Annotated in this window: 34 protein-coding genes and 3 pseudogenes; 19 read left to right on the top strand and 18 right to left on the bottom strand. The window is 70.8% G+C overall.

Annotation, left to right across the window (positions count from 1 at the left end; genetic code table 11):
- Positions 1 to 181 precede the first annotated feature (181 nt).
- Genes ACWC24_RS09325 through ACWC24_RS09315 form a run of 3 tightly spaced genes read right to left on the bottom strand, consistent with a single transcriptional unit; the run spans position 182 to position 2,570 of the window.
- Positions 182 to 1,273: an NAD(P)-dependent alcohol dehydrogenase gene (locus ACWC24_RS09325; protein WP_450662217.1), complete on the bottom strand. Its 1,092-nt coding sequence runs from the start codon at positions 1,271 to 1,273 to the stop codon at positions 182 to 184.
- The gene (locus ACWC24_RS09320) at positions 1,270 to 1,806 is read right to left on the bottom strand and encodes a DUF4334 domain-containing protein (protein WP_450662216.1); all 537 of its coding nucleotides are present in this window, start codon (positions 1,804 to 1,806) and stop codon (positions 1,270 to 1,272) included. The genes ACWC24_RS09325 and ACWC24_RS09320 overlap by 4 nt, the downstream gene beginning before the upstream one ends.
- A gap of 41 nt (positions 1,807 to 1,847) precedes the next feature.
- Positions 1,848 to 2,570 carry a TetR/AcrR family transcriptional regulator gene (locus tag ACWC24_RS09315; protein ID WP_450662215.1) on the bottom strand — a complete coding sequence of 241 codons (723 nt, stop codon included), beginning with the start codon at positions 2,568 to 2,570 and terminating at the stop codon, positions 1,848 to 1,850.
- 261 nt (positions 2,571 to 2,831) lie between these two features.
- Between ACWC24_RS09315 and ACWC24_RS09310 the strand changes: the two genes are divergently transcribed.
- The 6 genes from ACWC24_RS09310 (at position 2,832) to ACWC24_RS09285 (ending at position 11,733) form a co-directional block, all read left to right on the top strand.
- Complete coding sequence (locus tag ACWC24_RS09310; protein ID WP_450662214.1) at positions 2,832 to 3,986, top strand: CaiB/BaiF CoA transferase family protein; 1,155 nt, start codon at positions 2,832 to 2,834, stop codon at positions 3,984 to 3,986.
- The gene (locus ACWC24_RS09305; protein ID WP_450662213.1) at positions 3,986 to 5,011 is read left to right on the top strand and encodes an LLM class F420-dependent oxidoreductase; all 1,026 of its coding nucleotides are present in this window, start codon (positions 3,986 to 3,988) and stop codon (positions 5,009 to 5,011) included. The genes ACWC24_RS09310 and ACWC24_RS09305 overlap by 1 nt, the downstream gene beginning before the upstream one ends.
- A gap of 25 nt (positions 5,012 to 5,036) precedes the next feature.
- Positions 5,037 to 6,179: an acyl-CoA dehydrogenase family protein gene (locus ACWC24_RS09300; protein WP_450662390.1), complete on the top strand. Its 1,143-nt coding sequence runs from the start codon at positions 5,037 to 5,039 to the stop codon at positions 6,177 to 6,179.
- 75 nt (positions 6,180 to 6,254) lie between these two features.
- Positions 6,255 to 7,469, top strand: coding sequence for an acetyl-CoA C-acetyltransferase (locus ACWC24_RS09295; protein ID WP_450662212.1), 1,215 nt, complete (start codon positions 6,255 to 6,257; stop codon positions 7,467 to 7,469).
- A 64-nt stretch (positions 7,470 to 7,533) separates the two neighbouring features.
- On the top strand, positions 7,534 to 9,735 hold the full coding sequence (locus tag ACWC24_RS09290) for a 3-hydroxyacyl-CoA dehydrogenase NAD-binding domain-containing protein (RefSeq protein WP_450662211.1): 2,202 nt from the start codon (positions 7,534 to 7,536) through the stop codon (positions 9,733 to 9,735).
- Between the two features lie 165 nt (positions 9,736 to 9,900).
- On the top strand, positions 9,901 to 11,733 hold the full coding sequence (locus ACWC24_RS09285; protein WP_450662210.1) for an AMP-dependent synthetase/ligase: 1,833 nt from the start codon (positions 9,901 to 9,903) through the stop codon (positions 11,731 to 11,733).
- A 112-nt stretch (positions 11,734 to 11,845) separates the two neighbouring features.
- On the opposite strand, the gene ACWC24_RS09280 is transcribed toward ACWC24_RS09285, so the two are convergent.
- Positions 11,846 to 12,985, bottom strand: a complete 1,140-nt coding sequence (locus tag ACWC24_RS09280; RefSeq protein ID WP_450662209.1) for an acyl-CoA dehydrogenase family protein — start codon at positions 12,983 to 12,985, stop codon at positions 11,846 to 11,848.
- 127 nt (positions 12,986 to 13,112) lie between these two features.
- On the opposite strand from ACWC24_RS09280, the gene ACWC24_RS09275 reads away from it, so the two are divergent.
- A complete protein-coding gene (locus tag ACWC24_RS09275; RefSeq protein ID WP_450662208.1) occupies positions 13,113 to 13,739 on the top strand; it encodes a TetR/AcrR family transcriptional regulator in 627 nt (208 codons plus the stop codon).
- A 68-nt stretch (positions 13,740 to 13,807) separates the two neighbouring features.
- On the opposite strand, the gene ACWC24_RS09270 is transcribed toward ACWC24_RS09275, so the two are convergent.
- Together ACWC24_RS09270 and ACWC24_RS09265 are read right to left on the bottom strand one after the other, a co-directional pair.
- A complete protein-coding gene (locus tag ACWC24_RS09270) occupies positions 13,808 to 15,313 on the bottom strand; it encodes an aldehyde dehydrogenase family protein (protein WP_450662207.1) in 1,506 nt (501 codons plus the stop codon).
- Positions 15,310 to 16,269: an oxygenase MpaB family protein gene (locus ACWC24_RS09265; RefSeq protein ID WP_450662206.1), complete on the bottom strand. Its 960-nt coding sequence runs from the start codon at positions 16,267 to 16,269 to the stop codon at positions 15,310 to 15,312. The genes ACWC24_RS09270 and ACWC24_RS09265 overlap by 4 nt, the downstream gene beginning before the upstream one ends.
- Positions 16,270 to 16,684: 415 nt before the next feature.
- Between ACWC24_RS09265 and ACWC24_RS09260 the strand changes: the two genes are divergently transcribed.
- The 7 genes from ACWC24_RS09260 (at position 16,685) to ACWC24_RS09230 (ending at position 26,218) form a co-directional block, all read left to right on the top strand.
- On the top strand, positions 16,685 to 18,028 hold the full coding sequence (locus ACWC24_RS09260; protein ID WP_450662205.1) for a nucleotide sugar dehydrogenase: 1,344 nt from the start codon (positions 16,685 to 16,687) through the stop codon (positions 18,026 to 18,028).
- The gene (locus ACWC24_RS09255) at positions 18,025 to 19,683 is read left to right on the top strand and encodes a glycosyltransferase family 2 protein (RefSeq protein ID WP_450662204.1); all 1,659 of its coding nucleotides are present in this window, start codon (positions 18,025 to 18,027) and stop codon (positions 19,681 to 19,683) included. Before ACWC24_RS09260 ends, ACWC24_RS09255 begins: the two co-directional genes overlap by 4 nt.
- A 109-nt stretch (positions 19,684 to 19,792) precedes the next feature.
- The gene (locus tag ACWC24_RS09250) at positions 19,793 to 21,472 is read left to right on the top strand and encodes a polysaccharide deacetylase family protein (RefSeq protein ID WP_450662203.1); all 1,680 of its coding nucleotides are present in this window, start codon (positions 19,793 to 19,795) and stop codon (positions 21,470 to 21,472) included.
- A 94-nt stretch (positions 21,473 to 21,566) separates the two neighbouring features.
- Complete coding sequence (locus tag ACWC24_RS09245) at positions 21,567 to 22,469, top strand: ABC transporter substrate-binding protein (RefSeq protein ID WP_450662202.1); 903 nt, start codon at positions 21,567 to 21,569, stop codon at positions 22,467 to 22,469.
- Between the two features lie 704 nt (positions 22,470 to 23,173).
- Positions 23,174 to 23,662, top strand: a complete 489-nt coding sequence (locus ACWC24_RS09240) for a GNAT family N-acetyltransferase (protein ID WP_450662201.1) — start codon at positions 23,174 to 23,176, stop codon at positions 23,660 to 23,662.
- Between the two features lie 533 nt (positions 23,663 to 24,195).
- Positions 24,196 to 24,399, top strand: a complete 204-nt coding sequence (locus tag ACWC24_RS09235) for a cold-shock protein (protein ID WP_006136369.1) — start codon at positions 24,196 to 24,198, stop codon at positions 24,397 to 24,399.
- Positions 24,400 to 24,733: 334 nt separating this feature from the next.
- Positions 24,734 to 26,218 (top strand): DEAD/DEAH box helicase, encoded by a 1,485-nt coding sequence (locus tag ACWC24_RS09230; protein WP_450662200.1) that lies wholly within the window; start codon positions 24,734 to 24,736, stop codon positions 26,216 to 26,218.
- Between the two features lie 173 nt (positions 26,219 to 26,391).
- Here the strand turns inward: ACWC24_RS09230 and ACWC24_RS09225 are convergent, their stop codons facing one another.
- Positions 26,392 to 27,345: an IS481 family transposase gene (locus tag ACWC24_RS09225; protein ID WP_450662199.1), complete on the bottom strand. Its 954-nt coding sequence runs from the start codon at positions 27,343 to 27,345 to the stop codon at positions 26,392 to 26,394.
- A 150-nt stretch (positions 27,346 to 27,495) separates the two neighbouring features.
- Here ACWC24_RS09225 and ACWC24_RS09220 point away from each other — a divergent pair.
- Both ACWC24_RS09220 and ACWC24_RS09215 read left to right on the top strand, forming a co-directional pair.
- Positions 27,496 to 27,889, top strand: a pseudogene (locus tag ACWC24_RS09220) (CBS domain-containing protein); the annotation flags it as partial.
- Between the two features lie 58 nt (positions 27,890 to 27,947).
- Positions 27,948 to 28,256, top strand: coding sequence for an SCO5918 family protein (locus tag ACWC24_RS09215; protein ID WP_235456259.1), 309 nt, complete (start codon positions 27,948 to 27,950; stop codon positions 28,254 to 28,256).
- Between the two features lie 101 nt (positions 28,257 to 28,357).
- Here ACWC24_RS09215 and ACWC24_RS09210 read toward each other — a convergent pair.
- Positions 28,358 to 28,704 (bottom strand): annotated as a pseudogene (locus ACWC24_RS09210) (hypothetical protein).
- Positions 28,705 to 29,653: 949 nt separating this feature from the next.
- On the opposite strand from ACWC24_RS09210, the gene ACWC24_RS09205 reads away from it, so the two are divergent.
- Positions 29,654 to 29,992, top strand: a complete 339-nt coding sequence (locus ACWC24_RS09205) for a MerR family transcriptional regulator (RefSeq protein ID WP_450662198.1) — start codon at positions 29,654 to 29,656, stop codon at positions 29,990 to 29,992.
- 244 nt (positions 29,993 to 30,236) lie between these two features.
- The gene (locus ACWC24_RS09200) at positions 30,237 to 30,440 is read left to right on the top strand and encodes a cold-shock protein (protein WP_362642644.1); all 204 of its coding nucleotides are present in this window, start codon (positions 30,237 to 30,239) and stop codon (positions 30,438 to 30,440) included.
- 198 nt (positions 30,441 to 30,638) lie between these two features.
- Here ACWC24_RS09200 and ACWC24_RS09195 read toward each other — a convergent pair whose 3' ends face one another.
- From ACWC24_RS09195 to xylB, 10 genes and pseudogenes are all read right to left on the bottom strand, one after another.
- The gene (locus ACWC24_RS09195; protein ID WP_450662197.1) at positions 30,639 to 30,881 is read right to left on the bottom strand and encodes a hypothetical protein; all 243 of its coding nucleotides are present in this window, start codon (positions 30,879 to 30,881) and stop codon (positions 30,639 to 30,641) included.
- Positions 30,882 to 31,103: 222 nt separating this feature from the next.
- The gene (locus ACWC24_RS09190) at positions 31,104 to 32,789 is read right to left on the bottom strand and encodes a ribonuclease J (protein ID WP_450662196.1); all 1,686 of its coding nucleotides are present in this window, start codon (positions 32,787 to 32,789) and stop codon (positions 31,104 to 31,106) included.
- Positions 32,790 to 33,690: 901 nt separating this feature from the next.
- Positions 33,691 to 34,305: an IS3 family transposase gene (locus ACWC24_RS09185; RefSeq protein WP_450662195.1), complete on the bottom strand. Its 615-nt coding sequence runs from the start codon at positions 34,303 to 34,305 to the stop codon at positions 33,691 to 33,693.
- Complete coding sequence (locus ACWC24_RS09180) at positions 34,277 to 34,585, bottom strand: IS3 family transposase (RefSeq protein ID WP_450662194.1); 309 nt, start codon at positions 34,583 to 34,585, stop codon at positions 34,277 to 34,279. Before ACWC24_RS09180 ends, ACWC24_RS09185 begins: the two co-directional genes overlap by 29 nt.
- 79 nt (positions 34,586 to 34,664) lie before the next feature.
- A pseudogene (locus ACWC24_RS09175) lies at positions 34,665 to 34,856 on the bottom strand (transposase); the annotation flags it as partial.
- 467 nt (positions 34,857 to 35,323) lie between these two features.
- The gene (gene exaC / locus ACWC24_RS09170) at positions 35,324 to 36,847 is read right to left on the bottom strand and encodes an acetaldehyde dehydrogenase ExaC (protein WP_450662193.1); all 1,524 of its coding nucleotides are present in this window, start codon (positions 36,845 to 36,847) and stop codon (positions 35,324 to 35,326) included.
- A 110-nt stretch (positions 36,848 to 36,957) separates the two neighbouring features.
- Positions 36,958 to 38,226, bottom strand: coding sequence for a GAF domain-containing protein (locus tag ACWC24_RS09165; RefSeq protein ID WP_450662389.1), 1,269 nt, complete (start codon positions 38,224 to 38,226; stop codon positions 36,958 to 36,960).
- A 142-nt stretch (positions 38,227 to 38,368) separates the two neighbouring features.
- Positions 38,369 to 38,983 (bottom strand): N-acetylmuramoyl-L-alanine amidase, encoded by a 615-nt coding sequence (locus ACWC24_RS09160; protein WP_450662192.1) that lies wholly within the window; start codon positions 38,981 to 38,983, stop codon positions 38,369 to 38,371.
- A 348-nt stretch (positions 38,984 to 39,331) separates the two neighbouring features.
- Entirely contained in the window at positions 39,332 to 40,540 is a 1,209-nt protein-coding gene (locus tag ACWC24_RS09155) for an ROK family protein (RefSeq protein ID WP_450662191.1), read from the bottom strand.
- 29 nt (positions 40,541 to 40,569) lie between these two features.
- Positions 40,570 to 42,015 carry a xylulokinase gene (gene xylB / locus ACWC24_RS09150; RefSeq protein WP_450662190.1) on the bottom strand — a complete coding sequence of 482 codons (1,446 nt, stop codon included), beginning with the start codon at positions 42,013 to 42,015 and terminating at the stop codon, positions 40,570 to 40,572.
- Positions 42,016 to 42,197: 182 nt separating this feature from the next.
- Between xylB and ACWC24_RS09145 the strand changes: the two genes are divergently transcribed.
- On the top strand, positions 42,198 to 42,586 hold a 389-nt coding region (locus ACWC24_RS09145; protein WP_450662189.1), incomplete at its 3' end, for a TIM barrel protein.

Below are 42,586 nucleotides of genomic sequence, written 5' to 3'. Positions count from 1 at the left end.
CTCCCGCCTCCCGCCTCCCGGCTCCCGCCTCCCGGCTCCCGCCTCCCGGCTCCCGGCTCCCGCCTCCCGCCTCCCGCCTCCCGGCTCCCGCCTCCCGGCTCCCGGCTCCCGGCTCCCGGCTCCCGGCTCCCGCCTCCCGGCTCCTGGCTCTCAGCGGGCGGCGGGCGGCGGCCGGCCCGGGTCAGGCGAAGGTGAGGACCGGCTTGACCACGCTGCCGTCGCGCATGGCGGTCACGGCCGCGTCGATGTCCTCGAACGGGAACGTGGTGACCAGGCGGTCGACCGGGAAGAGACCCCGCGCGTACAGTCCGACCAGCTCGGGGATGAAGCGGCCCGGGTCGGAGTCGCCCTCGATCACCCCGTGGACACGGACGCCCTTGGCGAGCAGGCCCATCACGTCGAACGTCACCTCGCCGCCGAGGCCGAGCAGGGCGAGTTCGCCGCGCGGCCGCAGCGCGCCGACGGCCCGGCGGGCCATCTCCGGACGGCCGGTGGTCTCGACGACGTGGTGCGCACCGCCGCCGGTGAGGTCGCGCAGCGCCGCCACCAGACCGTCCCCCGGGGCCAGGGCCGCCTCGGCGCCGAGTTCGACGGCCAGTTCACGGCGGGAGGCGACCGGGTCGACGGCCACCACCGGGTTGCAGCCCGCCGCCACCGCGGCCATCAGCGCGCTCAGGCCCACCCCGCCCGCGCCCAGCACGACAAGGGAGGTACCCGGTTCGGGGCGCAGCCGGTTGAGCACCGTGCCCGCGCCCGTCTGGCCGCCACAGCCGAGCGGCGCGGCGACGGCGGCCGGCAGGCCGGAGGGCACCTTGACCACCCCGCGTTCGTGGACGACGGCATGTGTGGCGAAGCTGGACTGGCCGAAGAAGCCGGCGTGCAGCGGTGCGCCGTCGAGGGAGAGCGGAGTGGTCCCGTCGTCGCGTCCACCGGAGAGGTTCCGGGCCCGCGCGGCGAGGCAGTAGGCCGGGTGGCCCGCCGCGCACTGCCCGCAGGCGCCGCAACTGGCGAAGGTGAGGCAGACCCGGTCACCCGGCGCGAGGCCGGTCACCGCCGCGCCCACCGCCTCGACCCGGCCGGCGCCTTCGTGGCCGAAGACCATCGGGGTGAGCCGCCGGGGCCAGGTGTCCCGCATCGCCAGGTCGGTGTGGCAGACGCCGACCGCGGTCATCCGCACCAGCACCTCGTACGGCCGGGGGTCCTCGATCTCCGCGTCCCGCACGGTGAACGGGGTGCCAGGCGCCTCGACGACGGCGGCGCGGACGCGCCTCACGATCCCCCTCCGGCACGCGGATCCCCGTCCAGGGACTTGTCCGAGGTCCCGTCCGGGGTCTCGGTGGCGCGTTCGAGGAAGAAGTAGAAGAAGGGCCCCTCGGCGGGGACCCCCTTGACGTTCATGATCCCCATCAGCGTGGTGCCGTCCACCCGCTTGAAGTGGTCGAAGACCGGCTGGCCGTCGTAGACCATGGTGGCCGTCGCCTCGCCCCGGAACTCGACCGTCCACAGGCTGGCCTCGCCCTTGCCGAGCTCGCGGTTCGAGTACAGCGTGCCCGTGGTGGCGTCACGGCACATCAGCGGCTTGGCGTCGTGCACGGCGGCGAACGTCTTGCCGTACCAACCGGCCTTCTCCAAGGCTCCGTTGAGCGGGTGACCGGTGCGGAACTCGCCTCCCTTCCACTCGCCGAGGATCTCCTCGGGGCGGACGGTGGCCAACGGCGCCCAGATCGCGTCGAGTTCGGCGGGGTCGACCGGGCCCTCCTGCGCCCGGAGCTCCTGGAAACGGGCACGGGCCTCGAACACGTCCATGCGGGTGTCCTTACGTTGTCAGTGGGTTGGTTCCCGCCGCGTCACCCCGAGGCGCGCGGCGCGGAACCCCGGGAGGCGGAGGTCCGGGTGAGGGAGGAGCGCCGGGGGAACCGCGGCGGCAGGTCGCCGGTGACCGCGCCGGGGTGGCCCACGGTGCCGAGGCTCAGCAGCACATGGCGCTCGGCCACCTCCTCGGCGGTGAGCGGGCCGTCCGCGCGGAACCAGTTGGCGACCCCCTGGCACATGACGAGCACCGAACGCACCGCGTCGGCCGGGATCGGCGTGGTGAACACGCCCTGGGTACGGCCCGCCTCGACCGTGTCCAGCAGCATGTGCTCCAGATAGTCGCGCAGGGCCACGTAGCGGGCCCGGTTCTGGGGTTCCAGGCTGCGTATCTCGGTGTCCAGGAAGGCCAGTTGTCGACGGTGGGCCATGGAGAGCACGATCGACTCGACCATCCCGCAGAATCGCGCCAGCGGATCGTCCCCGGCCTCCCCGGCGGCGGCCCGGCAGCGGTCCAGGACGTCCTTGATGGACGTCTCCAGCAGTGTGGTCAGCAGTGCCTGCTTGTTCTCGTAGTGGTAGTACAGCGCGGGCACGGTGACGCCGACCCGGCCGGCGATGTCCCGGACCGAAGTGCCGTGGTAGCCGTGCTCGTTGAAGGCCTCCATGGCGTGCACCAGGATCGGGTGCAGGCCGAGCGGGCCGTAGGAGCGCCAGTGCTCCGCCGGGGGTGTGGGGTCCTGGCTCGGCGCGGTGTTCAACGGCTCTCCTCGGGGCGGGTGGCGATCGGCGACATCGTACGGCCGTGAGTCCGGGACATCTCCTTCCGGCTGCTTAGCGATCGATCAGGAAGACCGCCGGCCGGCGTCCGGCCTGATGTCACTTCCCCGATGTGGACCCGTAAAAACTAGTACCGCACGCGGAGTTGACCGATCGTCATCGCACTTCTACGTTCTTTAGCGAACGCTCAGTAAGCCCCCGGTAGACGGCGGTGAGTCCGTCCTGCACCGAGAAGGGAATCCATGAGCCGGCACCCCATCGGCCCTCCGGGCCACGGCACGGCGGGCCCGCTGGACGGCGTACGCGTGGTCGAACTGGCGGGGATCGGTCCCGGCCCGTTCGCCACGATGCTGCTCGCCGACCTGGGCGCCGACGTGGTGCGCGTGGACCGCCCCGAACCCTCGCCGCTCGGCGGCGACCCCGCCCACGACGTGACCAACCGCAACAAGCGCTCCGTCCTGGTCGACCTCAAGTCGCCCGAAGGGCCGCACACGGTACGGGCGTTGGCGGCGCGCGCCGAGATCCTGGTGGAGGGCTACCGGCCCGGTGTCGCCGAGCGGCTCGGGGTCGGCCCCGAGGAGTGCCTGGCCGACAACCCCGCGCTGGTGTACGGCCGGATGACCGGCTGGGGCCAGCGAGGCCCCCTCGCCTCCCGGGCCGGACACGACATCGGCTACCTCGCCACCGCCGGGGCCCTGTCCATGATCGGCGCACCGGACGGACCACCCGCCCTCCCCGTCAACCTGCTCGGCGACTACGCGGGCGGCTCCCTCTATCTGACCACCGGCGTCCTGGCCGCGCTGCTCACCGCCCGGGCCACCGGCCGCGGCCAGGTGGTGGACGCCGCGATCGTGGACGGCACCGCGCACCTGACCACCATGTTCTGGGGCATGCTCGCCGAGGGCACCTGGCAGGACGCCCGCGGTCGCAACCTGCTGGACGGCGGCTGCCCCCACTACAGCGTGTACGAGACGTCCGACGGCGGCTGGATGGCCGTCGGAGCCCTGGAACCGCAGTTCTACGCGGTGTTCGTCGCCCTGCTCGGCCTGGACGGCGAGAACCTGCCGGACCGCGCCGACCCGCGCAACTGGCCCGCGCTGCGTGCCCTGTTCACCACCCGGTTCAAGTCCGCCACCCGGGCGCGGTGGACGGCCGTCTTCGAAGGCACCGACGCCTGTGTCGCCCCCGTGCTCTCGCTGCGCGAGGCGGCCGGTCAACGGCACCTGGCCGCACGCGGCACCTACACCGAGGCGTACGGCGTCACCCAGCCCGCCCCCGCCCCCCGTTTCTCGGACACCCCCGGCACGCTCCGGCTGCCCCCGGCCGTCCCCGGCGCGCACACCCCCGACGTGGCCCGTGACTGGGACGTACCCGAACTCCTGAAGGACCACCGCTGATGGAACTGTCCATGCCCCTGGCGTACGCCGGTGATCCGCGGGCCGCCGCGGACCGTGCCGCCGCCCTGGAGACCGCGGGCCTCGACGCCGTCTGGGTCGCCGAGGCCTACGGCTTCGACTCCCCGACGATCCTGGGATACCTCGCCGCGAAGACCGAGCGGATGCGGATCGGCTCGGCCGTCCTCAACGTCTACTCGCGCAGCCCCGCGCTGATCGCCCAGACCGCGGCCGGACTCGACGCCCTCAGCGGCGGCCGGGCCATCCTCGGCGTCGGCGCCTCCGGTCCCCAGGTCGTCGAGGGCTGGCACGGCCGCCGCTACGACCGCCCGCTGGGCCGCACCCGCGAGGTGGTCGAACTGGCCCGGCGGATCTGGCGGCGCGAGGTGATCGAACACCACGGCATCACCGACCTGCCGCTGCCGCCGGAGAAGGGCGGCACCCTCGGCAGACCGCTGAAGCTGCTGAACCACCCGGTCCGCGACACCGTCCCGGTCTACCTCGCGGCGCTGGGCCCGGCCAACGTCCGGCTGGCCGCCGAGATCGCCGACGGCTGGCTGCCGTTCCTGTACGTCCCCGAGCACGCCGCCGAGGTCTGGGGCCGGTCCCTGGCCGAGGGCCGCGCCGGGCGCGACCCCGCGCTCGGCCCGCTCTCGGTCGTCGCGGGCGGCCCGCTGGCCATCACCGACGACGCCGAGGCCGTCCACGACCGGATGCGCCCCACCGTCGCCCTCTACGTCGGCGGCATGGGCGCGCCCGGTCGCAACTTCTACCACGACCTCGTCTGCTCGTACGGCCACGAGTCCGCCGCGGCCGCCATCCAGGAGCACTACCTCGCCGGACGCAAGAAGGACGCGGAGGCCGCCGTACCGGACGAACTGCTCCGGCAGCTCTGCCTGGCCGGTCCCGAAGGACACGTCCGCGACCGCGTCGAGGTCTTCCGCGAGGCGGGCGTGACCATGCTCGACGTCACCCCCGTCGGTCCCGATCCCGCCCGGCTGATCGAGCGCGTGCGGAGCTGGCTGTGACACATGTGAGGAGTTGCCGGTGACACTGGAACGCGACCTCTACGGTCCCGACCACGAGGCGTTCCGCGCGACGGTGCGGGCCTTCCTCGCCAAGGAGGTGGTCCCGCACCACGAACGCTGGGAGCGCAACGGCGTCGTCGACCGCGAGGCATGGCGCTCGGCGGGCCGCCAGGGCCTGCTGGGCATGGCCGTCGGCGAGGAGTACGGCGGCGGCGGGAACGACGACTTCCGCTACAGCGCCGTCCTCATCGAGGAGTTCGCCCGCGCGGGCGCCTCCGGGCTGGCCCTGAGCCTGCACAACGACATCGTCGGCCCGTACCTGACCCGGCTCGCCGACGCGGAGCAGAAACGCCGCTGGCTGCCCGGGTTCACCTCCGGCGACCTCGTCACCGCCATCGCCATGACGGAACCCGGCGCCGGCTCCGACCTCCAGGGCATCCGCACCACCGCCGTCGACCGGGGCGACCACTATCTGCTCAACGGCACGAAGACCTTCATCTCCAACGGCATCCTCGCCGACCTCGTCGTGGTCGTCGCCCGCACCACCCCCGAGGGCGGCAGCGGCGGACAGAGCCTGCTGGTCGTCGAGCGCGGCATGGCGGGCTTCGAACGCGGCCGCAACCTCGACAAGATCGGCCAGAAGGCCCAGGACACCGCCGAGTTGTTCTTCGACGACGTGCGCGTGCCCAAGGAGAACCTGCTGGGCGAGGCGAACCAGGCCTTCGCCCACCTCATGGGCAACCTCGCTCAGGAGCGGCTGGCCATCGCGGTCGGCGCCGCCGCCGCGGCCGAGGAGATCCTGGACGTCACCCTGCGGTACGTGAAGGAGCGCGAGGCGTTCGGCAGACCGCTGGCCCGACTCCAGCACATCCGCTTCGAGACCGCCGAGATGGCCACCGAGACCGCGGTCACCCGCACCTTCCTGGACCGCTGCGTCACCGAGCACGGCGAGGGCCGGCTCGATCCCGTGCACGCCTCCATGGCCAAGTGGTGGGCCACCGAACTGCAGAAGCGGGTCGTCGACCGCTGTCTGCAACTCCACGGCGGCTACGGCTACATGAGCGAGTTCCCGGTGGCCAGGGCGTTCCTCGACAGCCGGGTCCAGACCATCTACGGAGGCACCACCGAGATCATGAAGGAGATCATCGGCCGCTCCCTGCTCGACTGAGCCCGGGCCGACTCCCCTCCATGGCACCCGCGTTGCCCGCGGCTTCGTCCGGACCCGACACGGAAGGCACCCGAGGTGAGCACCGAAGCGTATCTGTACGACGCGATCCGCACCCCACGCGGTCGCGGCAAGGCCGACGGGGCCCTGCACGGCACCAAGCCGATCGACCTGGTCGTCGGCCTGATCCACGAACTCCTCGGCCGCTTCCCGGACCTCGACCCGGCCGCGATCGACGACATCGTGCTCGGCGTGGTCAGCCCGCTGGGCGACCAGGGCGCGGACATCGCCCGCACCGCCGCCCTCCTCGCGGGGCTGCCGGAGACGGTGGCGGGCGTACAGCAGAACCGCTTCTGTGCCTCCGGCCTCGAAGCCGTCAACATGGCGGCGGCCAAGGTCCGTTCGGGCTGGGAGGAGCTGGTCCTGGCGGGCGGCGTGGAGTCCATGTCGCGGGTGCCGATGGGCAGCGACGGCGGCGCCTGGGCGCTGGACCCGAGGACCGGCCACGACACCGGATTCGTCCCGCAGGGCATCGGCGCCGACCTGATCGCCACCCTGGAGGGCTTCTCCCGGCACGACGTGGACTCCTACGCGGCGCTCTCCCAGGAGCGGGCCGCCGCCGCGTGGAAGGACGGGCGCTTCGACCGCTCCGTCGTCCCCGTGCGGGACCGAGGCGGGCTCCTGGTCCTGGACCGGGACGAGCACCTCAGGCCCGGCACCACCGCCGAGAGCCTGGCGGCGCTCAAGCCCTCCTTCGCCCGGGCCGGCGAACTGGGCGGCTTCGACGCGGTGGCGCTCCAGAAGTACCACCGGGTGGAGACCGTCGACCACGTCCACCACGCGGGCAACTCCTCCGGCATCGTCGACGGCGCCGCCCTGGTCGCCATCGGCTCCGCGCAGGCCGGTCGGCGGAACGGCCTGACCCCGCGGGCCCGGATCGTCTCCGCCGCCGTGTCCGGGGCCGAGCCCACCATCATGCTGACCGGGCCCGCGCCCGCCTCCCGCAAGGCCCTCGCGAAGGCCGGACTGACCGTCGACGACCTCGACCTGGTCGAGATCAACGAGGCGTTCGCCGCCGTCGTCCTGCGCTACGTCAAGGACCTGGGGCTGAGCCTGGACAAGGTCAACGTCAACGGCGGCGCCATCGCCATGGGGCACCCGCTCGGCGCCACCGGCGCGATGATCCTCGGCACGCTCGTGGACGAACTGGAGCGCCGCGGCCTGCGGTACGGGCTGGCGACCCTGTGCGTCGGCGGCGGCATGGGCATCGCCACCGTCGTCGAACGCCTCTGACCGGCCGTCCGCCTCCGCAGTCACCGGCCCGCGCGGCCGTCCGCCTTCACAGGAGACCTCAGCCATGGACACCACCGCACGCCCCGCCACCATCCGCTGGGAGGAGTCCGACGACCACGTCGTCACCCTCCTCCTCGACGACCCGGGCCAGTCCGTCAACACCATGAACGCCGCGTTCATCGACTCGCTGGAGGCCGTCGCGGCACGGCTGGCGCAACGCCGCGACACCGTCCGGGGCGTCATCGTCACCTCCGCCAAGAAGAGCTTCTTCGCCGGGGGCGACCTGCGCGACCTGATCGCCGTCACACCTGAGACCGCCGCCGCCTCCTTCGAGGCCGGGATGCGCGTCAAGCGCTCGCTGCGCGTCCTGGAGACGCTGGGCAGGCCGGTCGTAGCGGCGATCAACGGCGCCGCGCTGGGCGGCGGTTACGAGATCGCGCTGGCCTGTCACCACCGGGTGGTGCTGGACAGCCCGGCCGCCCGCGTCGGGTCTCCCGAGGTCACCCTGGGCCTGCTGCCCGGCGGCGGTGGAGTGACCCGCACGGTCCGTATGTTCGGGGTCGCGGAGGCCCTGCGGAAGGTCCTCCTGGAGGGGCGGCAGTACGGCCCGGCGCGCGCCCTGGAGGCCGGCCTGGTCGACGAGATCGCCGCCGACCGGGACGAACTCCTCGCCAGGGCACGGGCGTTCGTCGACGCCCACCCGCACTCCACCCAGCCCTGGGACGCCCCCGGGTACCGCATCCCCGGCGGCACCCCCGCCGATCCGGAGCTGGCCGCGCGACTCCCCTCTCTGACCGCACTTTTGAAGAAGAGAACGGGCGGTGCCCCCTGCCCCGCCCCGCGTAACATCCTCGCGGCGGCCGTGGAGAGTTCCCAGGTCGACGTGGACACCGCCTTCGTGGTGGAGGCCCGGTACCTGACGGAACTGGTCACCGGGCAGATCACCAAGAACATGATCCAGGCGTTCTTCTTCGACCTCCGGGCGGTCGACTCCGGCGCCGGCCGCCCGAAGGGCGTCGAGCCGCGCGAGGTGACCAGGGTGGCCGTGCTCGGCGCGGGCATGATGGGCGCCGGGATCGCCCACTCCTGCGCGAAGGCGGGCATCGACGTCGTACTGAAGGACGTCTCCGCGCAGGCGGCGGCGCGCGGCCGGGCCCACTCCGAGCAACTGTGCGCCAAGGCCGTCGCGCGCGGGGACGCGACGCGGGAGCAGGCGGACGCCCTGCTCGCCCGCATCACCCCGACCGCAGACGTCCGGGACCTGGCCGGCTGCGACGCGGTGATCGAGGCCGTCTTCGAGGACCCGGGCGTCAAGCACAAGGCGTTCCAGGAACTCCAGGACGTCGTCGCCCCCGACGCCCTGCTGTGCTCGAACACCTCCACCCTGCCCATCACCCTCCTCGCCGAGGGGGCGCGGCGGCCGCAGGACTTCATCGGCCTGCACTTCTTCTCACCGGTCGACCGGATGCCGCTGGTGGAGATCGTCAAGGGCGGGAAGACGGGGGAGGAGGCGCTGGCGCGCGCCTTCGACCTGGTGCGGCGGATCGGCAAGACCCCGATCGTGGTCAACGACTCGCGCGGCTTCTTCACCTCCCGGGTCATCGGCCGTTTCATCGACGAGGGCGTCGCCATGGTCGGCGAGGGCGTCGAACCGGCCTCCGTCGAGCAGGCCGCGGCCCAGGCCGGTTACCCGGCCAAGGTCCTCGCCCTGATGGACGAGCTCACCCTCACCCTCCCGCGCCGGATCCGCGAGGAGACCCGGCGCGCGGCCGAGGCGGCGGGCCGCGGATGGCAGCCGCACCCCGCGGACGCGGTCGTGGACCGCATGATCGACGAGTTCGGCCGGCCCGGCCGCTCCGCGGGCGCGGGTTTCTACGACTACGTCGACGGCCGGCGGGCCGGGCTCTGGCCGGGGCTGCGCGAGCACTTCACCGATCCCGCGGAGCAGCCCGCCGACCTGACCGAGCTGAAGGAGCGGATGCTCTTCGTCGAGGCGCTGGACTCGGTGCGCTGCCTGGAGGAGGGTGTGCTGGTCTCGGTGGCGGACGCCAACGTCGGCTCGCTGCTCGGGATCGGCTTCCCGCCGTGGACGGGCGGTGTGCTCCAGTACATCAACGGCTACGACGGCGGCGCGGGCGGCGGTAGCGGGCTGCCCGGCTTCGTGGCCCGCGCGCATGAGCTGGCCGCGCGGCACGGCGAGCGTTTCGCCCCGCCGGAACTGTTGCTGCGCAAGGCCGAGCGGGGCGAGACCTTCACCGACTCCTGATCCGCCGCCCGGGCCCGCGGCGCCCCCGGCCCCGGCCGCCCACCCCACCTCGTAAGCCACCTCGTGCACCACCCGGTACCCCAGCTTCACCGGGCACGCCCGCGGGGGCCTCCCACCGCCCCGGTCTTCCCAGACGTCTCCCTTCCGACCCGCAAGGAGGCCCCGATGACATCGGCACCCCGCACCACCGGCGAACTGCCGGACGACCCGGCCGAGCGGACCCTGCCGCAACTGCTGGCCCACAACGCCCGCGAGTACCCCCGGTTCCCAGGCCTGTCCTGGCAGTCGGCGGACCAGGGCGGCGACTGGACGACGTACAGCTGGGCGGAGATCCACGAGCACACCCGGAGCCTGGCCGCCGGCTACCGGGCGCTCGGCGTCGGCCGCGGCGACCACGTCCTGCTGATGACGGCCAACCGGCCCGAACACTGGCTGTCGGACCTGGCGCTGGTCCGCCTCGGCGCGGTCCCGGTCAGTGTCTACGGCACCGCGGCCCCCGAGCAGATCACCCACATCGCCCGCAACTGCCGGGCCCGCCTCGCCGTGGTGGAGGGAGCGGCCCAGGCGACGGCGTGGGAGCCGACGCTGGCCGACCCCGACACCCCGCTGGAGCGTCTGGTGGTGGTCGAGGCGGATCCACACGGCGGCCACCTCCCGTACGAGGCGCTGCTGCGCGAACCGGTGCCGGAGCAGTTCGCCAAGGAACTGGACACCGCCCGACCCGAGGACCCGCTGACCGTCGTCTACACCTCCGGCACCACCGGCGAGCCCAAGGGGGTCGTCCTGACCCACCGCCAGGTGATGTCCAACGCCCTGGCCCTGGACGCCGTGGTGGAGCTGCCCCCGCACGTCGAGCACATCTGCTACCTGCCCTTCGCCCATATCGCCGAGCGGATGCTGGGCATCTACCTGCCCTGTCACCGGGCCTCGCACGTCCGGCTCTGCGCCGACCCGGCGCGGGTCGCCGAGGTGGTGCGCAAGGTGCGCCCGGCGCAGTTCTTCGGCGTGCCGAGGGTCTGGGAGAAACTGTCCGCCGCCGTACGCGCCGTCCTCTCGCTGATGCCGGCCGAGCAACGGGACGTCATAGAGCGGGCGTTCGAGGTGGCCCGCGAGCACGTCGGGTACCGCGAGCGAGGCGAGACACCGCCCGCGGAGCTCGCCGAGCGCTACACCCGCGCCCGCGAGGACGTGCTGCTGCCGATGCTGGCCGCGGGCGGTCTGGACCGGGTGACCTGGGCGGCCAGCGCGTCGGCGCCGATGCCGGTCGACGTGGTGCGGTTCTGGGCCGGGTTCGGCATCGTCGTCATGGACGCCTGGGGCCTGACGGAGACCACCGGTGTGGCCACGAGCAACAGCCCGAGGACCGGCTTCCGGCTCGGCTCGGTGGGACGCCCGGTGGAGTCCGTGGAGATCCGCGTCGCCGAGGACGGCGAGATCCTGGTGCGGGGCACGTCCGTCTTCTCCGGCTACCTCCGGTCCGACGGCTCGGTACGGTCCGCCCTGGACGCCGAGGGCTGGCTGGCCACCGGCGACATCGGCCGGATCGACGAGGACGGCTATCTCTGGCTCACCGACCGGAAGAAGGAGATGATCGTCACCTCCACCGGCAAGAACGTCTCGCCCGCCCTGGTGGAGAACGCGCTCAAGGAACACCCGCTGATCGGCCAGGCGATGGTGCACGGCGACAACCGCTCCTACCTGGTCGCCCTGCTGGTGCTCGACGCGGAGTCCGCCCCCGCCTGGGCCGCGGCCCACGGCGTCGTGGCGGAGGGGGGACTCGCCGGTCTTGCCGGACACCCCGCCGTCCGGGCGGAGGTGGGCCGCGCGGTGGCCGCCGCCAACACCCGGCTCAACCGCACCGAGCAGGTCAAGCGGTACGAGCTGCTGGCCGAGGAATGGGGTCCGGCGACCGGCGAGCTGACACCGTCGCTGAAGATGCGGCGCCGGGTCATCCGGGACAAGTACGCCGACGAGCTGTCCGGGCTCTACGAGGACTGACCCGGGGCGCGTTCCGCCCGCGCGTCCCCCTCACGCGAAGCGGCCGCCCGTCCCCGTCCCCGGGGCGGGCGGCCGCTTCCCGTGCGCGCGGTGCCCCGGCGTCCGGGCCGCCTCACAGCCCGTAGGTCTTGCCGATGACGTCCCGCTGGATCTCGCTGGTCCCGCCGTAGACAGTGGAGACGACCGCGGCCCGCAGATGGCGCTCCATGTCGAACTCCGTGGTGTAGCCGTAGCCGCCCATCATCTGCATGCCCTCCAGGGCGGCCCGCTTGGCGAGTTCGGTCGCCTTCAGCTTGGCCATGGACGCCTCGCGCGGGAACAGCCGGTCCGGCTGCGCGTCGCAGTCCAGCGCCACCTCGCGCACCAGCAGCCGGGTGCACTCGATCTCGGTGGCGAGATCGGCGATCCGGTGCCGCAGGGCCTGGAAGGAGCCGACAGGACGACCGAACTGCTCGCGTCCGCGGACGTAGGCGACGGTGTCGTCGAAGGCGCGGCGCGCCAGACCCAGCATGTTGGCGGCCAGGAAGAGCCGCTCGTGGTTCAGGCCGGCCATCAACTGCCGCCATCCGTCGTCCACCTGGCCGACCACGGCGTCCGCGGGCAGTCGTACGTCGGTGAGGAAGACGTCGTTGACCTCCCGGCCGCGCATGGTCTCGATGCCCCGAATCTCCACGCCGGGGGTGTCGGCGGGCAGATGGAACATGGTCAGACCGCCGTGCTTGTCCTCACCGGTGCGGGCCACCAGCAGAATGCTCCTCGCGCAGTGCGCGTTGGAGATCCAGGTCTTCTGACCGTCGATCACCCAGGTGCCGTCGCCCTCCTGCCGGGCGCGGCAGCGCAGCGCGCCGACGTCCGACCCGGCCCCCGGCTCCGACATGGCGACGGCCAGCACGTCGCCGCGCACGGCACCGGACAGCACCTGCCGCTTCTGCCGCTCGGTGCCGAACCGTTCGTACGCCTTCGCGGTGATGACGGTGGTGACGAAACCACCGCACGGGACCATGCCGTACGAGGTCTCCTCCAGGAAGAGACAGGAGTCGGCGAGCCCGCCGCCGGCGCCGCCGTACTCCTCGGGCAGGCACACCCCCAGCCAGCCCAGGTCGGCGAGCCTTCCGTACAACCCGGGGTGGTGGGCCTCGCGGCCGCCCCCGGTCAGCGCGTCACGCTGCTCCCGGGTGCCGCACTCGCGCTTGGCGAAATCGCGCACGGCCGCGGCGAAGGCGGCCTGTTCCTCGGTGAGTCGACTGCCCATCAGGTCCTCCGGGATCCGGGTGCCGGTCGGCGGCGCGGTCAGGTCGGGCGAGCAGATGAGTTACAAAGATATGCTACTTGTTTCATAGACTCCCGGGGAATCGTCTGCCGGTATCGTGATGAGCACCATGAGAACTGACACGAACGACCCCTGGCTCGCCCGGGCCCTCGACCGGCCGGAGCCGGAGGACCGTACGGAGCGCCGGATCCTCGACGCGGCACTGGAGCAGTTCACCCTCCTGGGGCTGCGCCGCTCCTCCGTGGACGACGTCGCCAAACGGGCCGGCGTCTCCCGGGTGACCGTCTACCGGCGCTTCCAGACGAAGGACAAGCTGGTCGAGGACACCCTGCTGCGCGAACTCGGCCGGTTCTTCCAGCGGCTGGACGCCGCGGTGGCGGTACTGCCGACCATGAAGGAGCGGGTCGTCGAGGGTTTCGTGGTCGCCCTGCGCCACACCCGCGCCCATCCGCTCTTCGGCGGGCTGCTGCGCCTCGAACCCGAGGTGGTGCTGCCCTATCTGACCGTGCAGGGCAGCTCCTCGCTCTCCGCCACCGTCGAGTACCTGACGGCCCATCTGCGCCGCGCGCAACAGGTCGAGGGCCGCCCCGACGACGACCCGCGCCCGGTCGCCGAGCTGATGGTGCGGGTCGCCGTGTCCTTCCTGCTCAACCCCGCCAGCTGCATCGAGATGGACGACGAGGACCAGGCCCGCGCCTTCGCCCGCCGCTACCTGGCCCCGCTGCTGGACGCCTGACGGACCGGTCCGACCCCCGGCCCGGTCCGGCCGTCCTGCGGCCGGACCGGGGGAGCGGCGGCGGCCGGTCAACGGCGCCGGTGCAGTGCCCGCGCCAGCCGCACCGCGCGTTCCCGCGTGGCCGCCGGTACGGCGAAGGAGGTCAGCGCGATCGGCGGGGTGAACCGCTGCACCGTGGTCGACTGCACGCAGGTGAAGGCCCGCAGCCCTTCCGCACCGTGGATCCGGCCGAAGCCGGAGTCCTGCGAACCGCCGAACGGCAGCGCCGGCACCGCCGCGAAGCCCAGCACCGAGTTCACCGACACGGCTCCCGCGCGCAGTCGCGCCGCGATCGCCGCACCGGCGCGCCCGCTCCGGCAGAACACGGCGGCCCCCAGGGCGTAACGCGAGGCATTGGCCCGCTCCACCGCCTCGTCCACGTCGGCCACCGCGTTCACCGCCACGACCGGCCCGAAGGTCTCCTCCGTCATCGCCGCCGCGTCCTCCGGAACACCGGTCAGCACGACCGGCGCGACATACGGGGCTCGGACCGACTCGGGCCCGCCCAGCAGCGCGCGCGCTCCCGCCGAGAGCGCGTCGGTCACATGCCGCTCGACGATCGCGACCTGGCCCGGCAGGGTCATCGGGCCGTAGGGGGCGTCCGCCCCGGCCCCCGGCCGCAGTGCCTCGGCCCGCTCGACCACCCGTTCGCACAGGTTCGCGTGGATGTCCCGCACCGCGTAGACGCGCTCCACCCCGGCGCAGGTCTGTCCCGCGTTGCTCAACGCTCCCCACACGATCGCGTCGGCGGCCGCCTCCAGGTCCGCGTCCGCGGTGACGATCACCGCGTCCTTCCCGCCGCACTCGGCGAGGAACGGGGTGAGCGTCTCGGCGCACACCGCCATCACCTTGCGGGCGGTCCCCGGCGAACCGGTGAACGCCAGCTTGTCGACCCCGGACCGGGCCAGGGCGTCCCCGGTGGACGCCGCGCCGGTGACGGTGGTGAGCAGCCCGGCATGTCCGGGCACGGCGGCGTCGAAGAGTTCGGCCAGCAGGACCCCGACGCCCGGGGTCAGTTCGGACGGCTTGAAGACCACGGCGTTGCCCGCGGCCAGGGCGTAACCGATGGAGCCCATCGGGGTGTACAGGGGGTAGTTCCAGGGACCTATCACGCCGACCACGCCCAGCGGCCGGTGCACCAGCGAGGCCCGCTGGTGGACGGTGAACAGTCCGGTGCCCACCTTCCGCCGGCGCAGCACGCGTGCGGCGTTGCGGGCGGCCCAGCCCAGGTGCTCCAGCGTGAGGACGACCTCCAGCGCCGCGTCACCGGCCGGCTTGCCGGTCTCCTCGGCGATGCGGCGGGCCACGGTGTCGAGGTCGGCGGCGAGCGCCTTCTTCCAGCGCAGCAGGTGGTCACGGCGCCGGGACGCGGGCAGTGCCGCCCAGCCGGTCTGGGCGGTCCGGGCCCGGGCCACGGCGCGGGCGACCTCCTCCGGCCCGTTCGCCGGGTGCGCGGCGATCGCCTCACCGGTCGCGGGGGAGTACGTGGTGAAGGTCGCCGCGCTGCGTGCGGTGGCCGGGGTGGTGTCGGTCATCGGGTCTCCTGACGGGGAGCGCGAGGTGCGGGCGACGGTGGCGGAGGGGGCAACTGCCCCGGGACGGAGTCCTGTTGAGGTGGAGTCTCGTCCTGGAGCGGGGTCACCGGCCGGGTGTGGGCCCAGTGCGGACCCAGGTCGTCCAGGGTCCAGCCGAAGGGATAGGTGCGCGCCTCGGGCCTGCGCGGGAACCGCTCCGGCCGCCCGGGCAGCAGCCTGATCAGCACCGCCCGGATGCGCAGCGCGCGATGGACGGCGGTCCGTAACCAGCGCGGCTCCGGCTCGAAGCCGAGCGCCTTCAGCAGTGGCTCGTCCAGTACGGCGAGGGCGACCCGGGAGGCCAGGCGCCTGGCCGGGGCCGGGTACCAGGAGGCCATGATGCGCAGCGTGGCCGCGGCGACCCGGCGGTTGGCGGGGTCGTACGCGAACATCTCCCGCTCGTAGTCGTCGTGCAGCCGTTCGAACTCGGCGTAGGTGTCGGGCACGCCGGGGATGCCCATCAGCTCGCCCATCCGCCGGCCCACCAGCGCCAGGCTCTCGGTCTCCTGCTCGCACAGGCGTCGCCAGCCGTACCGGTCGATCCATCGCTTCGGCCCGACCACCGTGGTGGCCAGGACGTAGCGGAAGTCCTCGTCGGCGATCCGGTAGCGGCCGTGGATGCGGTTCAGGTGCCGGGCGGCCGCCCGGCCGTGCTCCGAGTCCATGCCCTCGCGGACCATCTCGTACGTGATCAGCACCGTGTCGTCGTACCGCTTCTGCCCGGCACGCTCGAACTCCTGGGTGCGGTCCAGGAGCCGGGAGACGCGCGGGACGCCGTAGTCGCGCAGGAAGGCGATCGACGTGCCGTGGAGATAGTCGCGGGGGAACTCGTGATGGATGATCCACCGGTAGATCCGCTCGAAGTCCTGCTGCGGATCCAGCCGCCGGATGCGGCGGAGCCGGCTGTAGCGGCCCATGGACGCCTCCCGTGAGTCGATGATACTGAAACTATTGAGTTGTTTCATCGAGCGTCAATACTCCGGACGCAATGGAGACGCGGAGTGGCGGGGGAGTGGGCCGGCTCACCTTTTTGCCCTCCTGCGGGGCGGGGGAGTGGCTGCAATGTCACACCGGACCTCGGGCGAAAAGGGGCATTCCGGTGGTCGAGGGTGGGGCAAAAGGGCTGGTCGGACGCTTGGTAACGCTGCGGTAAAAATGCGCAATATCCGATTACGTCGCCTTGAGGATCCTTTGACCGAAACTTGGCTTCTTGGGATGGTTGTGGCGTCCAAGGACATGGCCCGAGCGGGATCACTGCGATCTCTGCCGTGGCAATGTGTGCGCGCCGGTCGGGTGCGCACCCTTACGAGTCGAGTTGCGGAGCACCCACCCATGCCGCTGAACACCCTGCCCGCCACCCAGGGACTGCACCTCGTCGGCGCGTTCGACACCGAGCCGGGCGAAGTCGCCGCGCACGATCCGGCAGTCGGGGCCGTGGCCGTCGTCGGCCTCGGTTACGTCGGCCTGCCGACCGCGCTCGGCCTGCTGGCCGCGGGCACCGAAGTGATCGGCCTCGACGTGAGCGCCGAGCGGCTGACCGGCATCCGCAACGGCGACGTCGACCTGCTCCCCAGCGACCTGGAGCGGCTGGAACGGTTCAACGGCGATCCGCGCTTCACCCTCACCGACGACCCGGCGGCGCTCGCCGGCGCCCGTACCGTGCTGGTGTGCGTGCCGACCCCCGTGGACCGGCACCTCGCCCCCGACCTGCGGGCGCTGACCGCCGCGGCGGCGACCGTGGTCGAGCACGCCGTGCCCGGCCAGCTCCTGATGCTGACCTCCACCACCTACGTCGGCACCACCCGCGACCTGCTGACCGAACCGCTGACCGAGCGCGGCTTCACCGTCGGCGAGGACATCTTCGTGGCCTTCTCGCCGGAGCGGATCGACCCCGGCAACGCCAAGCACACCCAGGACACCACCCCGCGGGTGGTCGGCGGAGACGGCCAGGAGACCATCGACCGGGCCGTGGCCGTGCTCTCGCGCACCGCCTCCTCGGTGTACGTGCTGCCCTCGCCCGAGGCGGCCGAGATGACCAAGCTGTGGGAGAACACCTTCCGCGCGGTCAACATCGCCCTGGCCAACGAGTTCGCCGACAACTGCCGCGTCCTGGGCCTGGACCCGATCCCGGTGATCGAGGCCGCCGCGACCAAGCCCTTCGGCTTCATGCCCTTCTACCCCGGCCCGGGCGTCGGCGGGCACTGCATCCCCTGCGACCCGCACTACCTGCTCTGGCAGCTCCGCGCCGAGCGCGTCACCTCGCCGCTGGTCGAGGCCGCGATGAACGGCATCGCCGGCCGCCCGCACCACGTGGTGCGCCGGGTGCGCGAGGCGCTGGGCGAGCGCGGCAAGCCGCTGACCGGCGCCCGGATCCTGATCGTCGGCATGGCCTACAAGCCGGGCGTCGAGGACCTGCGGGAATCGCCCGCGCTGGAGATCTTCGAGGAGCTCGCCCACGAGGGCGCCCAGGTCCGCTTCACCGACTCGATGGTGCGCGCCGCCCGACTGGCCGGGGGGATCCAGGAGAGCCTGATCGCCCCGCAGGACCACGAGTGGGACCTGGTGCTGGTCCACACCGTGCACCCGAACGCCGACCTGGCCTGGCTGAACGGCCGCAACGACGTCCTGGACGCGACCTACCGACTGGACGGGGTCGAGGGCAAGGAGACCCTGTGACCGACCGGCAGATGCCGGAGTCCGCGGAAACGGTTCCCGAGGAGCCCCGGGCAGCGATGTCCGGGGTGCCGGGGGGCGGCATACCGGGGCAGGCGACTCCGGCCGATTCTCCTGACGCGACCGCCGGTGGGCAGGAGCCCGCGGCCTTCCGCAAGTTCCTCGCCTCGTGCGGGCTGATCCTGCCGAACCCGCACCCCAAGGCGACCGTACCGCTGCCGCCGGTCCGCTCGTCCGCCGTGTGGGGCCGTCCGCCGGGCCTGCTCACCCGCTGGACCAACGGGATGCAGACCGATGTGCGCTTCGCGGTGCGGCGGGTGCTGGCCATGTTCTGCCTGCTGCCGCTGGGGCTGATCCTGGCCCGGGAGCTCCCGATGATGCCCGAGAGGCCGCTGGTCATCGGCTACGGCATCACGGTGCTGGTCGGCACCATCGCCATGCTGCAGATCGCGTACAGCCGGTATGACGATCCGGCGGAACGCACCCTGCGCAAACGCCCGAAGGACCTCGCCGACTTCCCGCCGCTGCCGCCCGTACCGAAGGTGACCTTCCTGCTCGCGGTCAAGGACGAGGCCGAGTACATCGAACGGTGCGTCCGCTCGATGGTGGCCAGCGACTACCCGAACCTGGAGGTCCTCGTGATCGACGACCTCTCCGAGGACGGGACCCGGGAGATCCTGGAGGAGCTCGCGGAAGAACTCGACATCACCCTGCTCAAGCTGGAGAAGAACCTCGGCAAGAAGCACGCCCTCGTCAAGGGCGCGAGCATCGCCACCGGCGATGTGCTGGCGTTCACCGACTCCGACTGCATCCTGGCGCCCGACGCGCTGCGCCGCTGCGTACAGGCCCTGGTCGACCACCCCGAGCTGGGTGCGGTCAGCGGTCACTGCCGGGCGCTCAACGTGGACGAGACGCTGTTCACCAGGGCCCAGGACGTCTGGTACGAGGGGCAGTTCCGGGTGGCCAAGGCCGCCGAGTCCACCTTCGGATCGGTCACCTGTGTCTCCGGTCCGCTGGCGGTGTTCCGCCGGGACGCGGTGTACAACTACTTCCCGGCCTGGGCCGGCGACCGCTTCCTTGGCGCCCCCTTCCGGTTCGCGACCGACCGCCAGCTCACCGGTTACGTACTGGGACAGCTGTGGGTCGGCAAGAAGCTGAAGAAGCAGTACGCCGACTCCCCGTTCGTCACCGCGCAGGACTACCCCGAGCGCAAGTGGCGCATCGGCTACGTCCGGTCGGCCAAGGTGTGGACCAACGTGCCCGAGCACTTCGGGCCGTTCATGAAGCAGCAGATCCGCTGGAAGAAGAGCTTCATCCGCAACACCTGCTTCACCGGCACCTTCATGTGGCGGCGGGGGGTCGGCCCGGCGTGCCTGTACTACGGCCATGTGCTGTGGGTGGTGGCCGCGCCGTTCATGGCGGTACGTCACATGGTCTGGGCGCCGATGCAGGGCGGGATCTTCGTGAGCGTGCTGTACCTGTGCGGCGTGGTGCTCAAGGGCAGCATCTGGGGCCTCGCGTTCAAGATCGAGAACCCCGGTGACACCCGCTGGCGCTACCGGCCGCTGATGAGTCTGCTGTCGGCGCTGCTGCTGTCCTGGCTGCTGCCGTACTCCCTCGCGACCATCCGTCGTGGTGTCTGGTCGAGGACTCGGTGATGAAGGAATTTCTCCAGCGCAGATCGGTCCGGGTGATCACTGATGTGGTGGCCGTCGTGGTGGTGACCTGCATCTATCTGATCGTTCTGTCGCGAGGGAGCGTGCTTTCATGGTTCTGAGGCGCAAGCGGCGCCAGCCCGTCGAATCCATCGTGCACGACCACGGCTACGGTCCGGAACGCTGCTTCCGCGTCGGCTACGCCGAAGGGTCCGGCAACGACCGCAGTCGGGGCCGCCGTCACGGCTGGGGCCGGGGCGGCACCCAGCGGCCCATCCGCGTCCTGCTCGGCGCACTCACCCTCTCCGTGGTGGTGGCGTCGGGCGCCGCGGGCATCGAGCGCTACCTCTACCTGAAGTACGTCGCCCCGCAGGCACCGCTGGTCCAGGCCAAGATCTCGTCCGCGGACATCCGGTCCTGGGAGGAGCAGGGCCGAGGGCTGCCGTTCCGCGCCCCGCCGGTGGTGCTGACCTTCCACGACGTCAACAAGAACAGCAAGAGCCCCTACGCGCTCACCCCGGAGGCGTTCGACGCCCAGCTGACCGCGCTGGAGAAGGCCGGCTACCGCACCCTGACCGCGAAGCAGTTCAACCACTACATGAACGGCGGTGCGATACCGCGGCGTTCGGTGCTGATCACCTTCGACGACGGCACCGGCGGACTGTGGAAGTACGCCGACCGCATCCTGGCCAAGCACCGGATGCACGGCACGATCTTCGCGATCACCGGGTCGATGGACAAGCACCGCCCCTACTACCTGACCTGGCGCGAGATCGAGCGGATGTACAAGTCGGGCCGCTGGGACTTCCAGAGCCACACTCGTGCCATGCACGGCCGTGAGGCGGTGGACGCCGTGGGGACCGAGGGCGCGATGCTGGCGAACCGCCTCTGGCTGCCGGCGGAGAACCGGCGGGAGACCGAGGCCGAGTACAAGACCCGGGTGCGCCACGACCTCCAGGGCTCCATCGACGACATCGTCAACCACGGTATGCCGGCCCCTCGGATGTTCGCCGTCCCCTTCTCCGCCGGGCCGGATCAGGAGGACATCGGCTCGCAGGGCGTCCAGGAACTGAAGGAACTGCAGGGCCAGCGACTGCTCAACGGGTACTTTCCCCTCGTCATGACGGACCACTCCAGCATTCCGCTCACCGCCAGCCGGCGGGCGGCGGCGGCGGGAACCGTCCAGCGTGTCGAGGTCTTCGCCAAGACCACTCCCGACGAGATGCTGGGCAACGTCGCAAGGATGGTCCAGGTCGCGCCCGACGTGGACCGGCCGCTGTACGACGTGGAGAACTGGGAAGGACGCCAGTCCCACACCGGCTTCGACGTCTTCCTGGGCGAGTCGGCACCGAGGGGAGCACCCCGGTACGCCAAGGCCGACTACCGGCCGAGGAGCAGCGTGGACTGGACGGACTACCGCGCCACCGCGATCATCGGGCAGCTCGGCAACGGCACCAACCAGGCCGCCCTGGGTGTGCGGACCAACAGCGTGGAACCGGTGACCGTGGTCGTCACCCAGAACCGGGCGACCCTGCTGGTCGACGGTTACGAAGTGGCTTCGCGGGCGCTGGACAAGGCGTCCGAGCACACCGTGACCATCGAGGTCCGACGCCAAGGAACCGCGGTCGTCATCGACGGCCACGTGACGATGAACCACACCTCGGACCGCGAGGCCGCCGCTCTCTCCGGCGGCATCACCATCCGTTCCGGCGTCAACCACGAAGGCGACCAGTGGCCGGCCTTCCAGACGCTCACCATCTCGCCGCGTGACGCCGCCAAGAGCTCCGGCTGAGCCGACGGCCGTCCGCCATTGCGGCACGCAATGACGCGAATTATCCGAACAGAGGGAAGATTCAGTGACCACACATGCCAGCCGCGGATCCACGGTGACGAGGCGCCTTGCCATGCTCGGGGCGATGGCGGCCGCCGGTTCCCTCGTCCTGACCGGTTGCGGCGGCGGGACCGACAAGAGTGCTCCCCGGACCGGCACGGACCGGGAAGCGCTGCACGACATGCTGCCGGAGTCGGTGAAGAAGTCCGGTGTCATCATGGTCGGCGCCGAGATGGCCTACCCGCCGATGGAGTTCGTCCGGAACGGCAAGCCGGCCGGGACCGACCCCGACCTGGCCGCCGCACTGGGCGACGAGCTGGGAGTGAGGTTCCAGTTCGACAACGGCACGTTCGACACCCTGCTCGGCGCCCAGCAGAACAAGCGCTACGACATCGTGATGTCCGCGCTGACCGACACCAGTGACCGCCAGGAGGGGATCGAGCCCGCCACCGGGAAGCGGACCGGTGAGGGGGTCGACTTCGTCGACTACCTCGTCTCGGGCTCCTCGGTCCTGGTGAAGAAGGGCAATCCGGACGACATCCGGTCGCTGGCGAACCTGTGCGGCAAGAAGGTGGCCGTGCAGAGCGGCAGTACCACGTACGACCTGCTCCAGGGCCAGGCGTGCGACGATCCGATGAAGATCGAGGCCGTGGCGAGCTACGGCGATGCGCAGGACCAGCTCAAGGCGGGCAACGTCGTCGCCGCCGTCGCCGACTTCCCGGTGTCCGCGTACGTGGCGAAGACCTCCGGCGGCGGCGAGGCCTTCGAGCTGGCCGGCGAGCAGATCAATCCCGGTCCCTACGGCATCGCGGTGCTGAAGTCGAACACCGAGCTGCGGGACGCGCTCAGGGCGGCGCTGAACGCCACCATCCAGAACGGCACCTACGAGAAGATCCTGGACAAGTGGAACGTCACCGACGGCGCGGTGAACGAAGCCACGATCAACGGCGGCTCGTGAGAAGGCCGTTGTCCGCCCCTCGGCCGTGGGCGAAGGAGGGCGCCCGACCGGACATCCGCCCGGTCAGGCGCCGCCCTCCCGGCTTCTAGAAGAAGCCCAGCCTCTTCGGTGAATACGACACGAGGAGGTTCTTGGTCTGCTGGTCGTACAGCGCAAGCAGCTCTCTGGCCTGCGGATATGGCAGCCGTGGGGACATTGCCGGGACCGCCCGCCCGGGACTGGTCCGGATCTTGACTGATGCCGATCTCGGGGCGGCGGCTCTGTTGGAGTGGCCGCATCCGCCTGCCCCGCGTTGACGGTCCCACCTGGCACAGGTCGTAGAAGCCGTCCAGGGGCGTCTGCTTGGTTCAGGGTGAGCGCGTAAGTCCAGGTCAGAGCCTTGTGGCATGGGTGCGTCCGCAGGGTTGGTGCCCCGCATGTGATCGCTCGTGACACGTGAGGACCCCATCGGCTGGCTTTGACGGGGTCCCGCGTAGACGGGGGGCGCGGCCTGGCGAGGCTTCCGAGTGGGTGGTCTTTCGCCTGGTGTCGCCTTCTCCGCAGCGGTGTGGGCGTCCACCTGCTGCTGGCGGGTGGCCTGTTCCGCGGCAGTGACGTGGTCGATCGGGGCCTGGGCGAGTGGTTCCCGGGAGCGGTGCAGGAACGCCTGCCCGAGCAGCCGACCCGCCGCACGAAGGCGCTCCCCGGTGCGAAATACTCTCCCGATGAGTTCACGCACTTCCCCGATCAGCCGGCCGATCACGATACGGAGGGCAGTCGCGCATGATGCCAAACGGCTCACGCGGCTCGTGCGTGGCTCACGCGCCTACGAGGGCAAGTACGCAGCCGCAGTCGCGGGCTACCGGGTCGGTCCTGATTACATCGAGACCCACCGCGCCTTCGTAGCCGTCGGCTCCGACGGGCATGAAGGCCGGGTCCTCGGGTTCTACTCGCTCGTCCTCGCTCCGCCGGAGCTCGACCTGCTGTTCGTCGCCGACGGAGCGCAAGGACGTGGCATCGGACGGCTGCTCGTCGCGCACATGCAGTCCGAGGCTCGTGCCGCCGGGCTCGACCGTGTCAAGGTCGTGTCGCATGTTCCCGCCGCGGACTTCTACCACCGCGTCGGTGCCGTGCGGACCGGGACCGCGCTCGCGAACCCGCCCGCCGTGCCGTGGGACCGTCCCGAATTCGAGTTTCGCATTCCTTCGGAATGACGCGGTGCGCCGGTTCGCAGGGCCACCGGCTTCGCCGGCATGGCGCGCTCCCTGTGCCGTCGTCTCTGCCCTGGCAGGGGATCGTCTGCGCCGGCGGCCTCTCGCCGACCTCAGGAGCGAGGCCGGGGGAGGGCTGGTCGCCTTTCGGAGGCGTCCAACGGACAGCCGCGTACGTGGTCGCCCTCCGGCGGTGATAGTTGCACTTTGTGAGACCGCTCTTCCTGAAACGTAGCACTCCGAGTCGCTCGATACCTGTTCTTGCAAAGTGAGGCTTTGGCGGACCGCGGAGTGAGAGTTTTTGTCGCACCGAGCGGAGCGGAATTACGTAATGTGGGCAGGCCGTTCCAATGTGCTACTGTCGATCCCAGTTGCAGTCGTGGTTCCCGAAACTTCGAGTGCCCCACCCGGTTCTGTCGGTTGGGGGCGCTTCTGTATTTCCGGTCATTTCCGGGCGGGGTAATCATTGCGGCGACACGGCGACACGGCGCCCGCGCAGTGCGGATCCCGATGTACTGCCCCGAAGGAGATATGGCATGGCTACTGGTACCGTGAAGTGGTTCAACGCGGAAAAAGGCTTCGGCTTCATCGAGCAGGACGGTGGCGGCGCCGACGTGTTCGCCCACTACTCGAACATTGCCGCGCAGGGCTTCCGTGAGTTGCTGGAAGGCCAGAAGGTAACCTTCGACATCGCGCAGGGCCAGAAGGGCCCGACGGCCGAGAACATCGTTCCGGCCTGACACTGACGCACATTTTGCAGCTGGGGCCCGCATCCTTCGGGGTGCGGGCCCCAGCTGCACACATATCCCGCAGCGGTTTCAACTGCGGGGTGACTCGGAGGAATCCGCAGTCTCACCATGCGCGACTCCTCCTTCAGTCATGCAGGAGCGTCCTGAAGAGCTGCGCCGCAGCCGACGCCCGGTCTTGCGTCCTCATCGCGTCACCCATTCAAGCACCCCGGGTATTTCCGCCGGCCCAAATCTGTTTTTTGCCACCGGTCCATACTTGCAATTCTCCATGCCGCTCATCGCTGCGGGAATTCCTTGATATGTGCCAAATCGAGGAAGGTTCCGCATGAACCGCACACGCATGAACGATCGCTTCGACCGCTCCCGTCACGGCAGAGCCACCGCCGGAAAGGGCGGCAGTCGCACGGGCTCGCAGGCACCGCACCGTTCCGGCGGCCCTGCCCGTTCGGGCGGCCGTCCGGCCACGGTGCAAGGTGAGTTCGCGCTGCCCAGGACGGTCACGCCCGCGCTGCCCCCAGTTGAGCGCTTTGCCGAACTCGACATGCCTGAGCACCTGCTGACCGAACTCGGCAAGCAGGGGGTGACCGTACCGTTCACGATCCAGGGAGCGACGCTGCCGAACTCCCTGGCGGGCCGTGACGTACTGGGCCGGGGGCGTACCGGTTCCGGCAAGACCCTTGCCTTCGGCCTCGCCCTGCTCGCCCGTACCGCGGGACAGCGTGCTGAGCCCCGCCAGCCGCTCGGGCTGATCCTGGTGCCGACGCGTGAGCTGGCGCAGCAGGTGACCGACGCGCTCACGCCGTACGCCCGTTCCGTCAGGCTGCGGCTGGCCACGGTGGTGGGGGGGATGCCGATCGGCCGGCAGGCCGGCGCGCTGCGCGGCGGAGCCGAGGTCGTCGTCGCGACGCCCGGTCGGCTCAAGGACCTCATCGACCGCGGCGACTGCAGACTGAACCATGTGAGCATCACGGTGCTGGACGAGGCCGACCAGATGGCCGACATGGGTTTCATGCCGCAGGTCACCGCGCTGCTCGACCAGGTGCGTCCGGAGGGGCAGCGGATGCTGTTCTCCGCCACCCTGGACCGTAACGTCGACCTGCTGGTTCGCCGCTATCTCACCGACCCCGTCGTGCATTCGGTCGACCCGTCGGCCGGTACGGTCACGACGATGGAGCACCACGTCCTGCACGTCCATGGCGCAGACAAGCATGCCGCCACGACCGAGATCGCCGCCCGCGACGGCCGCGTGATCATGTTCCTGGACACCAAACACGCCGTCGACCGGCTGACCCAGGACCTGCTCGACAGCGGGGTACGCGCCGCCGCGCTGCATGGCGGCAAGTCGCAGCCGCAGCGCACCCGCACGCTGGCGCAGTTCAAGACGGGGCACGTCACCGTGCTGGTGGCAACCAATGTTGCGGCGCGCGGCATCCACGTCGACAACCTCGATCTGGTCGTCAACGTCGATCCGCCGACCGACCCCAAGGACTACCTTCACCGCAGCGGCCGTACCGCCCGCGCCGGCGAGTCCGGCAGCGTCGTCACCCTCGTCACACCGAACCAGCGCCGCGGCATGGTCCGCCTCATGGCGGACGCCGGAATCCGGCCGCAGACCACCCAGATCCGCTCGGGAGACGAGGCCCTGAGCCGGATCACCGGCGCCCAGGCCCCGTCCGGCATCCCGGTCGTCATCACCGCACCGGTGGTCGAACGCCCCGAGCGCAGCACCTCCTCCCGAGGCCGACGCCGCCCTTCCTCGGCGACCCGGCGCGCCCCCGTACGCCAGACCGTCCTCGACGCGGTGGCCTAGGGCGTGTTTCGAAAGTCCCGTCTGCCCGGCCGCGTCTGGCACGCACGCTCGCCGCGTTGTCGGGATCGCCCCGATACAACCAGTATCGGGGCGACCCTCCGCCTTGCGATCGCACGCACCGGACGCCGCCGGGCCCGCCCTTCGGGCGGACGACGCTACTTTCGAAACACGCCCTAGATGTATTGACCCGCAGGGTTGTTGACGCGGCTGATCGGGGGCTTGCCTCCGAGTGCGGTGTGGCAGCGATGGTGGTTGTAGGTGTGCAGGAAGTCTGCCAGGGCTGCGGTCCGCTCGTCGTTTGAGGTGTAGGGCCGCAGGTAGGCCCATTCGTCGAGCAGGGTGCGGTTGAAGCGTTCGACCTTGCCGTTGGTCTGCGGGCGGTAGGCACGGGTGAGTTTGCCGGTCGCGCCGAGCCGGCTGAGGGCGTCTTTCCAGGCCAGGCCCTTGCGGTAGGCCCAGGCGTTGTCGGTCAGCACGCGCTCGATGCGGGGGATGCCGTGAGCGTGGAAGAACACGGCGGCGCGGGTGAGGAAGCCGGCGCAGGTGGCGACCTTCTCGTCTGCGTGGATCTCGCTGTAGGCGAGGCGGGTGTGGTCGTCGACGGCGGAGTGGACGTAGTCGAAGCCCATGCCCCGGATCGGCCGGACGGCGTCGCGGCCGTGGACCTTGTGGCCGCCGCCGTCCGGGATCCGGCCGAGCTTCTTGACGTCGATGTGGACCAGTTCGCCGGGCCGGTCGCGTTCGTAGCGGCGGATGCCCTGTCCGGTGGGCCGGTCCAGGTGGGCGAGGCGGTTCAGGTTGTGGCGGGTCAGGATGCGGTGGACGGTGGAGGCGGGCAGGCCCAGCGTCGGGCCGAGCCGGGCGGGGCCGAGCTTGCGGGCCTGGCGCAGTCGGCAGATCTGGGCCTCCACGGCCGCCGGGGTGCGGTGCGGTGTCGTGCGGGGGCGGCTGGAGCGGTCGGCGAGGCCCGCCTCGCCCTCGTCGCGCCAGCGGCGGACCCACTTGTGGGCCGTGGCGCGGGAGATTCCCATCTCGGCGGCTACATGAGCGACGGGACGGCCTGCGCAGACACGCTCGACGAGCAGTCGCCTGCCGTGAACGGTCAGCCGGGCATTACGGTGGGACACGAAGACCTCCGTGCGGTGCAGTCCTAGACAGCTCCACCACACCGGAGGTCTTCGCCATGATCAAGCACCGGCGAGTGTCAACAACGCTCGTGATCAATACACCTAGAACCTTCGTGATCGGAAAGTTGACCCATCTCTAGGAGGCACCCTTTGAGGCTGATTCAGATGCAGCCCCGCTCGGCGGACGCCAACCCCGTGCACAGGACGGCGGTGGAGGTCATGGACGCGGCCGGACCGCAGGTCTGTGACGACATGAGCGTCGAGGTGGCGCTGGCCGTCATGGCCGCCGCACGCACGGGCCGACTGGTCGTCTGCGACCAGGACGACCAGCGCACCGGCCTGGTGACCCGAACCGACCTCACCGCCGTCAGTGACAGCGGCGCTCACCCGGACCGGGTCCGTCTGCGTGACATCCTCGGCGACACGGATCATCGTCAACCTCACCCGTGACCACGATGGCGAAGCCGAGCACGCGATGTGCTCCCGTCGACTCGGTGCTCTGCGAGTCGTAGACGAGCAAGGCAGCGCCCCGGGCATCCTCGCCACCCGCTGCAACGCGTCGCTCCGGGGCGGACCGTTCTTCCCTCTCCCTGTGAGGCCACATGCGCTGCGTCATCGCCCGCTTCCCCTTCGAACTCACCAAGGGCGGAGTGCTGGAATCGATGAAGGGCATCAAGCCCGAACCGGTTACCGGAGAGTCGGTGATCATCGGCCGCCGCCACTACCCCGTCAAGCAAGTCGGCCAAGTCATCACCCGCCAGGACCGCCGTGACTTCAGCGCCGCCGAAGTCCTCCGGGCCATGACTCAGCTCGGCTTCACCTGCCGAGCCCTCCCCAAGGCCGCGCCTCTGGGCATCCCCGGCTCGCTGCAGCACGCCTCCGCGATGCTCGGCACCCCCGTGATGGTCTGACCGGGTAAACAGGCACAAGCCGACATCTGACCAGCACAGTGGGCCCGACCGGTACGCCGGTCGGGCCCACTGTGCGTGCAGCGGGTTTTCGTCGCCGTCGCTCAGCGGTCGGAATAGCTGAAGTCGCCCCCGCTCCAGGCGCTGACGTCCTCGATCGCAACCCGGTACATCCCAGCCGTCTCCGGCCTCCCCAGGGCGCCCGCCAGGATCCGGGCGACGTGGAAGTGCAGACGCGTGGACGGCCCGTCCTTCTTCGCGGGGAGTCGAAGACGGCGGCGGACTCGCCCGAGCGGGCGGAATCCGTCAGCACATCAGACACCCTCTGCCTCCGCGTGGCTGCGGGAACCAGTCGACGGGTGATGGCAGCGCCACTGGTGACCACGGCCAGGGACTCTGACTGCTCTGGTCGGACTGCTCGATCATCCCGGGATCGTCGAGGGCGGCGCAGTCCTCGTGCCGCGCCCGTCAACGGCCGACCTGCGAGGCGTCGCGGATGGAAGCGTCCGTCCCGGGCGGTGGTGTTCTTCGCGAGACGCAGTGTTGGCCGGTGCCGGCCGGCGGTAGTCGGCGACGTCACGCTCAACCCGACGTGCTGCGCGGCGGTGGGGCGGCTGTGAGCGCCGGACTGAGCCTCGGAGCTGCTTGAACCACCCATGGGCCCGTCGAGGCGGATTGCCTTACCTTCGAGAGCGCGAAAATCTATGCTGGCCGGAGTAGACATTGGGTGGCGGTGTGGTTATGGTTTCTATCGTAGCCGAGATCGAGATAGGCCCGGCAGAGATGAACTGCCGGGCAGCAGTACCGCAGTTCGCAGGACGGTGCGGTGGTGGAGTTCCGAAGCCAAGGCGGTTGCAGGACGGTGACGGGACTGACGGCCGGACCGGGTGGCCCACGGTGATCAGGGGCCGCCATGAGCAGTACCGCAGTGGCAGTACCCAGCAGTGAAGTCAGTGAGCGGTACCTCGGTGAAGGCGTCGGCTGCGGGCGCGCGCACCGGGAGGTTCGGCAGTGGGGTTCCAAGCCGGAGTAGACGCAGGACGGGCGACGGGGCTGGCTGCCGAAGAGTGGTGCTGTTCGAGGCCACCAGCAGTTCGGGGTATCAGCAGTTCGCAGTTTCCGTCAGTGAGTAGTTGATCAAGAGGGAAGAACGGAGGAGCCGAGCGCCATCAGGATCGCCCGGGCGGAAGTCTTGGACCCGGGTACCGCAGGACATCGATAGTGAGGTGGTCTCCGGTCAAGCAACCGCGATCCCCGCGTCCCCGACAGCGTCTCGGTCGGGTCCGCGGAAACAGAGGGCCGGTGCAGTATCAGGGCCGGCAGATGGTGTAGTAGTTCCTTCGGGGCCCTGGTGCCAGTACGGCGCCAGGGCCCCTCGACGCGTTCCACAGAGAGGTGCAATGACAGCAGACGACACGTTCGGCCGTCTCGACGACGACGATTACCCCGCGTACACCATGGGCCGGGCCGCCGAGTTGCTCGGCACTACCCCTGCCTTCCTCCGCGCCCTCGGCGAAGCCCGCCTGATCACCCCCCTGCGCTCCGAAGGCGGCCACCGCCGCTACTCCCGCTACCAACTGCGCATCGCCGCCCGCGCCCGGGAACTCGTCGACCACGGGACCCCCATCGAGGCGGCCTGCCGGATCGTCATCCTCGAAGACCAGCTCGAGGAAGCCCAGCGCATCAACGCCGAGTACCGCCGCGCCGCCGAACCAGTCAACCCGAGGGCAGCAGAATGAGATGAGCGTGCCCGTCAGCGCCGGCGGGCATCGCACGCACGGCCTCGGTGTGCGACGTGATCCTTTCCCATGGTGACGCGATGTGTGGGCGTGTAACGTCTGCGTCAGCTGTCGTGGTTCGGAATTCCCTCTTACCCACGCCTCTGGTGTGGGCGTTTTGCTGTGCTGTGCCGCAGGGACCAGGGCGATCACCTCCGTCTCCCACATGGAGTGGGAGGCGTTCATCGACTGGAAGGCATGAGACATGGCAACGGGAACTGTGAAGTGGTTCAACGCGGAGAAGGGCTTCGGCTTCATCGCCCAGGACGGCGGCGGCCCGGATGTCTTCGCGCACTACTCCGCGATCAACTCCACCGGCTTTCGTGAGCTCCGGGAGGGCCAGGCCGTGACGTTCGACGTCACCCAGGGCCAGAAGGGCCCGCAGGCCGAGAACATCAACCCGGCTTGACCTCGGAGACCTGCCCGAGGGATCGCGCACGCCGTGTCCGGTGGCCGCCGCCCGTGCGGGCCCTGCCGCCCACGTGGACGAAGGCGCCTGATCTCGTGCTGGGCCGGCACAAGATCAGGGGCCGCGCAGCAATGGCTGCGCGGCCCCTGATCTGTGGAAGCCCTGGCCGGTGCGACTTCGACCCGAAACTTCCTGACCTCAGTCGGTGCAAGCGCCGCCGGGCACGTGAGCCGCATGTCCTACGCGGCTACGGCGCAGCTTGGAGGAGCCGACGTTCAGACGCTCGTCCAGGTGTCGAGGAAGGCTCTCCGTGGCCTCGACGCTGCGCGCCGCCCCCAGCCGTACGACCGAGCCGCCGGTGAAGCCGGTGGTGCGGAACGACACCGACGCGGCCCCGAGCTGCTCCTCGAGCATGCGCGCCACCACGTCGAGTGACTGCACGGGCGCTGCGGTCTCCGCCGCCGCCAACGTCCTCCCGAAGTGGGAGAACCCCCGTTGGACTGCGGGTTTTCGCGCCTCTTGTCCTTGCGACGTGTTCCCGATGACGCATCACGTGGAGTACGTTGCCACCCCCGGCCTGCTGGGGTGGCCGCTGACTCCGTGCCCGGCCTCGATGCCGGCGGGGCCAGGGCCGCAACCGGGATCGTGCTGCCGTGCTGTGGTTCAGGCGTCGATGATGACGGGGATGATGAGGGGCTTGCGGCGGTGGGTGCGGAACGCCCAGTTCGCCACGGCGCGGGCGAGGAGTTGTTCGAGTTGGCGGGCGTCCCCGACGCCTTCCGCGGCGGCGGTGGCCAGGGTTTTCTCGATGACGGGGACGACAGGCTCGAAGGTGGTGTCGTCGTGGACGAAGCCCCGGGCCAGGAAGTCGGGGGCTTCGGCGAGGGCGCCGGTGTCCGCGTCGACGATCGCCACCACCGTGACCACGCCTTCGGCGGCGAGGGTGAGGCGGTCCTTGAGGGATGCTTCGGTGGCGCCGCCGACTTCCATGCCGTCGACGTAGACGTTTCCGGCGGGGACCTTGCCGGTGATGGACGCGCGCCCGTCGACCAGGTCGACGACGACGCCGTCCTCGGCGATGACGACCCGCTCGGGGTCGACACCGGTACGGATGGCGAGGTCGGCGTTGGCCCGCAGGTGGCGCCATTCGCCGTGCACGGGCATGACATTGCGGGGCTTGACGATGTTGTAGCAGTAGACGAGTTCGCCGGCGCTGGCATGCCCGGAGACATGCACCTTGGCGTTGCCCTTGTGGACCACGTGGGCGCCCCACCGGGTGAGTCCGTTGATCACCCGGTAGATGGCGTTCTCGTTGCCGGGGATGAGGGAGCTGGCGAGCAGGACGGTGTCGCCTTTGCCGATACGGATCATGTGGTCGCGGTTGGCCATCCGGGACAGCGCGGCCATCGGTTCGCCCTGGGAGCCGGTACACACCAGAGTGATCTTGTGGTCCGGGAGCTTCTCCACCTCCTTCGTGCTCACGACCAGACCGGAGGGGACCTTCAAATAGCCCAGGTCACGGGCGATGCCCATGTTGCGGACCATCGACCGGCCGACGAAGGCGACCTTGCGGCCGTGCTGGTGGGCGGCATCCAGGACCTGCTGGATACGGTGAACATGGCTGGCGAAGCTGGAGACGATGACCCGGCGCGGCGCGGTGCGCATCACCTGCTCGATGGCCGGGTTCAGCTCTCGCTCGGAGGTGGTGAAGCCGGGTACTTCGGCGTTGGTGGAGTCGGTGAGGAACAGGTCCACGCCCTCCTCGCCGAGGCGCGCGAAGGCGCGCAGATCGGTGATGCGCTCGTCGAGAGGGAACTGGTCCATCTTGAAGTCGCCGGTGTGCAGCACCATCCCGGCACCGGTGCGGATCGCGACCGCGAGGCTGTCGGGGATGGAGTGGTTGACCGCCACGAACTCGCAGTCGAAGGGCCCGAAGCCACGCCGGTCGCCCTCCCGCACCCGCACCGTGCGCGGCCGGATGCCGTGTTCCTTGAGCTTGGCCTCCAGGAACGCCAGCGTCAGCTTGGAGCCGACGACGGGAATGTCGGACCGCTCGCGCAGCAGGTACGGCACGCCGCCGATGTGGTCCTCGTGGCCGTGGGTGAGTACCACGGCCACGATGTCGTCCAGCCGGTTCCGGATCGAGGTGAAGTCCGGCAGGATCACGTCCACGCCGGGCTGGGTCTCCTCGGGGAACAGCACGCCGCAGTCGACGACGAGCAGCTTGCCCGCGTGCTCGAAGACGGTCATGTTGCGGCCGATCTCACCCAGGCCGCCCAGGGCGATGACTCGCAGCCCTCCTTCAGGCAGGGGAGGGGCGGCTTTCAGTTCGGGGTGCGGATGACTCATACCCTGACGGTACCCGGAGAGCGGGACAGGATGATCCATTGCCCGTGCGATCTCCTTTTCCCGACGGAGTGGGACCCGCAGCGGGTGCCTCGGCACGATCGGATCACCCCGGCGGCCGGAACAGGCAGGGGTGAAAGCGGTACCACCTCCCTGGCCCAACCCTTCGCCCGGTGCTGGAGAAGATCTCGTGCACCCTGTCGTTTTTCCGGCGTTTGCCACCTTCCGGTGGCCTCGGCACCGGTCCGCTCGAAATGGTCGAGACGCGGGAGCCGCCGGCGCTCAGGAGCAAGTGGGCCGGGAGCGCCCCGAGGCAGCTTCTCTCGCCGGGCGGACAGTTGGCGGGGTCCCCGAAGCGCTCGCCGCCCCCGCCGGCCATGCCGGAACCCGATGTGGAGCCCCATGAACTCGACGACGAGGTCGCGCGGGGGCGGCTCGGCCGTTGTCTCGAGCCGGTCCCGGAAAGTCCTGGACTCGCGGCGCTCACGAGCGGGCGGCTCGTGGGGTGATGTCGTTCGGCGCCATATGGTCCACGACTCGTCCGGGCGAGACTCCCCTTGGGTGTCAGACAGTAGCGCGAAGGCTCCAGCTCATCACTGATTGTAGCCGTTATTTCGGGTTGCCTGGAGCGCAACGATGCCTTCGGGCAACCGACTTCAGGCTCTGGAAGAAGCCAGGCTTCTGAGGGCTGTAGGAACAAAGAATGTTCTTGGTCTGCTGGTGGTGCAGCACTTGTATGCACGGTGACCTGGGCAAGTGGTGCCTGTAGGGGATTTCGGGAGGCGGCTGGTCCGGAAGTGGTCCGGATCTTGGTCCGATGGCCACCCCGGGCCGGGTATCGGCTGCACTGCCAGTGGGTGGAGGCAATCGGTGAACTTTCCCCGTGATGCTGGACACTCCATGCTTACGCCGCGAGGGCGTGTCCTTGCTCGTGTCGCTGCCGGATTTCCAGCGGGGTCAGGTAGCCCCAGTGCGGGTGCTTCCGCAGCCGTCTGCGGTTGTAGAAGGTCTCGATGAAGGTGAAGATTTCGGCGCGGGCGGTGGCCCGGTCGGGCCGGCGGCGGGTGCCGATCTCTTCTTTCAGTACGGCGAAGAAGGACTCGGCGGCGGCGTTGTCGCAGCACGACCCGGTTCGTCCCATGCTTTGCCGCATCCCCAACCAGCTTATCTCGCGCCGGAGTTCACCGGAGGTGTACTCCGATCCGCGGTCCGAGTGCGCTATGCAGCCGGGCTGGAGCCGACCGCGGCCGGCGGCCATCGCCAGCGCGTCGACGACCAGAAAGGCCCGGTGGTGGTCGGCCATCGAGTAGCCGACGATCTCGCGGGTGGCCAGGTCCAGCCAGGTTGCCAGGTAGAGCCATCCCTCGTTGGTGGCGATGAAGGTGATGTCACCGACCAGGCGCATGCCGGGCCCGGGGGCTGTGAAGTCGCGTCCGAGCAGGTCGACGGCGGGCACGGCCTTCTTCGCCGGCCGGGTCAGACCCCGGCGTTTACGACGTGTGACGCCGACGATTGTCATGCGCGCGCATGACCCGTTCCACCCGCTTGTGGTTGACCCGGTGTCCGAGTCGGCGCAGTTCGGCGTGGATCCGGGGGATGCCGTAGGTGTGCCGGGAGGCGACGTGCAGCACGGTGATCTCGTGGGCCAGGGCATCGTCGGCGGCCTGCCTTGCCCGGCGGGCCTGTTCGCCGGCCCGCCAGGCGTAGAAGGAGGAGCGGGCCACCTGCAGCAGTCGGCACAGCAGAGCGACGGTGTGGGTGGTCTTCTCCGCCTCGATGAACGCGCAGACCGCGGTCATCGATCGCTCTCCTTCGCGAAGAAGACCGCCGCTTTCGCAGCACCTCGATCGTCTCGGCCTGCTCACGGTTCTGCCGACGCAGCCGGCGCAGTTCCTCCCGCTCGGCCGTCGTCAGCTCGCCCGGCGCCCCCTGACCGTGGTCGGCCTGGTCCTGCCGGACCCAGTTCCGCAGCCCCTCGGCGCTGACCCCGAGCTCCCGGGCCACCTCGGTGACGGTCCTGCCGGAGGAGCGGACCAGCGCGACCGCGTCCCGCTTGAACTCCTCCGTGTACCGCCTGCTGCGGTTGCTCTTGCTTCCCCCCCTGGCACTACTTCCTCTGGAACCTCACGTCCCAGTCTCCAGGTGTCCAGCTTCAAGGGGAAGCTTCAACCTTCGCAAGCAACGAGAACGTGGCGCCATCCCCGATCGCGGTACCGTCGGCATGTGCTGGGGGCCAGTCCTCGCGGTGATCAACGACCTTGAGACAACCCGCGAGCCCACTGCTGTGTGACCACGCCCGGCGCCCGACATCCTCCGCGCTTCTTCGCATGCTTCGCCCCGCCGAGGACGACGCAACCTAGTACCTCAGCTGGTCCGGGACAGGCGCAGATTCGTGGTGAACGAGCCCGGAAGGCGCTGAACGGTCACTGATGGTGCTGAACGGTCGTCACTGATGGTGCTGAACGGTCACGGATGGTGGCTGCACTCTATGGGTGCCTGAAAGGGTAAAGCCTCCTTCAGGCACCCAACTTGAGGCTCTAGAAGAACCCAAGTTTCTTCGGGCTGTACGAAACCAAAACGTTCTTGGTCTGCTGGTAGTGCTCCAGCATCATCTTGTGCGTCTCGCGGCCGATCCCGGACTGCTTGTAGCCGCCGAAGGCGGCGTGCGCGGGGTAGGCGTGGTAGCAGTTCGTCCACACGCGGCCCGCCTGGATCGCCCGGCCCGCGCGGTACGCCGTGTTGATGTCGCGGGTCCACACACCGGCCCCGAGACCGTACAACGTGTCGTTGGCGATCTTGATGGCGTCGTCGAAGTCGTCGAACGAGGCCACCGACACCACCGGACCGAAGATCTCCTCCTGGAAGATCCGCATCCGGTTGTCGCCCTCGAAGATCGTCGGGCGGACGTAGTAGCCCCCTTTCAGATCACCGTCGTAGTCGGCGCGTTCGCCGCCGGTGAGGACCTTGGCGCCCTCCTGCCGGCCGATGTCGATGTACGACAGGATCTTGGCGAGCTGGTCGCTGGACGCCTGGGCGCCGATCATCGTGTCCGTGTCCAACGGGTGACCGGGTTTGATCGACTCGGTGCGGGCGACGGCCGCCTGCAGGAAGTCGCCGTAGTTGCCGCGCTGGATCAGCCCACGGGACGGGCAGGTGCACACCTCGCCCTGGTTCAGCGCGAACATGGTGAAGCCTTCGAGCGCCTTGTCCCGCAGGTCGTCGTCCTTGTCCCACACGTCGTCGAAGAAGATGTTGGGCGACTTGCCGCCGAGCTCCAGGGTGACCGGCTTGAGGTTCTCCGAGGCGTACTGCATGATCAACCGCCCCGTCGAGGTCTCCCCGGTGAAGGCGATCTTCGCCACGCGCGGGCTCGACGCGAGCGGCTTGCCCGCCTCCTCGCCGAAGCCGTTGACGATGTTCACCACACCCGGCGGCAGCAGGTCGGCGACGAGGCTCATCCAGTAGTGGATGGAGACCGGGGTCTGCTCGGCCGGCTTCAGGACGACCGCGTTGCCCGCCGCGAGGGCGGGAGCGAGCTTCCAGGTGGCCATCAGGATGGGGAAGTTCCACGGGATGATCTGCGCGACCACGCCGAGCGGCTCGTGGAAGTGGTACGCCACCGTGTCGTCGTCGACCTCGCTCAGCGCCCCTTCCTGGGCGCGGATCGCGCCCGCGAAGTACCGGAAGTGGTCGATGGCCAGCGGGATGTCCGCCGCCAGCGTCTCCCGGACCGGCTTGCCGTTCTCCCAGCTCTCGGCGACCGCGAGCTGCTCCAGGTTCGCCGCCATCCGGTCGGCGATCTTGAGCAGGATGTCGGAGCGCTCCGTCGCCGACAGCCGGCCCCAACCGGGTGCCGCCGCGTGGGCCGCGTCGAGCGCCCGCTCCACGTCCTCCGCCGTGCCCCGCGCGACCTCGGTGAACGGCTCACCGTTCACCGGGCTCGGGTTGTCGAAGTACTGCCCTCGGGCCGGCGGCACATACGCGCCGCCGATGAAGTGGTCGTAGCGCGACTGGTAGGAGACGATCGCGCCTTCGGTGCCTGGCGCCGCGTAACGAGTCATGCCGGACGGCCTCCTTCAGTTGCACTGCCCGCCGTTGGGCAGCTTTCGGCGCGAGGCTAGGCGCGCGGACGTTGCGACCACGTTGCGTCCCTCTCGTACAGCCCGAGCTCTCAGCGCCCCGACGGCCGTGCGGGCGCCGCCAGTTCGGCCTCCAACGCGGACAGCCGTGCCCGCACCGCCGCCGTCGGACGCACCGCGGCGAGCGCCCGCCAGACGTCGAGGTCCTCCTCGCCCCACGGAGCGTGGGCCCAGTCCGCCAGCAGATCGGGATCGCGGCGGGCGATCAGCGCCGCCCGCAGGCCGTCGGCGAGGCGCCGCCGCAGCCGCACCACCGCCGGGGCCGTCGAGCCGGGCAGCAGCGGCCCGGTGTACGCCGCCACGGCTGCCGTGACCGCACCGGTCTGCAGTCGTCTTTCGACGGCGTCGACATCGGACTCCACCGGGACGGTCAGCCGGTACGGGCGCGAGGCCAGCAGTCCGGGGCCCAGGAAGCCGCGCAGCCTGGCCAGTTCGGCACGCAACGTCACCGGGGTGACCGACTCGCTCTCGTACAGCGCGCACAGCAGCTCGTCGCCGGTCAGTCCCTCCGGGTGCCGGGCCAACAGCACCAGGATCTCGCTGTGCCTGCGGCTGAGCCGCACCTTGCGACCGCCGGCGAACAGCCGTGCCTCGTCGTGCCCCAGCGCGGTCAGTTCGGCCGTGTCCTCGGCCGGCTGCTCGGCGGTGAGCAGCGCCAGCTGGGACTCGGCGGCGCGCGCGACGGCCTGGACGAACCCGAGGCTGTGCGGATGCGCGAGCCCGTCCCCGCCGGTGATGTCCACGGCGCCGAGCAGCCGACCCGTGCGCGGATCGTGTACCGGGGCCGCCGCGCAGGTCCAGGGCTGAGCCCCGCGGCTGAAGTGCTCGGCCGAGAAGACCTGCACCGGCCGGTCCACGGCGACGGCCGTGCCCGGCGCGTTCGTCCCGACCGCCGTCTCCGCCCACCTGGCACCCGGTACGAAGTTCATCCGTCCGGCCTGCCGCCGCGTCGCCGGGTCGCCCTCGACCCACAGCAGCCTGCCCTGCGCGTCGCACACCGCCAGCAGATGTCTGCCGTCGGCGGCGAACGTGCCCATCAGCTCGCGGAACAGCGGCATCACCCGGGCCAGCGGATGCTCGGCTCGGTAGGCGCCGAGCTCACCGTCCATGAGCTCCACGCTCGCGGTGCCGTCGGGCCCTACCCCGGCCCGCGCCGAACGGCGCCAGGAGTCCGCCACCACGGCACGCACCGGCCGCCCCACCGTGCCCGCCTCGGTGAACGTGTCGTGCGCGCGGCGCAGCAGCTCCGCGCGCCGGACGGGGTCGGCCCCCGGTTCCAGGGCAACCCAGGGATCGGTCAACTCGGCCTCCCGGAAGGCGATGCGGTTCGGTCGATGCATCTCGGGCCATGCGGTCCACGCAGCGCGGCTGAGGACATCGTCACTCCGGGTGTGCGTGCCGACAACCGTTTCGACGTCGGCGAGCCGGGGGGAAACCGGTCGCTCAGGCGAAGTTGACGAGTCTGATGTAGCGGGTCCAGTCCCAGTTCGGGCCGGGGTCGATGTGGTCCGAACCCGGTACCTCGTAGTGCCCGATGATGTGGGCGCGGTCCTTGGGGATGCCGTATGCGGTGCAGATCGCGGCCGTGAGCCGGGCCGACGCCTCGTACAGGGCGTTCGTGAAAGAGGCGGGTCGGTCCACCCGGCCCTCGTGCTCGATGCCGATGCTGCGGGTGTTGTAGTCCCAGTTGCCCGCGTGCCAGGCCACGTCGTGCTCACGGACACACTGGGCGATGTGCCCGTCGGCGGAGCGGACGACGTAGTGCGCGGACACCTGCTTCGCCGGGTTCCGGAAGATGTCGAGCGTGTCGGGGTAGGTCTCCTGGGTAACGTGGACGATCACGCGGTCGAGGGGATAGGAGGTGGGGCGGTTCGACGCCGTGCGGTTGGCGGTGCTCGCCGGCTGCCACTCGGCGAGCGGGTAGTCGACCGTCAGGGCCTGCGCACCGGCCCGGGTGGCGGGAAGCAGGGCGTAGGGGACGGCGACGAGGGCGGCTCCCTGGAGAACCCTCCGCCTGCTGGGCAGTGGTCCTGCTCGTTCCGTGCTGTTCGATGACATGTGTGTTTCCCCCGTCCACCCGACAGAACCGCCGTCGTCACGACGCGACGGCCGCGCCTCACGTGAATCACGGTACGACGCCGACGGGCCGGGCAGAAGGACTCGAGGGGCTTCCGTGGACGGCGGAGACATTGTGGACAACTCGGCCGCACGAACGGGTGAGTTCGCCACCGAGAGCCGCGGTCGGCCGAGGACACGGACCGCCGGGAAATCCGGCGGCCGACAGGGAGGAGCGGGGCTCGACCGGCGGGACGGGGTTCGACCGGGGGTGCGACCGGAGAAGCGTGGGGCTCGGTCGGGGGCCGGGTTCGACCGGAGACGCGTAAGCCTCGGCCGGGAGCGTGGGGCTCAGGCCCGCTCCGCCACCGCCGCCGGATCGTCCAGCACCGTCCGCACCACCGAGTGCGCCGCCCCCAGTAGCGGCCCTTCGGGGCCCAGGCGCGAGACCGACACGGCACAGGCCGGCCCGGCCGTCCGCCGCGCCAACTCCTCCTGCAGGGCCGGCAGCAGCCAGGGCGCGAGACCGGCCAGCGCGCCTCCGAGCACGACCGTCTCGGGGTCGAGGAGGTTGACCGCTCCGGTCAGCGCGACGCCGAACGCCGTTCCCGCGTCGCGCAGCGCCCGCCGAACGGCCTCGTCGCCCGCCGCCGCCCGTCCGGCGAGCAGCCCGACCCGGTCCTCGCCCGGCTCCAGACCGGCCGCGCGCAGCACCGCTTCCTCACCGGCGTACTGCTCCAGACATCCGCGCCCGCCGCACGCGCACTCGGGCCCGTCCGGCCGGACCGGAACATGTCCCAGTTCGCCCGCGAACCCCCGGGTCCCGCGCAGCAGCCGCCCGTCCACCACGACCGCCGCGCCGATGCCGATCTCGGCCGACACATGGAGGAAGTCGCGCGGGGTGCCCTCGCCGAGCCACAGCTCGGCCAGACCGCCGAAGTTGGCCTCGTTGTCCACGGCCAGCGGCAGTTCGGCGGGCAGCGACGCCCCGAGGTCGAGGTCGTGCCAGCCCAGGTTCGGAGCGCGTACGACGGTCCGGGCGTCGGGGGCGACCAGGCCGGGCACGGCTATGGCCAGCCCGGCCGGCCACAGGCCCTCACGTTCCGCGTCGGCGACGACGAGGCGCAGCAGCGAGGTGAGCTCTTCGAGCACCGGCCCGGGCGCGCGGCCGCGGTTCGTGCCGTGCCGCACCGCCCGCGCCCGCACCTTCCCGCGCAGGTCCACCGCGCAGACCGCGAGATGGTCGACCCCCACCTCCGCGCCGATCCCGGCGGGGCCGCGCCCGCTGACGGCGAGGGCGGACCCCGGACGGCCCACTCGGCCCGGCCGCTCCGGTCCCAGCTCCTCCAGCAGCCCGGAGCGGATGAGTTCGTCGACGAGGGTCGACACCGCCGCCCGGGTCAGTCCGATGCGCGAGGCGACCGAGGCACGGGAGAGCGGGCCCTCGGCGCCCACGGTGTGCATGACCCGGGCGAGATTGCGTCGGCGCATGCCCTGCTGGGTGTCGGGCAGGGCCCGACCGGGTCCGGTCGGGTGTCCCTCGTGCAGCGGTACGGTCATCCTTGCGGTCAGTCCTCGTTCGTCGTCCTTCAGCGGGCGTTCGGCTCTCGTTCCAGCAGCGTGGCCGCGTCGGAGAGTACCCCGGAGATCCTTTCCAGCGTTTTCTCGTCCCGCTCCACCGCGTCCAGCACCGGTCCCTGCGCGGTGTTCCAGCGCCGGGCGACCGCCGCCGGGTCCTCGCCGGTCAGCAGGCCGGCGGCCTGGGCCGCGGCACCGAGTGCGACCAGTTCCTTGGCCTCGGGGATCTGGACCGGCCGTCCGGAGAGCCGGCGTACGGTCTGCTGCCACGCCCTGCCCCGGGCGCCGCCGCCGATCAGCAGCAGCGGCGCGGTGCGGTCCGCGTCCTCGTCGAGCACCAGGTCGAGCGCGCCCAGCAGGGAGTGGACGGCGCCGTCGTAGGCGGCCTGGAGGAGCTGGCCGGCGGTCGTGTCGTGCCGCAGACCGTGCAGGAGCCCCGACGCGTGGGGCAGGTTCGGGGTGCGTTCGCCGTCGAGGTAGGGCAGGAGGGTGACCCCGGTGGTGGGCTCCACCGCCTCGCGGTCGAGACCCAGCAGCGCGGCGAGGCGGTCGACGGCGAGCGTGCAGTTCAGGGTGCAGGCCAGCGGCAGCCAGTCGCCGTGGGCGTCGGCGAAGCCCGCCACCGTCCCGGTCGGGTCGGCGGGGCGCTGCTTCGACACCGCGTAGACGGTGCCCGACGTGCCCAGACTCAGCACCGGGGTACCCGGTCGCAGTCCCAGCCCCAGCGCCGCGGCGGCGTTGTCGCCGGTGCCGGGGGCGACCAGGGTGCCCTTGGAGAAGGGCAGGTCGTGGCTGTCGCGGACGGTCCCGGCCACCTCGCCCGGCCGGACCACCCGGGGCAGCAGCGCGGGGTCGAGCCCGACATGGGCGAGGATCTCCTCGTCGTACGCCTCGGTCCGCGACGACCACCAGCCGGTGCCGGAGGCGTCACCGCGGTCGGTCGTGCCCTGACCGGTCAGCCGCTCGGTGAGGTAGTCGTGGGGGAGACGCACGGCCTTGGTGGCGCGGACCGCCTCCGGCTCGTGCTCGGCCAGCCAGGCCCACTTCGTCACGGTGAACGAGGCACCGGGCACGAGTCCCGTGCGGTCCGCCCATTCCTTCGGCCCGCCCAGTTCCTCCGCGAGCCGGCGCGCCTGCGGCGCCGAGCGGACGTCGTTCCACAGCAGCGCCGGGCGTACGGGCTCGCCCTGGGCGTCCAGGGTGACGAGCCCGTGCTGCTGCCCGCCGATCGACACCGCGGCGGCCTCGCGGGCGGCGTCGCCGCACTGGCGCAGGGCCCGGTGCAGCGCGTCCCACCATTGGCGCGGATCGCTCTCACGGCCCGCTCCGGAGGAGACGGTGTGCGGCGCCTGACCGCTCGCGACGACCTGTCCGGTGGCCGCGTCGACGACGAGCACCTTGGTCGACTGGGTGGACGAATCCACGCCGACGACGAGCGGACCCTCGGCTGCTGACATCGGGTTCTCCCTGCTTTTTTCCGCGGCTCTGCGGGGTCTGACCTGCTGTTTTTCTGAAATCCGAGGGTCTGGAGACCGGGATCTCACCCTTCGGGGACGTCGTGTCCCTTCCCAGGGATGTGCTGGCATACTAATTTGTAAACGGCCATGACGAAATAGTTCAGCTAGCAAGGAGCCGCCGTATGAGCTACCAGCCCACCCCCGAGGACAGGTTCACCTTCGGTCTGTGGACCGTCGGCTGGCAGGGACGGGACCCGTTCGGTGACGCGACCCGGCGGGCCCTGGACCCGGTCGAGACGGTGCAGCGTCTGGCCGAGCTGGGTGCCTACGGTGTGACCTTCCACGACGACGACCTGATCCCGTTCGGGTCCTCGGACAGCGAGCGCGAGTCGCACGTCAAGCGGTTCCGCCAGGCGCTGGACGCCACCGGTCTGACCGTGCCGATGGCCACGACGAACCTGTTCACCCACCCGGTGTTCAAGGACGGCGCGTTCACCGCGAACGACCGTGACGTGCGCCGTTACGCGCTGCGCAAGACGATCCGCAACATCGACCTGGCCGTGGAGCTGGG

It is taken from the genome of Streptomyces sp. NPDC001443 (genome assembly GCF_053597355.1).
This window is presented reverse-complemented; position numbering and strand designations above follow the sequence as displayed.

Excerpts from the sequence above, each read along its gene's own strand:
- exaC (WP_450662193.1), bottom strand. The coding sequence starts at position 36,847 with ATGACTCGTTACGCGGCGCCAGGCACCGAAGGCGCGATCGTCTCCTAC.
- ACWC24_RS09275 (WP_450662208.1), top strand. The coding sequence starts at position 13,113 with ATGAGAACTGACACGAACGACCCCTGGCTCGCCCGGGCCCTCGACCGG.
- ACWC24_RS09320 (WP_450662216.1), bottom strand. The coding sequence starts at position 1,806 with ATGGACGTGTTCGAGGCCCGTGCCCGTTTCCAGGAGCTCCGGGCGCAG.
- ACWC24_RS09305 (WP_450662213.1), top strand. The coding sequence starts at position 3,986 with ATGGAACTGTCCATGCCCCTGGCGTACGCCGGTGATCCGCGGGCCGCC.
- ACWC24_RS09200 (WP_362642644.1), top strand. The coding sequence starts at position 30,237 with ATGGCAACGGGAACTGTGAAGTGGTTCAACGCGGAGAAGGGCTTCGGC.
- ACWC24_RS09205 (WP_450662198.1), top strand. The coding sequence starts at position 29,654 with ATGACAGCAGACGACACGTTCGGCCGTCTCGACGACGACGATTACCCC.
- ACWC24_RS09180 (WP_450662194.1), bottom strand. The coding sequence starts at position 34,585 with ATGACCGCGGTCTGCGCGTTCATCGAGGCGGAGAAGACCACCCACACC.
- ACWC24_RS09280 (WP_450662209.1), bottom strand. The coding sequence starts at position 12,985 with ATGGGCAGTCGACTCACCGAGGAACAGGCCGCCTTCGCCGCGGCCGTG.
- ACWC24_RS09240 (WP_450662201.1), top strand. The coding sequence starts at position 23,174 with ATGAGTTCACGCACTTCCCCGATCAGCCGGCCGATCACGATACGGAGG.
- ACWC24_RS09230 (WP_450662200.1), top strand. The coding sequence starts at position 24,734 with ATGAACCGCACACGCATGAACGATCGCTTCGACCGCTCCCGTCACGGC.
- ACWC24_RS09190 (WP_450662196.1), bottom strand. The coding sequence starts at position 32,789 with ATGAGTCATCCGCACCCCGAACTGAAAGCCGCCCCTCCCCTGCCTGAA.
- ACWC24_RS09310 (WP_450662214.1), top strand. The coding sequence starts at position 2,832 with ATGAGCCGGCACCCCATCGGCCCTCCGGGCCACGGCACGGCGGGCCCG.
- ACWC24_RS09235 (WP_006136369.1), top strand. The coding sequence starts at position 24,196 with ATGGCTACTGGTACCGTGAAGTGGTTCAACGCGGAAAAAGGCTTCGGC.
- ACWC24_RS09270 (WP_450662207.1), bottom strand. The coding sequence starts at position 15,313 with ATGACCGACACCACCCCGGCCACCGCACGCAGCGCGGCGACCTTCACC.
- ACWC24_RS09290 (WP_450662211.1), top strand. The coding sequence starts at position 7,534 with ATGGACACCACCGCACGCCCCGCCACCATCCGCTGGGAGGAGTCCGAC.
- ACWC24_RS09160 (WP_450662192.1), bottom strand. The coding sequence starts at position 38,983 with ATGTCATCGAACAGCACGGAACGAGCAGGACCACTGCCCAGCAGGCGG.
- ACWC24_RS09250 (WP_450662203.1), top strand. The coding sequence starts at position 19,793 with ATGGTTCTGAGGCGCAAGCGGCGCCAGCCCGTCGAATCCATCGTGCAC.
- ACWC24_RS09260 (WP_450662205.1), top strand. The coding sequence starts at position 16,685 with ATGCCGCTGAACACCCTGCCCGCCACCCAGGGACTGCACCTCGTCGGC.
- ACWC24_RS09285 (WP_450662210.1), top strand. The coding sequence starts at position 9,901 with ATGACATCGGCACCCCGCACCACCGGCGAACTGCCGGACGACCCGGCC.
- ACWC24_RS09155 (WP_450662191.1), bottom strand. The coding sequence starts at position 40,540 with ATGACCGTACCGCTGCACGAGGGACACCCGACCGGACCCGGTCGGGCC.
- ACWC24_RS09215 (WP_235456259.1), top strand. The coding sequence starts at position 27,948 with ATGCGCTGCGTCATCGCCCGCTTCCCCTTCGAACTCACCAAGGGCGGA.
- ACWC24_RS09265 (WP_450662206.1), bottom strand. The coding sequence starts at position 16,269 with ATGGGCCGCTACAGCCGGCTCCGCCGCATCCGGCGGCTGGATCCGCAG.
- ACWC24_RS09185 (WP_450662195.1), bottom strand. The coding sequence starts at position 34,305 with ATGACAATCGTCGGCGTCACACGTCGTAAACGCCGGGGTCTGACCCGG.
- xylB (WP_450662190.1), bottom strand. The coding sequence starts at position 42,015 with ATGTCAGCAGCCGAGGGTCCGCTCGTCGTCGGCGTGGATTCGTCCACC.